We start from the raw sequence: 57,671 nt of genomic DNA, 5'->3' as shown, positions 1-57,671 counted from the left end.
CTCCTTAACCTGTCGGCCAGTTTTGTAGAATACAAAGGAGGGATTTTTTCTAGTTAGTAAAATACTCCATTTGTGATTAGCAATCCGTAAGAAACAATCAAAGTTGAAATGTCCTATAATGTAGTTAATGTAGATATCCCTCATGAACAAAGGAGAACTGAAGATGAGAAAACTCGTTCTATTTTTGCACGCATCGCTTGACGGTTTTGTAGAAGGACCGAACGGTGAAATGGACATTGGTTGGATTTCCTACGATGCTGATTTGGAGAAACACGCGAAAGAAATTCTGAGTACTGCCGACACTGTCATTTGGGGACGTGGGACTTATCAGATGATGCACAGTTACTGGCCTTCTGTGCCTTCGAACCCATCAGCTTCGCAGCATGAACGGAATCATGCCGAGTGGATTGAAAAGACAGCCAAAATTGTTTTTTCCACGACGCTGGAGAAAGTCGAATGGAACAATTCCAGACTGGTGAAAGAAAATGTCGAGGAGGAGATCAAGAACCTCAAACAGCAGCCAGGCAAGGATATGGTTATCCTCGGCAGTCCTAGATTCGCACACTACCTTATGCAGCTTGATTTAATAGATGAGTATAAAATTACGGTTTCTCCCATCTTGATCGGCAGCGGGCTGCCGTTATTCCAAGGTCTCAAGGAGAAGATCAATCTTAAACTTATCGAGAACAAGACTTTTAATTCTGGAGCCATAGGCCTCGTTTACCAGACGGTTAGATGACCTTGTCTCCAAAAGTAAATTACGCGAATAGCTCAATGAAGACATTGAGCCGCCGATTAGATACGTAATTTAACCATGTTTCCATGCAATTCCGTTAAGCTAACGGTCAGTTTGCATAATGTGTGATCATTATTTTCAGGCAGATGGGGAATGTTTCCTTTATAATAAGGTGGAAATGTTAAGGGAAATTTACTCAGTCAAGGATAGGATGAGATACATGAACGAAAAGCGAATATATAAACCACTCGATGACCTCTCAACTGAAGAAGTGATGGATATTCTAAATAGAGATCAACTTGAAGAGCTACTAACCTTGCCCCTTTCCGTAGGACAGAATCACCCTAATTGGAAATTTGCCCAAGACGTTTGCATTCGACTCGCAAGCCATGAATCCTCCGCCGTTAGAGCCAACGCTGTTTTAGGACTTGCATATATTGCACGAACAAAAGGACAGTTGGAAAAACACATCGTTAAACCAATCGTACTTAGAGAATTCCGTGAGAATCATGAATATCACTGGAGAATATTAGATTCCATCAATGATATTAATCTATTTATGAAGTGGAATATAGCTTCTAATAGGTGTTGAGCTTACGGGACATGATAGCATAATAAGAACAGGCTGCCGGCAAATCGGCTACGCGGTGAACCGTATCATAAATGGCGCAAATTTATTGGTAAAAGGTGATGAAGAAGTAGAAAAGCTACTTCGGACATGGAAGAGAGGCTGTGACAGGTTGGTAGCAAGTTGCCTGTCACAGCCTTTTTTAATAGATATTTACCGCTCCCATTATATAGATGCCGGATAAGATTGAAGCGCGGCACAAGCAAGAATGTCCTCGGTCGAGCGGATTCTGCCAATACGCGGGAAGATGAACTTAATTACGTGTTCATGTTCCTCCTCGCTGAAGCCTGTCATGGCATCTGTCGCAAAAATCACCTGATACCCATGGGCGAAGGCTTCACGCGCAGTGGTATCTACGCCGATACCAGAAGCAATGCCGCAAAGCACGATCGTCGTGATGCCCCTCCGGCGCAACTGCAGATCCAAGTCCGTTCCGTAAAATGCTCCCCATTGGCGCTTGGTAATTAAATGATCGGTGTCAGTGACTCCGATCTCGGGTACAATTTCATCCCATCCAGGCACCAGATTTAAGGTTGGGGGAGCCTGATCCAGCAACGGACGAGGCATATCTTTGAAGTCTTTCGTGGATACGCGAACAAGTCCTACGAATGCGCCTGCCTCACGGAATGCTTGAACCATAGTGGCGGCGCGGGTAACGACTTGCTCTGCCGAGTGAGGGGCATACTGGGTTCCAAGCCACTTTTGCAAGTCGATTACGATTAATGCCGTCTTAGGAAATTGAAACAAAAGTTCTTCCAAGATCAATCACACTCCAACTAAGAAATCGAGTTTGACCCAGCGTGACCTACAGTTTAACATTTTGAAAAATGGGTCAATTGACTCTATGTTCATAATTCTGTACTATGAGTTTAAAACTGTCAAGTGGGGGATACGTGAGGATGAGTGTAACCAAACAGGATATTATTCGTTCGGCTTCTAAGATGTTTAAAGAAAAAGGCTTTCTGGCGACCTCGATTCAGGAAATTGCTCAGGACTGTTCCATTGCAAAGGGCTCGGTGTATAAGTATTTTCCATCCAAAGAGGATTTATTGTGCGCGGTTTTCGACGAGTGCCAGACGGTTTATTTTGATCGGGCTGAGCACCTGCAACAAACCGAGACGGGCACTCCCAAGGAGCGGCTCGTCAACCAAATCGTATTTCGCTTTCAATATTTTATTGAATATAATCACATTATGGTTGACTTCATAGACCTTCCTATTACGCAGTATGCAACTTTCCGTGAATTAAGGAATCATGTTCGCGCCCGTATGATGGAGTGGCATAGATACTGGTTACTTGAGGTTTATGGTGAGAGAATTGAATCGTTTCTCTGGGATCTAATTTTTATATACCGAGCGATCCTGAAGGACTATCTGCAGCGCATCATCTTCGAGGTGAAGCTGCTGTCGATAGAGGATACAGCTTGGTTCATCGTCGATATAATGGATGCGCTAGTCGAACATATGTCTAGGTCAGGTTCGAAGGGGCTACTTGGACAAACCGCATTCACAAAATTTATTCATTCAGATTCAATGGACTGGAATAACGAAAAAGAAAGAATTATCGAAGAATTGTTCGGCAGAGTGACCGCGCTGCTTGAGGCTTGGCCCGGCGGGCTCGCTAGGCGGAGGGAACTGCAAGAGATTGTTCAATTGCTGGGAACGGAGATCTCTCAGACTCAGCCCAAGAGATCACTCATTCAAGCGCTTTGCGCCTATTTGGAACAAGAACAGGAGCTGAGAAGTCCGGTCATTCAGTTGAAGCAAATTGTCCTGGAAGAGTGAGAAGACCATATTACATAGAGACTAGTTTCTGCAAAAAGCATCGGACCAAGTCCCTTTCGATTTCGCTATAACGGTGTTATGGTGAACCGTATCATAAATAAGGGAAAGTTACTAATGACCCTAGGCAAAGTATAATAAAAAGAAAACGCCGAGGCAGGTGATAGAGCAGTGTGGTTAACGATCAATTTTATACGATAGGAAGCGTGTCAAGAATATGCGGAATGGAAGCATCTATTCTGCGCGTTACTCAGCTGTTTGATAAGCTGGAAACGTATGGATTGACTTCACAAGGCCCAATCATGAGTATTTATCACGAAAATCTGCTAAAGCATTGGGCATGCTGAGGTAAGCATTGGCGATTCAAAAATTCTTATGTTCGATTCTCCTGTCGAGTGGCCGTCGTTTCCCAGCTTTGTTCGTCTTTACGTGAGTGACAGCGATAAACTTTTTGCTCAGGCCATAAAGGCCGGCGCTATATCCATGACGAAAGTGATAACTCAGGCATGGGGGGAATGAGGTGGAAGAGTGGTTGATCCATTCGGGAATATATGGTGGATAACATCTAAAGTATAAAGTAGAGGATGTCAGTCATGAAGAAATGATGGAGCGGTCAAAACAGCAAACATATATCGATGCTATGGAATATGCCCAGAAGAGCTTTAATACGTTTATGGCGAAAGTCATAAGTAGCTGAAGTCGATGGAAACTAAGAAAATCATTATGGTCATTCTACTGTCGGAAGTCAAAACATTAGCCCATTTAAAGCCGCATTAATCGCGGCTTTTTGTTTTATGGAATCATATGCGCAATAACCGATTTACATAGGAGCGTCAAGGGTCTGAGCTGTACGGATTTGGATGAGTGCTTCCCGGGGTCAATAAAATCAATGCTCATTTTTCGGCGGCACCGCAAGCTGCAAAAATTTATAATAGGAGTAAATAGAGAAAAGGAGGGGGATTCATGGTACCGGCATCAACAAAGCAAGAGTACTATCGTGCGCTGCTGGATAAGAGGCCGGAGTATGACGGCGTCTTTTATGTCGGTGTCAAGACGACCGGTGTATTCTGCCGTCCCACGTGTCCGGCGAGAAAACCGAAATTCGAAAACTGTGAGTTTTATCGCTCAGCAGAAGAGGCATTGCTTGCTTCTTTCCGGCCTTGCAGGCGCTGCCGTCCGCTATCGCACCCCAATCAGGTGTCCGATCTGGTACGGTTACTGGTAGACGCCGTAGAGTCGAATCCAGAGAAACGCTGGACAGATAAGGACTTTGATCGTTTATCGGTGGATGCCTCCACCGCAAGACGGCAATTCAAGAAACGGTTCGGCATGACATTCGTTCAATATGCACGCGCACGCCGAATGGGGATTGCATTCAAGCAAATCAGAGAGGGGGATGCCGTTATTGATGCACAGCTTACCGCAGGATATGAATCCGGCAGCGGGTTTAGAGACGCCTTTTCGCGCATTATGGGTGAAGCGCCGTCAAAACTCTCACATAACAGGGTATTGAAAGCATCTTGGTTGGACACGCCGCTAGGGCCAATAGTCGCCATTGCCGACGACGACTCGTTGTACCTGCTCGAGTTCGTCGACCGCAGAGGGCTTGAGCGTGAAATCGAACGGATGCGGGAGCAGTTGAAGTGTACGATTATACCGGGCGATACGCCGGCAATTCGCTCAATAGAATCGGAGCTCCAGCGTTATTTCAATGGAGAGCTGGACGAATTCCTAACTCCGCTTTATCTCCTTGGCTCACCCTTTCAAAAGCAGGTGTGGGTGAACCTGATGAATATTCCGGCTGGAAAAACGACTTCCTATGCAGAGCTCGCCGCTGTGGTGGGAAATCCGAATGCGTATCGGGCTGTAGCCCGGGCCAACGGCGCCAATCAGATTGCAATTGTCATACCGTGCCACCGGGTGATCAACCTGAATGGGCAGCTTGGCGGGTACGGTGGCGGAATATTGCGAAAACAATGGCTGCTGGAGCACGAACAAAAGGCCTTCCATAAGCATCCATCTCCACCTGCCGCACAGGAACGAGGTTGAACCATGAGCGGCATGATGTCGGGAAAATGGTCGGTCTTAATCGTGATCACGCTTGTCTCATTCATAACAAACCTGGATGCTACGATCGTCATTGTCGGTTTACCGACATTGACGGCAGATCTCGACATGTCGATGAGCTTCGGGTTATGGACGATTACTTCCTTCTATATTACGAACACCGTATTATTGCTGCCGTCGGGAAGATGGTCGGATATCATCGGGGCAAAGCGGATTTTCATCTGGGGTTTCGCCATATTTACCGCTGCGACCACCCTTTGCGGGGCAGCGGGCTCCGGCGAATGGCTGATCGGTTTCCGTTTTCTGCAGGGGGCGGGAGCAGCCATGGCATTGGCTGCATCGACGCCGTTGTTGATGCAGACGTTCCCGCCGCAGCAGCTTGGCTTCGCCCTAGGCGTAAATAATATTTCGTGGGTAACCGGCTCGCTGATCGGTCCTGTCGCAGGCGGTGCGCTGATCGGGGAGTTCGGTTGGCGTTCCATGTTCTACGTTGTCGTTCCATTTGGCATCATCGGCCTTACCGCCGGTATAGCGGTGCTCAGGAACAAAACATCGGAATCGGAAGAGAAGACGGACTGGCCCGGCGTGTTTACATTCGCCCTCGGCCTGGTGGCCTTGCTCGTCGCGTTGTCCGAAGGCCCCCAATGGGGGTGGACATCCATCTCAACAATCATTTTGTTCGCCGCTTTCATCCTGTTCTGGATCGTATTTATAATCATCGAAATGCGCACCCGCCACCCTTTGTTTCAACTAAGCCTTCTCAACTATCGAACCTACGTTGTAGGACTCGGGACTACGACGAGTTACTGTATCGGTTATTTTGCCGTAACGATTCTCTTGACCTTGTATCTGCAGGAGGCTCAAGGCTTGAGTCCGCTTGAGACTGGCTTGCTGTTCATTCCGTTATCGGCCCCTCAACTGTTTACGGCGCCACTTGGCGGCAGGCTTGCCGACAGAATGGGACCAGCTCCCTTGATCCTGACGGGCTCTTCGCTTATCGGTCTGTCGCTGCTGCTCCTCGGACAGCTCGGCAGTGAAATGTCCTATCTGGCCGTAATGATTCCACTCGCCGTCATATCCGCTGCAACGGGGCTTTCATGGCCCTCGCTGGCGAAGGTCGTATTGACGGCGGTTCCTCAGCGGCATGAGGGCGCCGCTTCGGGAATGTTTTGGACTGTCTACAACATGTGCAGAGCTATTAGCCAGGCATTGGCGCTCGTTATCGTGCAGGCCGCGGTTGGTACAGCACAAGACGGAACGGACTTGCTTCGGAATCGGATGATCCAGGCTACGACCAACGGATTTACTGTATTCTCGGCATTTCTCGGCATTGCTGTCGTTCTGGGAGTGCTGCTGCTTCGGCCGCATGTGCAATCCAGTCGCCATACCACAGACTAACGGTGTTTAAATACTTATGTTTATATCAGGTGATAGAGATTATTTCTTCAGTCAACGTTTCGAAAGGGAGAGGAGCCACTCATTGAGTGGCTATTTTTTTTCTAATAAGTTTGGCGCATTCTCGGGTCAATCAAATAGCACCATTGTCCAACCTTTTTAATCTAACGGTATACAGAGCCTTCTGGTTCTTACATTCCCAAAATAATTCCCCGCTTTATGACTGTGTGTATTTTGATTTAATCGTAAAACTCTGTCATCTCGCCCCTCTTGTATAAGCTTATCAAATGATTTGTAAAAAAAGATTTTCAATTAATTATCGGTATGATATAGTGTTGTTACGTAACAATACGTAATCTATTTTGTGCTTCGTAAGTTAATCATCGACGGGAGGTATTTACAATGTATCGGATGGGACGAAGATTGGGCTTGTTAATGTTGGCGGGTTTATTGGTGGTAATGACGGCGTGTAACAGCAATAATTCTACACCTTCAGCCAACGGGAATGGGGATGCAAAAGGCAAGACAACAACGCTAAAGTTTTTTCACCGCTGGCCCAATGAACCAAGAAATTCGTATTTCAATTACATTAAAGAGGAATTCGAAAAACAGAATCCTGGTGTCAAAATTGAGATGGAATCCGTCCTGAACGATAGCTACAAGGAGAAAATCAAGGTTCTTGTCTCCTCGGGGGAAATCCCGGATGTCTTCTCCTCCTGGTCGGACAGCTTTGCCGAAAGTCTGGTCTCCTCAGGCCGGGTTGAAGATCTTACTTCTATGTACAAATCTGATCCGAACTGGACAAAAACCCTGGTTCAGAATCAGCTGAAATCCTTCACTTTTAGTGACAAAATATATGGTGTGCCTTTTACCATGGATGGAAAGGTCTTCTTTTATAATAAGAAAATATTCAACAAGCTGGGTCTGGAAAAACCAAAGACCTGGGACGAGTTCATAGCCCTGCTGGACAAGCTTAAGGCTTCCGGCTACGACACGCCGATTATCGAAGGCCTTCAGGATTCCTGGGCTGTAGGGCATTACCTGGGCACCATGAATCAGCGGATGCTGAGTCCAGAGGTGATGGCAACTGACTATGCAGGGGGTCCAGGCAAGTTCACCGATCCGGGATACCTACAAGTACTGAAGTATTGGCAGAAATTATCCTCATATATGGGGCCAAACGCGACATCCGTCAATCATGAAGCTACGAGAAATATGTTCATCGCCGGAAAAGTGCCGATCCACTATTTGCAGTTCGCCGAGCTAGGTTATCTGAAAGATAAACCTGATCTTGAGTTTGATTACTTTAACTTCCCTCAGTTCTCCGAAGGGAAGGGGAATGCCGAAGGTCTGACAGGTGCGCCTGAAGGATTCATAATCAGCAAGGAAACAGCCAATAAAGCGCTTGCTGAGAAATTTGTAAAGTTCATTGTCTCTCCTGAGAATGCAGCGAAGTTTCAGCATGATGTAGGTTCTATGACCACTGTAATTGGTGCGGCTACGAAGGAGAATTCCCCTCCGGGAACCCTGGAGGCGATCAAATTGATCCAGAACGCGGCAGAAACCACCCCTTGGCTTGATAATGCAATGGATGCCAGCGTAGCCGATGCCTATATGCGTGGAGGCCAAGCCATTGCCGCAGGTATCGAGACTCCTGAGAATGTGATCAAAGAAGTTCAAGATGCGGCGGCGAAGCTTCCTGCAGTCAAAAAATAGAAACGAAGTGCATCAACTGTGAAGAGGGGCTTAGCTCCCCTCTTTTCTTCTAAGATAAAGGGGAATGCGTCTAACTGGGTTCCCGAGATAAAACAGGGGGAAAGTGATGAGAACAAGAAGAACGATAGCTCCTTATTTGTTTGTCTTGCCGTGTGTGCTGATGCTTGCAGTCTTCGTATATATGCCTCTGATCCAGAATTTCTTCTATAGCTTTCAGAATGTCTCACTGCTGTCAGGAAAAAGCTCATTCGCCGGTTTTGATAACTATAGAACACTGTTCTCCGACCCTGTTGTGGGCAAAGCCTTAATCAATAATGTGAAATATGCCGTCATCTCTTTAATCTTCCAGGTAGGATTTGGGCTGGTTTTAGCCGCCATTCTGGAGGAAGAGTTCCTGAGAAAGGTCTCGGCGGTATTCCGGACGATCTTTTTTATTCCCGTTATTATTTCTATTACGGTTATCTGTTTGTTATTTTCCTTCGTCTATGACCCGACGGAAGGTCTGCTGAATATGTTTCTGCAATCTGTGGGACTTGATGCCTGGGCTAAACCATGGCTGGGTTCCGGTGATACAGCCATTTATGCCGTTATTGCCGTATCACAGTGGCAGAGTATCGGCTACTGCATGATGTTGTTCATTGTGGCCATTCAGAAAATTCCGCGCGACCTCTATGAAGCGGCCAAAATCGACGGGGCAGGCAGAGTAAAAATCTTTTTCAGCATCACGCTGCCTCAGGTGAAAGAAATGATTTTTGTAAATTCACTTCTGACCATAACAGGGGCGTTTATGGTATTTAACGAACCCTTTATTCTAACCAAGGGCGGAGGTCCCGGAACCAGCTCCATTACGATTGCGGTTCTGATGTATCAGAACGGTTTTGTCAAAGACAGCATGGGTTATGCCGCGACCATCTCACTGCTTATTTTTGTCATTACAGCAGTGCTTGCGCTCATACAGACATTATCATTCAGAACAGGGAAGGGGGACTGAACATGGCCAGCAAGCTGCCTGTTTACAGACTCATTGTGCTGCTGCCTCTTCTGGTAGGGGTAGTGGTAGTGATGTACCCGTTGTTCTGGATGGTGTCCTCATCCTTTAAAAGCTACGATGAAATTTTTGGAGCGGTTTGGAGTCTGCCAAGCAAGTGGTTGTTTTCGAACTACGCAACCGCCTGGACCAAAGGGATAGGCAATTATTTTATGAACAGTGTGATTGTCACCGTCAGCACGATTGCGGGCGTTGTCATCATTGCTTCACTGTGTGCGTATGGACTGAGCCGCTTCCGTTTCCGGTACAGCAAGACACTATTTATGTTTGTGCTCGGTGGAATGATGCTGGACCCTCAGGTGTGTCTGGTACCCCTGTACAAACTTTTACAGAATTTAAATATTCATAATACGTATTTTGCCCTGATTCTGCCCTACATTGCCTTCAGGCTGTCGATCGCAGTGCTGCTGATCCGCTCTTATTTTCTGGGCATCCCCAAAGAGATTGAAGAGTCGGCAACCATAGACGGGTGTTCGGTCTTCCGGACCTACTCTAGTATTTTCCTGCCTATGTCTCTTCCTATTATTATGACTACCATCATCTTTACCTCGTATTATGCCTGGAACGAGTTTCTGTTCTCCATTATCTTTATTGACTCTGACAAATACCGAACTATTCCTTCCGGGCTGATGAACTTTAAAGATGCATTGTCAACCGACTGGGGGGTTCTGCTCGCCGGACTGGTGATCTCTTCAATGCCGCTTATTATTCTATTTATTTTTATGCAGAAATACTTCATTCAGGGCATGTCTGAAGGCTCTGTAAAAGGCTGAATATCGCACATAAGAACTTGGGAGGATTTATTCATGAGAATAATTGCCGTAGGCGACAATGTTGCGGATTGTTATTTGGATCAAGGGCTCTACTATCCCGGAGGCAATGCCGTCAATGTGGCCGTGAACTGTAAGCGGAACGGATGCCAGGAAGTGTCCTATATCGGTGTATTCGGAAATGACAAGAAGTCCGATCATATTATGGACTCGCTGGATAAGGAAGGAATCAGCTACCGTTATTCACGCAGAGTGTATGCGAACAGCGGTTCACCCGGTGTGAAGCTGGTCGGCAATGACAGAGTTTTCGTACGCGGTGCCCAGGATACAGCCCAGCATGTGCTCCGGCTGCGCCTAACACCTGCGGATCTGGAATATATCGCGGGACATGACGTTTGCCATACCAGCTGTTATTCCAGCATAGAAAGGGAGCTTCCTGTAATTAAGGAACACTGCGATATTTCCTTCGACTTCTCTACAAGGACGGATGAAGATTATTTGGGGCAGGTGTGCCCTTATATTAAATATGCATTTTTTTCGGGTGCGGAGCTTGACTCTGAGCAGATCGAAGCACTCATAAAGACCTGTCACGGGTTGGGTACGGAAATTGTAGGCATAACGTTAGGAAGTGAAGGCGCGCTGTTCTCCAGAAACGGGGTGCGGTACAGACAAGGAGTCACTCCAGCTGAGGTCGTGGATACGATGGGAGCTGGAGACAGCTTCATTGCCGGATTTCTGGTATCTTATCTAAAAAAAGGAGTTATGGAAGAGGCGCTGCAGTCCGGGGCAAATTCTGCCGCGTATACCTGCACCTTTTACGGGGGGTTCGGGTATCCCAAACCCATTGGGGAGTAATTATACACTTGAATGCATGGTCACAAGCTGTTCATTGCTTGAACAGCTTTTTGACATGTTATTTATTACTTACTAAATATACAATACGAATTTGTCACCTACGATATGCTGTTCCCCGTAATGAATGATTTCCATGGTAGAGGAAACAACGGTGCCCTGAGAGAGCATCAGCGGATAGCCGACCGGAATCTCCAAGTACTGTGCTTGTGCCGAATCGGCAAATACGGTCTGGATCGATTTGCGCTGGCGCATGAAGGAGACATCACGTTTGGCTTTGATAGTAGCGTACAGCGAACGGTTGTCCAAATTTTCCTGCAGCAAAAAGTTATAGGCATCTGTAAACACAGCGTAATCCATCATTACCGGAACTTCATCGGCCAGCATAATGCGCTGGATCGCTATAAGATTGGAGTTAACAGGAACATTCAGCGCTTCAGCCAGTTTGGAGGTGGCACTGATCTGCCGCTGTTCAACCAATTTGGAGGAAGGTCTAAGGTTGTTAAGCTTGCAAATTTCTGTAAATCCCAATACCGAGGGGCCGAAATTCGCTTGAATCTTAGGTGTGGTGATAAAGGTGCCTTTTCCTTGCTTGCGGTCAAGCAAGCCCTCTTCAATCAATTCACTGATCGCGGTTCTGACTGTGCGGCGGCTGATCGAGTACATTTCGCATAACTCAAATTCAGTGGGAATCTTCTGCCCTGGCTTCATAATTCCGGCTTCTATATCGGATTTGATAATGTCTTTTAACTGCACATAAAGAGGGATAATGCTATCCGGCTGTAATTGTCTCATTGCAGCTCCTTTTGAGAACGTTATTATAGTTCAACTAATTATTATATCTTTGGCAATTATTTCTGTCAAAAGCCAACCACAGGTAATATATAATACTTTTTTTATAATGTAAACTATTTGAATTTCAAGAAAAGGGGGTTGATTTAAGTGAATATCCATAGTAACATAAAGATACATTACGTTACATAACGTAACAAATAGATATTTCTGGTCTGCCGGAGATATCTACAACAAGAGGAGGAATTTTTCAATGAACCAAGAGCATGTGCAACAACTGGAAGCAGCGATTCAGGCCGTAGCCCAAAGAAAGGTATCCAATTTCTATTTTGTAGCCTGCGGCGGCTCGCTCGCAAACGTTACACCAGCGCAATATATTCTGGATCGTGAGATTGAGATCCCCTCAGCCGCTTATTCCTCTAACGAATTTATTCACCGTTCCCCCAAAGCGCTTGGGCCAGGTTCCGTGGTCATAACCTGCTCCCACTCCGGAAACACCCCGGAAACGGTTGCGGCAACGACATTTGCCCGTGAGAAGGGTGCATTAACGATTTGCCTGACCAATCTGGTAGATTCACCGCTCTGGGAGGCTGCGGAATTCAAACTGCATTACGATTATGCCCCTTATGGCGAGGCTCTCCGCGGGGAGGAGACCAATATGGCTATCCTGTACCGGCTGGTATTTGGAATTCTCCAGACTTTGTATCCGAATGAGAAGTATGCCAACGCGATCAGTTCCATTGAGAACGGCCTGCATGGTGTGTTTGAACGGAATAAGGCCTTAACCTTGGAAGCCGCCAAAGCATTCGGACGCACTTACAAACGGGAAAAGCTGATCTACACCATGGCCAGCGGAATTAACTATTCTGTAGCCTACTCATTCGCCATCTGCCTGCTGCAGGAGATGCAATGGATTCATTCCAGTGCCATCCATTCCGGGGAATACTTCCATGGACCTTTTGAAATTACAGACTTTGATGTACCGTTTATCGTAATTAAAGGGCTGGGAGAAACCCGGCCGCTGGATGACCGTGCTTATGATTTCTGTGTGAAATATTCCGACAAAACTATCCTGATTGATGCGGAGACTTTCGACCTTGAGGGAATCTCCCCGGATGTGCGTCCTTACTTTACAAACCTTGTAGCTAGTGTAGTACTCAGACAGTACGCACAGCATTTATCTGAAGAAACCGGACATGCGCTTTCGGTACGCCGTTATATGTGGAAGATGGAGTATTAAGATATTCCAGCAAGCTCAATTATGTAGGTAATATTTCTTAAGATCCAAAAAAGGAAACGGGGGCGGTAATGTTCCCGTTTCCTTTTGGTTTGATACCCGTTTCGTTGTCTGGGATTTAGCCGCTTCTCCAGTCGCTAAGCAGCATGATGAAACCCGACATGGTCCTCCCGTTGACAAACAAGACTGGCAACTCGGTCATATGAGAAAGATGTTAGCTTTTGGGCTGATGAAAAAGGAGAGTCTGCTTGCCTTATGACAGATTCTCTTATAATGGACTAATTAAAACCCATGATGGTGGGAAATGTTACCTTTATAATAATATGGAGGAATATCTTTACCAAACCAAGTTAAAAACTGGGTCTCTTCATCTGTAAGCAGTATAGCAGGGGCATTAAGAATCGAGCCAAACAATGACCTAGCGATTAAGGTCACGCTTACATCTCTATACATACTTAGGAATAAAATGATGTCCTACCGCTTAAGGAAGTCGAAGTTTGTAATCTAAGAATAAGTAAGTGAATACGAGAAAATATTAATTTATAGTAGAAGAAGGAGGTTGTGAAATGGAGTTTCCGACACACATTGTAAAACAAACAAAAACGGTGCTAATAAACTAAAGAAGAGGTGTATCAACTGTGACAAAGAATAATAATCAAATTATCCTTAACATACGATTCAAAGTAAAGCCCGGTAAGAAAGAAGATTTTCGCAAGCAATTATTCTCACTGGTTGACATTATGTCAAATGAAACAAACTTTGTGAACGCCATTATTCATGATGACATGGATCAATCGGAAGACATCGTCATTTACGAGATATGGAAAGGCACAAAAGAAAGCTGGCTGCAAGAAGAGTTTCCTAAACCCTACCGCAAGGAGTATGAAGGAGTTCTCTCCGAATTGCTGAATGATAGAATGGTTAGCTGGTTAATCCCGGTTGCTGAATGGGGAAGCAACTTAACTGGAGCATCAAAAAAGTAATCCTTAAGAAAATTACGGAAAAGAAATGTTAGTGTTTCCTAGAAGAAGTCGGCATTCTGACGCTTACTAAAATGAGGTCTTTTCTTTTTTTGCGTCCTATTGCAAACCTTTCTTAAACTATCGGGGAACGTTAGTTCAATTATAACTTGTTGAGCAGGCTACAGCAGCCTGCTCATTTTATTAAGCACTGGGTAGATTTCTTTAGCTACAACATTAACGTTCGGAAAAATACAAGATCTACAGCGATGCCTAACCGATACTTTCTTATTTAATCTAAACATTACCTATACCCTTGGTAAGGTAGCGTGATAGCATATAACTGTTGTCCAAAAACTTCTATTTCCGGGGGGATCTTAATAAATGTGCATCAACTTACAAGATTGGATTCAAGAAGCCGATTTGGTCAGTATGCAAAAGGCAATGTCTTCAGGTGAATGTACATCCGAAGCCCTCGTACTTGCATACATTGAGCGTATTCATAAATATAATCCTCTGATCAATGCTGTCTTAGAGGTCAATCCAGATGCGCTTGAAATAGCAAGGAGTCTTGATCTTGAGCGAAATACAACAGGCAGTAGGGGGCCGCTGCATGGAATTCCTATCCTTCTCAAGGATAACATCAATACGCACGACCGGATGCACACGAGTGCTGGTTCAATCGCGTTGGCTGAGTCATTTGCTCCAGAAGATTCGTTCATAGCTGCAAAACTTCGCGCTGCAGGCGCAGTTCTACTAGGTAAGGCAAATATGACCGAGTGGTCGAATTTTATGTCCAATAGTATGCCAGCTGGATACAGTTCTAGGGGTGGATATGCATTGAATCCATACGGACCTGGCAAGCTTTTCGTCAGTGGGTCAAGTTCTGGATCGGCGGCAGCAGTAGCAGCAAACTTGGCAGCGGCAGCTATTGGAACAGAAACCGCAGGTTCTATTGTTGGGCCAGCCAGCCAACATTTTCTCGTCGGAATCAAGCCTACAGTTGGACTTGCAAGCCGTAGCGGCATTATTCCGATCTCCATAAGTCAGGATACACCTGGGCCACTCTCCAGAACAGTCACTGATGCTGCGGCGCTACTCGGGGCAATCGTCGGGATGGACGAAAACGATAAGGCGACATGGACTAGTCCCCACCGTACTTTTCATGACTATACATCTTATCTCGACATAGATTTTCTGAGTAAAGTTCGTATTGGGATTCCAAGACATTACTATCGGTCGTTGGATGAAGAAAGACTTTCCATCATGGAATCTGCCATCGGTGTTCTACGTGAGCAAGGTGCAACAGTTATCGATCCCGTAGACCTCCATTTGGAACAGCACCCATGGAACAACGATGTTATCTGCTACGAATTCAAAACAGGCCTGAATCGTTATCTGTCGAAGTTGAACTCGGATATTCCCGTACATTCTCTTCAAGAACTGATTAAGTATAATCAGAAACACGCTGCTTCTGCATTAAAGTTTGGCCAAGACAATCTGATTCGCTCAGAAGAAAATACGTTAAACGAGATGACCTATCAACTTAAACGTCAAGAATATAACCATCAAGCTGTAACAAAAGGGATTGACTATGCACTCGATCAACACGGCTTAGATGCATTAATGTTACCGGGTGACATTGATGGCATGTACATCGCTGCCAGGTTAGGGTATCCACTTATCACGGTTCCTGCCGGTTATTCAGTCAAAGGAACAATTGATGCAGATGGCGATTCGACCAAGGGTCCATTTGGTGTTGTTTTTTCCGGGAGGGCTTTCAGTGAGCCCACGCTAATAGGCATCGCCTATAGCTTCGAGCAGGCGACACTTTCCCGTCATCCGCCAGAGCTGGGGAAATGATGATCGTGCCATGAGGTTGGACTTAACCATCACGTTATTAAGCTAGCGGGAGACTACAGCTTAATAAATAACCTGAACGCGGCTGCCAGCCTGGATCGGCAGCCACGTAGTAATTGCGACGGGTTTTATTTTTGTTAAACGATAATCAAAAGAAATTTAAAAAGCGAAAAGGGCAGGTTGCGGGAAAGGTTTGTCGAGGGACAAAAACATATTCCCATTGAAGTCGCTAATTTAGCGGCTTTTTTGTTTTATCGGTACATGACACGCGTTTATCAGCAACCTCTCGGTTATGTCACTTGTTGCTGGTCTTCTTGATCAAGTCCACGCCATCATATGCCAGACTTTCCACACTTGCAGCCTTCTGAAGCAGGTAATGATCAAAAAAGCTCTTCGTATAGTCTGTAACAAGATTTCGCATCTCCATAGCTTCCCGTTCGCCTCTGAGTTCCTCATTAACACAGGTAAACACAATGTCGCAGTAATCTAAATGCGCAACACGATCAACAGAGAAATAATAGGTTTCCATGCTATTGTTAGCGCCAATTATTGCATTCATGTTATAGTTAGGTTCACGAAACAGCAGCAAGAAGGGTTTCTTAAGGTCGCTGCCCTGAAGGCCGAACGCACCGCTATCCAAGCCAATCCCGCAGGCGAACCGGTCGTCGTCCCGGCAAACAATCGCTGTCGTAGCCCCTCCAAAAGAATGTCCGACTATGCCCATGCCGATGTCAAGCAACAATCTGCCTTTAAAGATGGAATTCAGCTCTCCAGAGTCCAGTTTGTAAAGATAATCGGCTGTATACCTTACATCTTCTGCCTGTAATTCACTATACTCTGTTATCTTGGCAAGTATTGGAAGTCTAAGCACGTTACGGCACATCTCAATGGCAGTTTCATCGTCAGGCCGCATCTCCATCTTACCAGCTAACGCTTGCATCTCCGGATCTTCAGAAAACGCCATAATGGCATCCGAAAAATCCTTTGATACATTGAACAGGCGCCCATCTTTACGCTTATACATCGTGCTATTCTGATGGCCGATGCTTACCACAACATATCCCATGCTTGCCAAGTCTGTACAGATCACTGTACCCCATTCTGGAGAACCGCCCCCACCGCAAACATAGAATAACACCGGATAGCGCTTCTCCTTCCCGGAGAGAGCAAGGTCGTCGTAACACTGGGTCTTGATATCTATAGAGAAAGTATCCTTCAACGCAGAGACAAGTGGCTGTTCATTAAACATCTCGTAGACTTCAGGAAACATGTACGTTGATGTAGTCTTACCTTCGCTACTGTCCGACGGATAGTACACAAACGCCGTCAGTTCTCTTTTGGAGTGATCTGATGCTGTGTACTCAAAATCCATCTGGGTTCGACCGACAGTATAACCGCCAATTGGTTCAGGAAATGCGTCATAGGTTTTCAATTTTTATTCCCCCTTAATTAATAAAAGTGGCGAATGTGAAATATATGCTTTGCGTTATAAGCGCTTTTCAAACGGTGAAACTATTACCTCCTATCTTCAGTGAATCATATCTACTCCTTGGCTTTCTTGAGGCCGCTAACAATTTCAGAATATTTATGATCTTCAAGCAGCCCATGACCCATAAAGTCAGCAAAATACTTGCTAATCTTATGTTGCAGCTTAGAGTCCTTAATATCGAATTCCCTAAAAAACATGACTAAATTAAACTGCATTGACTCAAACATAAAAGAAATCAGGTCGTCGTCAATATCAGGTCGCAGATATCCATCAACCCTCATTCGGCGTAAAATGTCCTTGATTAAGGGGGATGACTCGCCCTTTAGCACATTCAGATATACTTTAAGCAAAATGTTCTCTGGAATGTATAAAAGTGTTTCAGTGAGTTTGATTTCCAACTCATTCAGTGGCTCGGTCACATTACCCTTAACGTTACCTAATAAGCCAGTAAGGAAAAACTGGTAAAGGGAATCTTCATTACTGTTATTAAAATACGCAGCTCTTTTCTGGGTCACATTACGTATTAAGAGACAGTAAAGGTCGTCTTTGTCTTCAAAATACCGATAAAATGTTCCGGGGTGCATGGACAAACTATCCAAAACCATCTTCATAGTTATATCCTCGTAAAGATTATCAACAAAAAGATGCATAGCGTTAATAGATATTTCCTCGCGCCTTGCTTCATCTAAACGAAAGAAAGTTTTTTTGGGCATAGATTACTCCTTAATGTGAAGTGTGAATTGATTCACACTATAACGATAATTAATTCACATGTCAAGCAGTGTATTTGAACGGAATTTAATATTAGAAAGATCGACAGCAGGAAGAGAGGCAGCTAGAACTCGAGGACGTTTAGGAGGAAGGCCCGAAAATGTTGGAAGACAAGCACATAGACTATTGAAGTCGCTAATTTATCAGTGGCTGAACTGCCCGGGTTTTAAAGCCCTCCACCATAAATCGCATAAGCAACCAAGAGGAGAAATATTTATTCAGATTGAGGCTGTTCGCTTCATTGCATATAATGAAGGTACAACCCTTCGGGGAGATCGTTAAGGGAGGCCGCGATGCACGAGACCGTATTTGACGAAACATTATTTGCAAGCTTGAAGCCGGGCTTAACCTCGTTCTGTTACCGAATGCTAGGCTCCATGGACGATGCGGACGATGCTGTTCAGGAAACGAGTATTCGGGTCTGGCAGAGCTGGAGCACGTTCAGACAGGATTCCTCGTTCAAAACTTGGGTCTATCGGATTGCCTCCAACCTGTGCTTGGACAAGCTGAGACAATCCAAGCGCCGCGCGCTTCCCGTCGACCTGTTCGACCCGGCCGCCGCCATCGTTGAGCCGCGCAACACATTGCCGGACTCTGCCTGGATCTGGCCGTCCCCTGACTTTGGGGGCAATCCGGAGGATCGGCTCGTCCGCAGAGATACCCTTCAACTGTGCTTCATCGCTCTTCTGCAGACCTTGCCTCCGCGGCAGCGCGCGGTACTCATTTTGAAGGACGTATTCGAATGGTCCTCCAAGCAGATCGCGGAAATGTTGGCGATGTCGCCGGCAGCGGTGAACAGCGCCTTGCAAAGAGCCCGAGAGACGATGGACCGGGCGCAGCTTCGCTCGGATGAGCTCAGCAGCATGGACGTTCAACCGGAGCAGGAGCTGCTGTCCCGGTATGTGGAGGCCTTCGAGCAATTCGATATCGCAGCGCTCGTCGCTTTATTCCATGAGGAAGGCTGTATGTCGATGCCGCCCTTCGAGATGTGGGTCCGCGGCAAGGACGATTTGTCCGCTTTCTTTTCGCTTACTCGCTGGCATTGCGAAGGTTCGCGATTTGTGCCCATTACGGTGAATGGCGGTTATCCGGCATTGGCCCAGTATATGCGGGATAAAGACGGCTCCAGCCTGGTGCCCTGGGGCATCCATGTCATCGAGACCAAAGAAAATCAAATCCTGCACGTTCAAAACTTCATTAATACGCAATTATTTTCGCGATTTGGGCTGCCTGAGCGACTTGACCGATGAATTTCGTCATTGGCTTACGTCTATATCATTGAGAATAACAAAACAACGAAAAGCATGAGAGAGGTGTCTATTCAAAATGGAAACGAATCAACCGACGAAAGTAACCGTGCAAGCCGTAATTCAAGCCCCGATCGAAAAGGTATGGCGCTATTGGACCGAGCCGGATCACATCACGAAGTGGAATCAAGCGTCCGAGGACTGGCATGCGCCGAGAGCCGAAAACGATCTGCAAGTCGGCGGCAAGTTTCTGACACGGATGGAAGCGAAGGATGGCAGCATGGGCTTTGATTTTGGCGGAGTCTACGATGTCGTGAAGCAGCATGAGGCAATCGGCTACACCATAGAAGACGGAAGAAGAGTGGATATTGCTTTCGTCGATCAAGGCAGCGAGACGAAGGTCATCGAAACGTTCGACGCGGAAAGCTCAAATCCCGTTGAGTTCCAGCAAGCAGGCTGGCAGGCGATCATGGACAATTTCAAAGCCTATACCGAACAAAATTAATCATCGCGAAGAAGACGCCAGGGAAGATGCCTGGCGTCTTTCTTTTTGAATCTTAGTACAATCGTGCTCTCTGTTAGCCTTAACCTTGTGCCGCATCCATGTTCATATAGTTAATAGCCCACAGATGGCCGTCCAGGTCCACGAAGCCCCAATGATACATGAACCCATGATCTTCCGGTTCAGCGTGTAATTTCCCGCCCAAGGAGACCGCAGTATTCACGATTTCATCGACCTTTTCCCGGCTCTCAAAGGCCAATGCGATCGTCATCTGAGCATACTTGCTCGTATCGACGGACTCCCTCTCCGTGAGCGTATTAAAGAATGCCTGATTGATCAGCATGACCTGCAGGTTGTCGCCGATCACAATGGCTGCCGAATTCTCGTTATCGGGGAATTGCGGGTTGAGCTCGAATCCGAGTCCAGTGAAGAACGCTTTCGATTGTTCTACGTTTTTTACAGGCAGGTTGAAGCTTGTGAATACGGACGTTAATGCCATCTTCAAAACACCTCTTCGTCAAATTAGTTTGTGTTCATTATGCCTTCGTTTATATAGACGACAGCCGATCCGGGAATTCATCGGTCTCATGGATTCGGAAGCTTAAATTTGAACAAGACTGGAAAGTATGAAAAATTTCAGTATGTATTTTAGGTGAATTAATTTACACATAGCGTGTGAAACTGGTTCATATCTGGTATAATAATCAGGAAGTACAATGAAATGTAGTTAGAACATAAAAAGATGAAGAGGATAGGTGGAACGGCCAATGGCGAAAATAGATCGTCATACTTTTCAGACCAGAACCAGACATATGTCTGCCGATCTGAAGCAAAAAATCAACTCCGGAGCTTACAGCCCGGGAGAATTTCTTCCTTCCGAGCTGGCACTAACAGAACAATACAAACTAAGCAAAAACTCCGTAAGATACGTTCTGGATGAGCTTGTACAAGAGGGATTGATCATTAAAATTCCCAGGGTAGGCACGCAGGTAACCAAGCCTGCTTCCAAGGAAACCATTTATTTTGGCGTATATCCCTCATTATATAAAGAAGCGGGGATGGAGGAACTAATTAAGCGATTCCACGAGAAACATCCACATATTCATGTGGAAACGATTGAGCTTCCTTATATGAATTCAGACAATATCGCCAATCTTATCAAACTAGGGATTATCGATGCGTTAACCATCAACTTGCAGGATATGTACCAATTCCAAGAGAAAAACTACCTTGATTTGTTTGTCGGCCAGGATCGAGACGATACGATATACCCTTTTCTTACACCTTATTTTGAGAAGGAATCGGGTGTTCTGGCAGCACAGCCTTTCGTTTACTCACCTGTTATTTTGTGTTACAACAAGGAGCATTTGAGGGAGAAAAGACTTGGTGAACCAAACAGCAGCTGGAGCTGGGATGAACTGGCAGCACTGCTCAGGGAGCTCAAGGCGCCTCATCGCTACAGCATCGCTTTTCAATTATTTTCCATGAATCGGTGGCCCATTTTCTGGCTGCAAAATGAGGACGATCCATCTTCGATAGATTCCAGTCCAGCTCAGAACGGAACTAGCTTGCCCTCAGAAGGATTACGCTGGCTCAGGGATCTTGTGACAGAGGAAGGAATATTTCCGCTTGCCTTGGCACAAGGTGAATTCGAAGCCGAGAAATTGTTCAAGGAGCAGAAGGTATCCGTTATGCTAACCACATATTACATGCTGAATGAACTGAAGAATGCGGACTTTTCCTTTGATATCGCTCAACTGCCACATTTTAAGAATGATAGGACACTCCTTCTCTCTACAGCCATTGCTCTCAGTGCAGAATCGAGCCGAAAGGAAACGGCAGCCTGCTTTGTGAATTATCTCACTTCAGATGAGGCACAGACCTACATTAGAAAGTACACATACAGTTTACCTGCAAGCAGATATATTACAGAAACATTTTCAGTGGAGCTTAAAAACAAACCGTCCAGGTTGGAGCTTCATCGAGACTATAGTTCGAAATACGCGACGTATCGCGATCTGTCGATTTCCATGCAAACCCAGATTCGTTTCGGAGAAAGCCTGAAGCAGTACATATCTTATTTAACGGATGAAGAGGGACTCGCTGAAGTGTTGCTTCCGTCTAAAAGTCTCAATCTATAAAAAACGAAAAAAAGTCTAAAAAGCACTGCCATGAGGAGGTGCTTTTTTTATTTTATATGAACTACAAAAGAACCAGTTGACAGACAACTTGGCATATGTTAATTTCTTAGTGAAAATAAATACCACATATGATCCAGTTATAAAACTTAACAAGGTGAGGTGACTATATTCGGATGAAGACCGTGGCTGAATTGGAAGCAAAGCTTTCGGAGGCATCAGACCGGCTAATCAACGACTTACATAAAGTGGACGGGGATCTTTTAATATTAGGCGCAGGCGGGAAGATGGGACCAAGTCTTGCGAAATTGGCCGCTCAAGCCATTAAGGCGGGAGGGATGAACATGAAGGTGATTGCTGTATCCCGATTTCAGGATCAGGAGGTGAGGAACGATCTTGAAATCGCTGGTGTAAAGACGATTTCATGCGATCTTTTAGACGATCAAGAATTAATGCAGCTGCCTGCAGCGGACAACGTCATATACATGGCAGGCAACAAGTTTGGAACAACGGGAAGAGAGTATTATACATGGGCAATGAATACTTACTTGCCCGGAAGAGTGGCAAACAAGTATAAGGATTCGCGTATCGTCGTTTTTTCTTCTGGCAACGTGTATCCGCTTTCATCAGTTGGTCTCGGCGGAGTAGATGAATCGGTATCCCCTGAACCTCTCGGTGAATATGCACAATCCACACTGGGGAGAGAGCGGATATTTGAATACTTCTCTTACAAGTATGGCACGCCAATACTGTTGTACCGCTTAAACTATGCCATTGATTTACGTTATGGAGTGCTTCTCGAAATTGCCAAAAAAGTTCACGAAGGCAAGCCGGTGTCGCTTGCGATGGGGCATGCCAATGTGATATGGCAGGGAGATGCCAATGAGATGGCCTTAAGGAGCCTGCTCAAGTGCCAAAGCCCTCCCGAAATTTTGAATGTGACCGGACCTGAAACCATGTCAGTTCGCTGGGCAGCGCAGCAGTTCGCTGAAAGGTTCAGTACTGCACCAGCCTTTGAAGGAAGCGAATCCGAAACGGCTCTGCTCAGCAATGCAGCTAAGGCGTTTCGCGAATTCGGTTATCCGAGAGTAGGCTTGCTGGAAATGATTGATTTCATTGCCGATTGGGTTGAATCCGGCGGACATACGTGGAACAAACCAACCCATTTTTCGGAAAGGAAGGGGAGGTTCTAATGCACAAAACACAAGCATCACTTACGCCGGAACAAGCAGCAGCACTCCATGAAGGTCTGGTCATCCCTGCACATCCGCTTGCCTTAAATGAACGAAGAGAGCTGGATGAAGTCTATCAACGTCTCCTGACAAAATACTATATCGCTTCAGGAGCCGGCGGAATTGCGGTTGGCGTGCATTCCACCCAGTTCGAGATACGGGATCCCAAGGTTAACCTCTATGAACGGGTGCTCCGATTGGCCGCGGAAGAAACAAAGCAAGCCAGCCTGCAACGGCCTTTCATCAAAGTGGCGGGTGTATGCGGGGATATGGAACAGGCGACGGAAGAAGCCCAGATCAGTAAAGACCTCGGATATGATGCGGTGCTGCTGAGTATGGGTGGACTTGACCACTGGAGTGAGAAAGACCTGCTTCAGCATACGGAAAGGATAGCCGAAATCATGCCGGTCATCGGTTTTTATCTTCAACCTTCCGTCGGAGGTCGTAGTTTGAGCTTCGATTTTTGGCAGGCTTTTGCTGAGATCGATAATGTCATCGCTATCAAAATAGCTCCCTTCAACCGATATCAAACCATTGATGTCGTCCGAGCGGTTTGCTGCTCAAGCCGCCGGGATGACATTGCCCTGTACACAGGGAACGATGACAACATCCTGATGGATCTACTCACTACCTTTCGGTTCGAAACGGAAGAAGGCATCATTGAGAAAGAAATCGTTGGCGGGCTTCTGGGTCACTTCGCTGTCTGGACACATAAGGCGGTCCAGCTGCTGGAAGAAGTGAAACGTCTCCGCAAGCAAGAGGGATCGCCGCTGCCACCGGACTTACTCACGCTGAGTGTGGAGATTACAGATGCCAACGCCGCTTTTTTTGATCCCGCCCATCAGTTTGCTGGCTGTATACCCGGGATACACGAGGTTCTTCGAAGGCAGGGTCTCATGAGAGGGATCTGGTGCTTGAATCCACAGGAGACCTTATCCGAAGGACAAAAAGAGGAAATCGATCGTGTATACCGACAGTATCCTCACCTGAATGATGATGATTTTGTAAAGCAGCATCTGGATGAATGGCTTAGGCTTGCTTCTCTTGCTCAGCCATGAATATCGGAATCATCGGGCTTGACAGTTCGCATGCTCTGGCATTCACCCGTACTCTTCATGAAACCCAAGAGGCTCTTTTTTCAGATGTGACCGTGACGGCCGCATATGCGGGCGGATCTCCGGATTTTCCGCTCAGTATAAGCCGTGTTAACTCTTTTGCCGGCCGGATGATGAAAGAATACGGAGTGAGATTAATGCCCACGATGCAGCAAGTTGCAGAAAGCACCAATGCCATCCTTATCCTGAGTGCCGACGGAAGGATACATCTGAATCAGTTCAAGGCGATCTGCCCTTACCAGAAACCGGTATTTATCGATAAGCCTTTTGCTTTGTCAACAACAGACGCAAGTGAAATCATCAGACTCGCGGAAGAGTTTCAAATCCCTTTAATGAGTGCTTCAAGCTTGCGTTACGCAGAAGACCTGCCCGAATACACAAGGGGAGACATCTTGGGTGCGGACGTGTACGGCCCAATGCACGTCGAATCGACGCAGGGGCATTATTTCTGGTACGGCATCCATGCGGCAGATCTGTTGTTTCGAATCATGGGCCCCGGGTGCAGGGAAGTAACCGCCCTTTCCACAGATCACAACGATCTCATTACCGGAACCTGGAAGGACGGGAGAATGGGAACGATTCGAGGAATCCGAAGTGGCCCAGAGTCTTTTGGAATAAGCCTGCACACTAGAAACGCTACCCGGCATGTCCCGCTTGAACCGAGCTACAAAGAGCTCCTAAAGTCGGTCCTGAATTTGTTCAAAAACGGCGTGTGCACGGTGCATCCCTCTGAAACGCTGGAAGTCATCCGGTTTTTGGAGTGTGCAGAGCACAGCCGTCTACAAAAACGCCCCGTCCTCATGGAAATGTGATAAAGCCTTATACGGGGTGACCCCTTGATTCTAGTTAATCAGATCCACCTATCTGAAGGAGGAATGTTTGATGAAGCTGAAAAAGAGGATTTCCATACTGCTTGCAACCACGCTGTTAACCTCGATCCTTGCCGCATGCAGCAGCGGTACGGACAAAGGCGGTTCTGCCGCCTTGCCGCCCCAGAAGCCCGGACAGTACGGTGATACAGGCGGCTTGACTTTGCCTCTTGTCAATGAGCCGACGACCATCACGTACATGCTGCCAAGCAACGCGAAAGACCTCGGTCCCAGCAAACTGGTTGTCCAGGAGCTTGAAAAACGGACCGGTATTAAAGTTAACTTCCAAACCTATTCCCCACAAACCTACCAGGATAAATTAAAAGTCATTGTGGCATCCGGTAAACTGCCGGACATTTTTACAGGGCTAAAACCGGCCGAACTCAAAAAAATCGGCAAACAAAAAGGTGTAGTTGCCATCAATGAATACGCAGATCAGCTCCCTAACTTCAAAAAGCTATATATGGAAGAAAACAAATGGGTCATCAAATCCTTCGGCGATGAAGCCGGCAATATATATACCTGGCCTATATATAATCTGAATCGCAAAGTGAATCATGGATTCATGTACAGGAAGGATATCTTTGATAAGCTGGGCATTAAGGAATGGACTAACACAAACGAGTTTTACGAAGCTTTGAAAAAAGTAAAAAAAGCTTATCCGGATTCTTACCCCTACGCATCCAAAGGCTTGGCCAATATCTTCAGAGATTGGGCTTTCGGCTGGGGGCTCGGCAATACGGATCAGTACCCGGCATATTACGATGAAAAAGATGGAACCTGGAAGTACGCTGCAGTACAGAAAGAGCATAAGGACATGCTTGATTTCATGAAGAAGCTGTACAACGAAAAACTGCTTGATCCGGAATTTTTGACAGACACTCAAGATTCCTGGACGACTAAGATGACGACGGACAAATCGTTTGTCACGTTTGACTGGATTGGACGCCTTGATCTCTTTTACAACCAGATCAAAAAGCAAAATCCAGACTATAACCTCAGGTATGCCAATCCCGTCGGACCGACCGGCCATATCAGATCCCTACCAGAAGTTTCGGATTTCAGCGTTGCCGTAGCCAAGAACAAAAATACAGAAGCCTCGCTCAAACTGCTCGACTATCTGACCAGCCCATCCGGAAGTGAACTGATGACCATCGGGGTGGAAGGGGTTAACTTCGAATGGGGCAAGGACGGATATCCGGTCTACCCGGAACTAAAGGATCTTCCACTTGTAGATATCACCGTACTCGAGGATCGTTATGCCATGTGGCTGGAAGGAGCTTACCTAAGACCGGACCATCGAAGCATCTACTATCGTTTCTCGGAAAAAGAGCAGGAGGCGCAGGATAAAATCGTGAAGGAGAATCGTTTCGAACCACTTGATCCTATACTTAATTTTACGGACGAAGAAACTTCCAAGATCGCCGAATTGCAGACATCGCTGCAAAAATCGGCTGAAGAATTTAACTCGAAGTATATTCTTGACGCCAGCTATGGTGATGCCGAGTGGGAGAGTTTCAAAAACCAAATCAGCAAAGGCGGTGTGGAGGAACTGATGACGATCTATAATGAAGCGCAAAAAAGATACGATGAGTCCAAATAAAAGGACTTAAACCTGTGAATCAACTGGAGGGGACGAGGCATGGAACGTTTCCCTCCTTGCGGGAAAAAGTATTGGAGGCGAAAATCTTATGGCAGACATCGGCACGGAACATTCGGCAGTTTACCATAAAGAAGTGCCAAAGAAGAGTTTTAGAAGCCGGATTGGAAAAACGTGGAATCATATTAAACGCGACAGACAGCTGCTTCTGCTGTTTCTTCCTTGCATCCTATTCTACGTCATCTTTCGTTACGGGCCACTTTATGGATTGATTATTGCCTTCAAAGACTACAGCGTGTTTACAGGAGTGCTTGGCAGCGAATGGGTGGGATTTGAGCATTTCATCAAGTTTTTTACGAACCAGGACTTCTGGATGCTGTTCCGGAACACGCTGCTCCTTGGGCTCTATACACTCATTTTTGGTTTTCCTTTTCCAATCATGCTTGCACTTCTGCTAAACGAAGTCAGAAACAAATGGTTTAAAAAATCCGTTCAAACCTTCAGTTATTTGCCGGCATTTTTGTCCGTGGTCATTGTCAGCAGCATGATTATCGATTTCCTCTCTCCGAACCATGGTATTTTGAATCAAGTACTGGCTTCGTTCGGTTTCGAGAAAAAATATTTTCTTGTTGATTCGGGTTGGTTCCGTCCGATCTATGTTATTTCGGAAATATGGGCGAACGCAGGATACGAATCGATCATTTATCTGGCGGCGATTGCAGGAATCAGTCCTACGCTCTATGAAGCCGCCAAGGTGGACGGTGCCAGTCGTTTCCATATGATCCGCCATATCACACTTCCCGGATTGTTTCCCACGATGCTCATCATGTTTATATTGAAAACCGGCTCCATGATTCGCGTCGGTTATGAGAAAGTACTGCTGCTCTACAATCCGATGACCTATGGTGTTGCCGATGTATTTTCAACGTATGTATACCGTAAAGGACTGCTTGAATCGAATTACAGTTATGCGGCCGCAGTAGGGCTATTCGAAGCGCTCGTGGCCATGGTGATGCTGCTGTCCGCCAATGCGATCAGCAAACGGCTGGGAGGAAACGGCTTATGGTAGGAGAGCACAAAATATCTGTTTTTGGTGTCATAAATACGCTGATACTCTGTCTTGTTGCTGCAGCGACACTCTATCCCATCGTGTACATTACGGCCGTTTCTTTAAGCGATACAGCAGCAGTTGTTCAAGGTAAGGTGTTTCTTTTCCCGAAAGGTCTGAACTTTGGGGCTTATGCCGAGGTGCTTAAAAATGACACGATTCCAAGAGCCTACCTGAATTCTATTTTTTATACGGCATTCGGCACGTTTGTGAATTTACTTTTTACGGCTGTTGCCGCGTATCCCTTGTCTCAAAAAGGATTTTTCGGACGCAAGTTTTTTATGATGGCCATCGTTCTAACCATGTTCCTGAATCCCGGCATTATTCCCACTTATGTGGTCGTGCAGCAGCTTGGGTTAACGGATTCGGTTTGGGCCCTCGTACTTCCCAATGCCATTTGGACCATGGAACTGATTATTCTAAAAAGCTTTTACGAAAACATGTCTTCCCAGATCCGCGAAGCGGCCCTGATCGATGGAGCTTCCGAATACCGGATTCTGTTCAACATTGTCATACCCTTATCCAAGCCTGCGCTTGCTTCCATCGGACTTTTTTATTTCATGGGTCACTGGAACAGCTTCTTTCTTCCGCTGATTTATCTGAACGACCCGGATAAATATCCTTTGCAGGTCGTGCTGCGGGATATGCTAATCTACAGCGCAGAAAACGACGCGGGACTTGTGGATCGTTCGGCCATTGCCCCTCAGTCCATCAAAAATGCAACCATCGTGCTTTCAATGATTCCTGTTCTGCTCATCTATCCGTTTGCTCAGAAGTATTTCGCCAAAGGGGTGATGCTCGGTTCGGAAAAAGGCTAAATAGGCATAAGGAGGAGCTCTATCTAATGAAAATCGTTGCTGCGAAGGAAGGGAAAGTTAAGATACTGCAAGCGAATATCCCCGAACTGAACAAACGACATGTCCAAGTGAGAACCGAATATTCGGCGATTAGTCCCGGTACAGAGATGAGTGCGATTAAGAGATCAGGCGTATCTCCCGTATACCTTGGCTATAGCGCTGTTGGGATTGTGGAAAAAACGGGAAGTGAAGTCAGAGATATTCTTCCGGGAGACCGGGTAGCTTGTTACGGTGTGCCCTACGTAAGACATGCAGAGGTGATTTCGGTACCGACCAATCTGGTAACCAAAGTGCCTCAACATGTCAAACCTGAGGAGGCCGCATTTACAGGGCTCGGAGCGATTGCCATACATGCACTGCGTACAGCCGACGTGAGGTTCGGCGACAAGGTGCTTGTCGTTGGACTCGGTATTCTCGGTAATCTTGTAGCCCAAATTGCCGCTGCTGGTGCATGTCACACTGCTGCATACGATCTGAGCAAAGAGCGGGTTCAGCTGATTCAGGAGCAGATGGGAATTCAAGCGGGCTTTTCAAGTGAAGAGGAAGTGGAACGTTTTGTGGTGAACGAAACGGGGGGATACGGATTTGATTCCATTCTCTTATGTGCTGGCGGACCTGGAGAAATGCTGATCAACAAGTCGCTTGAGTGGCTTCGTGACCGGGGAAAAGTCGTGATCGTCGGTGATTTGTCCATGAAGTTTTCAAGAGATTTGATGTTTCGCAAAGAAGCCCAGGTCCTGATCTCGAGAGCGGGCGGGCCGGGAAGGTACGATATGCAGTACGAGAAGGACAATCAGGATTATCCCATCGGTTTCGTGCGGTGGACGGAAGGAAGAAATATGGATGAGTATGTCAGGTTGCTTGCTGATAAGCGAATTACGGTAAGTCCTGCTATCACACATATGTTTGCTTTGGAAGAAGCGTTTGAAGCCTATGGCAATTACCAGTCCAACTCTGCTCAAGAGGCCCTAGCCACGTTGATCAAGTATTTTTAATGATGAAGAAGGGGGAATACATGATGAAAAAGTCTTCTTTCAACCTGATCACCATATTCATGAGCTGTTTACTTGTATTTGCGATGTTTCCCGTGCATTCTTCTCCTGCCCAAGCGGAAGAATCCAAACTGTCTCAAAAAAACTTCAGCGAACCTGAAGAACTGCTTGTTCCCAATAATTACACGGTAGCTGTCTTTAACGGAACCGTAGGCTACGAGGATGGAAAACCCGTGATGTATGCCACGAGTAAAGGAAAGCCAGGCTTCCTTAATGTGATCGACCTGGAAGAGTACAAACTGCTTCGGACCGTTTCTCTTGCGCCGTCGGAAAGCTCTTGGGCGCATACCGTTGCGCCGAACGGTACGCTATATGTCGCGACTGAAGGATCGGGTGCAAGATTGTGGGAGTATTCGCCTGTCACTCATGAGGCCGTTCAAGTGGCCCAGTTTGAGGGACAGACTGTTTCCAACAGCATTACAACGGATGAACAGGGGAGAGTGTACGTTGGGACTTATCCGGGCGGCAAAGTTTGGCAGTATGACCCTGCGACCAAGCAAGTGAGGGATTATGGACGCGTTATTGGCGCGCTTGATCAGGAATATGTCCGCTCCATTGCTTACCAGGGAGGATATATTTATGCCGGTACGGCCCATGAACAGATCGTGCGTGTGGATTTGGCTACAGGCGAAAAAACGAATATTGCCGCTTCGCTTACCGTAAAAAACGATACGGTATACGATTTGAGTACGATCGATAACCGTTATTTGTTCGCCCGTTATACAGATGGAAGTGGTATACCGGGTGAGGGTTACATCTACGATACAACAACAAAAACATGGCTTGATGTGGAGCTCCAGCAGGTAACCGGTCTTCACGCGACTGACTCGGTCGATGGAAAGCTGTATTACATGTCCGAGAAAAAGCTCAAAACTTTTGACCTGGCGACGCATCAGGTAGAGGAAACCGGCATGACTTATGAGAGTGGATTCAGAGGAGCGGATTGGGTAGAGTTCAAAAATAATCCCGAGCTTCCAGGAAAAACACTTGTTACGGTCCGATATGACGGCGGGGTAGCCATGCTAAATATCGATACCAAAAAAGTCATTGTAAAACCGCCGATTATCCCGGGATTGCCGGGTGTTGTCAATCGGCTTCAAAGCGTATCAGAGACACAGCTGATAACAACGGGTTCCCAAGCCAGATCTTCGTTGGTTGATTTAAAGACCATGACGGCAAAACCTTTTAACATCGGTCAAGCGGACAGTGTATACCCGATAGGAAACAAAGTCTATATGGGAGTCTACCCGGAAGGTGGCTTGTACGTTTATGATCTGAATCAAGAACCGGGAAGCACGAACCCGCAGCGTCTCGCTGTACTCGGGAACGAGCAGGAACGGCTTGTGCATATGTCTGAAGGTGACGACAAGCTGTTTATTTCGACCATCTCCGGATACGGGAAATTAGGAGGATCGCTTACGGTCCATGATACCGCTACAGGTGAAACTAAAGTCCATCGCAACATAGTCCAGAATCAGAGTGTGCTTAGTACTGCCTATGTCGATGGAAAGATTTTTGGATCAACAACCATTAGGGGAGGACTGGGCTCCACGCCAAGCGAGCAGGAGGCCAAAATTTTTGTATGGGATGTTCAGAAAGAGCAAAAAATTACGGAATTTACGCTGGATATTCCCGAACTTATCGATCCTGTTTTCATTGGGGACCTGTCTCTTGGGCCGGATGGACTCATCTGGGGAGCATCCTATGAATATATTTTTGCGATTGATCCGGACACGTACAAACTTGTAAAATATAAAAAAATTTATCCAAAGCTTTATTACACCCAGTGGCACCATCATCCGATGCGATGGTCGGAAGACGGATTATTGTATGTACTGTTTAACAACAAGCTGACGGTAATTGATCCGGAAACACTGGATTTCAGAACATTAACGGATGCATCAAGATTTGATCTTGGGATGGATGGCAATCTTTATTTCACCGATCTTGCAACGAATACAGTTCTCTACAGGATCAAGATCGATGGAGAGATTGTATCCGAACCGCCGGGACTACCTTTGCCAGTAAACAATGCCGGGTTGGAGCAGCCGGAAGAGAGCGGAAAGCTGCCGGGCTGGACTTCAATGTTTGGGACCAGCGGGGATGCTTATTTTGAGCGGAGCGGCAGCAAGAGTTATGCCGGTAAGTACAGTCTGAAAACTACGGATCTTATCCGTACCGCCTCCGTAGCGGTTCAAAGCGATCCGATCGCATTATCGCCCGGGGAAGAGTATACCGCAAGTACCCAAATTTATATTGAATCAGGCCAGCCTGGATTCATGTTTCGATTTTATAATGCGGAAGGGCAGAGTTTGTCTACTTTGGAAACTCATCTGGATGAATCCAGGCTTCAGCAATGGCAAAAAGTAACCCTCCGCGGTAAGGCACCGGAAGGAACGGCTTATGCCAGGCTGATCGCAGTAACCAGCCGCTATAATACTTCAACAGCTTACTATGATGATTTTTCCGTAACGGTTAAGGATAATAAGGCTCCCTTGACCGAAGTTACCTTTAATCCGCAGGCAAATGAACTGGGTTGGCACCATGAAGATGTTTCCATAACGTTGAACTCGGAAGGAGCAGCCTCTCTCTTCTACGAAACCACGGGGGCTGAGAGAATAAATCAGCGTGAGACCGCAGGCAGTACCGCAGAGTTTACAGTAAGCGCAGAAGGTATAACCTCAGTAAATTATTGGGCAAAATCGCCTTCTGGTGTGTCCGGGGTGCCTTCTACTACCGAAGTCAAGATTGACAAAACGGGGCCTATAATTCAATTTTCAGGAAAACCCGTCTATGAAGTGGATGATGTAATTCGGATCGAATGCTCTGCTCAAGATGCACTATCAGGTGTAGCAACAAATGAGTGCGATGCTGTGCTTGCAGATAGCCCCGCCTATTTGGCGGGTATCGGGGTGCATTTGGTTAATGCATCCGTGAATGATATAGCTGGGAACGCTACCAAGTCCTCTTTTTCTTATGAAGTGATCCTTACCTATGAAGGCATTGCAGGACTTATTGGCAAGTTCCTATCTAACGATCCAGAGCTGGCTGAGAGACTGAAGGAACAATGGTTCAAAGTACAAAGAGCCGATGAATCGGGTAATGAGGGAGGAAAAAAGGGCGCACTAAACGGATTTATCCATCAAGTGCAAGCCGAGAGTGGTAAGAGATTAGCTAAAGAACATGCTGAGCTTTTGGTACAGTTGGGTTCCCAAATTTAACTCAATTTGAATGAAAAGCTATTCTCTTCAGGATCGGGACCAGGCTTGAATGCGCAATGTACTTAGGTTTGAGGTAGAAGGTGGCTAATCTGTTAACTAGTAAAAGACGTTGTCGTCATATTGCATGACAACGTCTTTTTTCGTTCCTAATAAACTGATGATGCCTCAAAAGGGGTTCCTTTTATATCCTTCTTTTCTTATGATGTAAACAGAGAAAATCTGCTAAAAATGGTTCGATTGTACGTGTGATGTTTAGTAGGTTACAAGTTCTCTTTTGCATGGATTCGTATATATATTTAGGAGGTTTCTGCATGTTGAAAGTACAAGAACGTCGGCATCTAGTCTTGATTGGCAACGGGATGGCGGGCATCAACACGGTGGAACAGATATTAAAACTGGCGCCCAGCACCTACAGGATCACCGTATTTGGAAGCGAGCCTTATCCCAACTACAATCGTATTCAGTTATCGTATGTGCTAGAGAAGAGTAAAGCAATAGAAGACATCATTCTGAACGACTGGGATTGGTATTTAGAGAACGGAATAGAGCTATATACGGGAACGACTGTAACGCATATTGATACGGAACAAAAAATCGTGAAAGCAGACAATGGTATGGAGGTTCCATACGACACCCTCATTATTGCAACGGGTTCCAACCCGTTTATACTTCCTGTTCCAGGAGCAGATAAAGAAGGAATTGTAGGTTTCAGGGATATCGCAGATTGCCAGAACATGCTGCATGCAGCAGATCAGTACAAGAAGGCTGCTGTTATTGGCGGGGGCTTGCTTGGATTGGAGGCGGCCAAGGGGCTGCTTAAACTGGGGATGGATGTGACTGTGGTCCATCTGTTTGAGGAGATCATGGAACGCCAGCTCGATCATACCGCCTCACTGATGCTTCAGGCAGAGCTGGAAAGCCAGGGTTTGAAATTTGCTACCGGCAAACAGACGGAGGAGTTTCTGGGAGATGATCGGGTCAGCGGTATTCGTTTTTCAGACGGAACGACGCTGGATGCGGAATTCGTTGTCATGGCGGTGGGGATCAGGCCAAACACTGCATTAGCCAAGGAAAGCGGCATTGAGGTTAATCGCGGTATTCTTGTGGATGATTATATGCGTACTTCAGTACCGGATATATATGCGGTAGGGGAGTGTAACGAGCATCGGGGCATTACATATGGGCTCGTAGCTCCACTATTTGAGCAGGGGGCTGTTCTTGCGAAGCATCTATGCGGAGTGGAAACGAAGCCTTATGAAGGATCTGTGGTTTCTACTCAACTCAAGATATCTGGCGTAGACGTATTCTCCGCTGGTGAGTTTATGGATGCAGAAGGGCTGTCTATTGTGCGGATGCATGATGACTGGCGACGTATTTACAAAAAAGTGCTGCTGCGCGGCGGACGGATCGTCGGCGGTGTTCTGATCGGTGACGGTAAGGAATCCTCCAGACTGCAGCAGTGGATTCGAACAGGCACCGTGATGACAGAAGCCATTCATGATGCAATTGTGGGACAAGCTTCCGTCGAAACCGGGAATACGGCCGCAGATCTGGCGGATGAGGAAATCGTATGCGGATGTAATGGGGTGACAAAGAAACACATTGTGGATGCCATTAACGAAAAAGGATTAACCACGGTGGAAGAGATCAAGGTCGCAACAAGTGCATCGCGTTCTTGTGGAGGCTGCCGACCTGTTGTAGAACAGATTCTGCAATATGTGCTCGGGGACAAATATGATTCAGCGGCGGCGAAACAGGAAGCAATCTGTTCCTGTACCACACTGAGCAGAGATGAAGTCGTGACGGCGATTAAAGAAAAGGGACTGATCACATCTAAAGAAGTAAGGTATGCGCTGGATTGGGATAACCCGGAGGGCTGCTCCAAATGTCGTCCTGCGCTGAACTACTATCTGGGTATGATTTGGCCCGCTGAGCATGTGGACGAGAAGGATTCACGTTTTGTGAATGAACGGATGCATGCGAATATCCAGAAGGACGGTACCTTTGGCGTTGTGCCGCGGATGTACGGCGGGGTAACCACACCGGAGGATCTCAGACTTATTGCTGATATTGCCGACAAATACAACGTCAAGCTGGTTAAGGTAACCGGTGGTCAGCGGCTTGACCTGCTTGGGGTCAAAAAGGAGGACCTGCCGAAGATCTGGAAGGACCTTGGTATGCCGTCCGGTTATGCATATGCAAAGGCGCTGCGTACGGTGAAGACCTGCGTGGGATCACAGTTCTGCCGTTTTGGCACGAAAGATTCGATGGGAATGGGAATAATCCTCGAGAAGAAGTTCGAGCGGTTAGATATGCCAGCCAAGTTCAAGCTTGCCGTAAATGGCTGTCCGCGTAACTGTGCGGAGTCATCAACCAAGGATATTGGGATCGTCGGCAATGAGGGGGCATGGGAAATTTACGTTGGTGGTAATGGCGGAATTAAAGCCCGGCTTGCTGAACTTCTGTGTAAGGTGCGAACAGATGAAGAGCTTCTGGAGATTGTCTCCGCGTTCATGCAGTATTACCGGGAGACAGGCAAATATCTGGAGCGGACCTCGGAATGGATCGAAAGGATGGGACTTAAATCCGTCACCGAAGCTGTAGTCAATGATCTGGATAACCGCCGGGCTTTGGCTGAGCGAATGGAGGTCGCTCTGGCGCAGGTGAAGGAACCTTGGAGTGAAATCCTGAATAATTCAAATTTAAGGGAACGGATGTTTGAAGAGATCAATGTCTCTACGAAACAGGACTAGAAACAGGAAGGGGCCGCAAGATGGAACCGATATTGAACAGAAATGAATACACGTATTACCTTGTTGGCAGTGTAGATGATTTCACGGAGAGACTGGGACGGGTTGTGCACTTGGGTAAGGAAGAGATTGCGGTATTCAAGACAACGGACGGACAAATCTATGCACTTGAGAATAAAAGCCCTGGGCCACGTGGAGGCACGATTGCAGAAGGAATTATATCCGGGGAGGTCCTGTTCGACCCGATCTGTGATTGGAAAATTTCGTTGATAGATGGTCAGGTGCTTGATCCTGATACGGGACAGGTTCGGACTTATCCGGTTCATGTTCTCGGAAACGAGGTACGAGTTGGATTACTAAAGAATGAGGGAGGGCTGCTCCATGAGTAAAGACCTTCAGAACAAAAAAATTGTCATTGCCGGGTCGCAAAAGACGGAAGAAATGGCTGGGATTATTGAACGAAAAGGTGGAGTCCCCCTTGTCCGGTCACTTCAGGGATTAACGTATTCTGATCCGGTTGAAGTGGAAGAGGATGTAAAGCGTTTTATCGAACATGGGGCAGACTGGTTTATTTTCACGACAGGTATTGGATTTGAAGCCATGATTCACGCTGCGGAGAGGCTTAACGCGGTCTCTGAATTCGAAGAGAGATTGAAAGAAACCAAGATTGCCTGCCGAGGTTACAAAACAAACGCCTTTTTAAAGAAATCTGGTATTCATCCGGTCGTCTGTGATGACGATGGAACGATTGCCAGTATGATCAAAAAGCTTGAGGTATTTGATTTTATCGATCAAAAGGTGTGGATTCAGCTTCATGGCGAGTTGTCGTCGCAGTTATATCAGTTTATCAAAAGCAAGGGCAGCATGGATGTTCAGGCCATACTTCCTTATCATTATCAAGCTCCTGAACAGGAGACGCTTGCAACGATTATGAATGAACTGATTCAGCGGGAAGTGGATGCCGTTTGTTTCACGACAAGAGTTCAAGTCGGATATTTATTTGATTATGCGAGAGAACATGTACGTGAAGAAGAGGTGAAATCCGTCTTTGAACAGGATGTACTGGCTGCCGCTGTCGGCAAAGTAACGGCTGAAGCCCTTCGAGAAAGAGGGATAAGCCGGATTATCGTGCCGGAGAAAGAACGAATGGGTGCTTTAATCGTAGAGATCGCGAATTATTATGAAGGTCAGCAAAGTGGAGTAAAAGTAGATTAAAAGTGGAGAACACAAACATCTGGAGAAAAGTTAGGAATACAAGGGCTGTCCCACCACTCGGGGTGTTAGCAAGCAGTGACAACGGTCTTATCGAGGGACAAGAACATGATCTCATAGAAAGTCGCTAATTTAGCGGCTTTTTTGTTTTATCGGTACAAGTTCGTGTCTCTATTGAGTGACTGAAACACACAGATCAGATCTTTAACCTTACATCCTATGCGACAGGACAGCTTTAGCAGGTTCTTCAGGCACTGAAAGAATGGATAAAAACAGTGCGAAAAAAAGGACAGTAAGTGTTCATTTTCCAGTTAGTGGAGGAATCTAAAGTGTCTGTGCTAAGATGAGGGTAAATTATGATTCAAGCTGGGGAACAAGGCTAGAAGGAGTGCACATTGAAGAAAATACTTGTCATTGAAGATGAAGTCGCAATCAGAGATTTAATTGAGCTCGTACTGAGAAGAGAAAACTACGTCGTTCAAACGGCTGAAAACGGTAAAATAGCCCTGCAGCTGCTGGATGCTTTTGGGCCGGACCTCGTGGTGCTTGACTTGATGCTGCCTGACTGCTCCGGATATGACCTGTGCAAGGAAATCACCGGGAAACGTGCTATTCCTGTGATCATGCTCTCTGCCAAAAATGAGGTGATCGACAAGGTATTAGGACTAGAGCTAGGGGCGGAAGATTACATGACCAAACCCTTTGACAATCGTGAATTGCTCGCTCGGATCAAGGTGATTCTGAGAAGAAACGAGAGCAAGGAGGAATCAGGTGAAGGAACAGAAGTGAACTCTACACGCATCATTCATGAAGAGCTGACATTTGATCTGGAAAGCCGAAGGGTGCTGAAAAACGATGTACCCGTGTCTTTAACGGCCAAAGAGTTTAAAATTCTGGAAACGTTACTCAAAAGGCCAGACAAAATCTTTACCCGGGATGAGCTGCTGCAGATCGGATGGGGCTACGACTTTATGGGAGACAGTCGCAGTGTGGATATGACCATCATGCGTTTACGGAAGAAGCTGGAGGATAACGCAGACGAACCGAAGTATGTCAGGACGATCTATGGATTTGGCTATCAACTTGGAGGTGGCGAGGCCTGAAGTATGCAACCCGGTTACTGCTGAATTATTTATTTTTCTCCGTGCTGTCCTTTAGCATCATCATTTTTGCGGTGAATAAAGCCATCGATTACTACAGCTTCATTACCATTGAAAAACAGATGATGGAGAAGGCGGATCTGTCCGAGTTGTCCTTCCGTGAGGTGTTGGCACAGCATAGATCATCGTCAGGAGAGCCGCAGACCAAAGAAATCGTCAGACTTGCTCTGGAGAAGCTGAAAGCTTCAGGCCAGGAAGTACGTATCTATGACAGCTCCAAGCAGTTGCTGGGCTTGGCTGTGGATGGCATCATCATTAATGATGGCAAACCTCTTATTTTTAAAAAGAATATTGAGAAAGCCCTGAGCGGCAGTTATGCCTACACCGTAACGGAAGATCATCTGCTTTATTTTGCCACTCCCATACAGGATCAATACTACCAAAACGCTTATGTATATGAGTTCGTGGAGGACATCTCCTACTTTTATGCGATTATGGATCAAATCCGTTATATCCTGTTTGCGGGTGCAGGCGGATTTATTGTATTGATTACGTTATCCAGTCTGTGGATTGCCCGGGGCACAACCAAGCCGATTAAGCTGTTGCTTGGCGCTGCGCAAAGTTTCTCTAGACAGGAGTTTCGGAGAGTTCATCTAAACCGGAAGGATGAGCTGGGCATGCTGGCAGATGGGCTGGATTCCATGGGGCGGCAGCTTCATGATTACATTCAGTACCAGAAACAATTTGTCTCCAACGTATCTCACGAGTTAAAAACACCTTTGGCTGCAATTCGTGGTTTCTCTCAATACTTGTATGAAGGGGAGAACGAGAACAAGGAGCTGCAAAAAATCTATGCTCATCTGCTGCAGGAATCGGATCGGCTGACACGCTTGATTAATGAACTGTTGCTGCTATCCCGATTCGACAAGGCTGGTTCTAACGAACTGGAAGCCCGGAAGACGGAAATGAACGAACTGATTCAGCAAGTCGCAACGAACATGAGTGCAAAGGCCAAAGATAAAGGAATCGAGATTATATTCAGGGAGGCGGAGGCTGAAGCGGAACAAGAGGATAAGCTTATGACGAGACTCTACGCCAACGTGAATCCAATGCTAATGTCCCATGCGATCGCCAATCTTGTGGACAATGCCATCAAATATTCGGGCAGTTCATCGCTAATCGAATTGAAGCTTACACATACACCAAGCGAGGTAGTTATACGGATACGTGATCAAGGTATCGGTATTGCGGGCGATGAGCTGGAGAGAGTGCAGGAACGCTTTTACCGGGCGAAAAATGCAAGCACAGCGAACGGTTCAGGTCTTGGACTTTCTATTTGCAAAGAGATTGTAGAGCGATTTAATGGATATATCGACATGGAAAGCCAAATCGGGAAAGGAACGACCGTTACGATTGTGTTACCCCGTGCGTAAACACGCTCGTAAATAGTTGACGTTACAAGATTGATACAATTCTGTTATGAGACTAACAAATGCTTTTTTTATAATCACTTCATAAGAAGAAATCACACATTTATGGAGGGATCATGATGAAATGGATAAACAAAGCTACAGCTGTTACCCTGCTGAGTATTTTACTAACGATGGCACTGACGGGCTGTCAGTCGAGTGGTGCCAAGTCGCCAGAAGAGGCGCAGAACTCGGCTGAAAAAAACACGTCAAACGAACAGGCCAAAGACGGAGGAGCATTGAATTCTACTGCGCCTGCTTCAGAAAAATCGAAAGGACAGAGTGCGGAAACCATTAAGGAAGGTTCGATAGAGAAGAAAGGCAATGTGGTGCTGAAGGAGCTTGCTTTTGTCTATAATAAGCATACCATTGCGATTTCGGATACAGCGGATGAAGATCAGATGGAACAGATGCTGGGCAAACCGGATAACCTGAAATCTCATACGTACAGTGCCGACGATGGGACAAACATGGATACGTTAATCGGTTTTACGGAAAAGGTTTATACGTATCCTGGCCTGAAGATTAAAACAATCAGTATACCGAAGGGGAAGCAAGACTCCATCTTTCATATCGAAATTACAGATCCTAAGTACGCGACAGTGCGAAACATTAAAGCAGGAGACAGCCTGGATACACTCAAACACGCCTACCCGGAGGGGAAACTGCTTGGTGATGGAGCCCCTAATGAGGAGGATGACTTCCGTTACGAGCCATCCAATTATGTGGACGTGATGTCGTTTCACATCAAGGATTCCAAGGTGGAGAGCATTCAGATCTACAGCCTTCTGGACTAATATTTAGTGATCGATGTTGGTAAGCCAATTGTCGTCGACAAAAACATAGTCCCATTAAAAGTCGCTATTATAGCGGCTTTTTTATTTTATCGGTACAAGTACTTGTCCCAAATCAAAGAAAAGAACTTGTACCGATTATCGAAAAGGGCATGAACATGAGCCGATTACCGATTAGATAAGCATCTAAATATGAAGATCATGTAGTTTAAGGCACGATAAATGTTTGACGACAAGAACTTCTAAACATTCCCGTTAGACCATTTCGCACGAGTTATTAACTAACGGGTAGGTTCTAGGATATGAAACAGAGATAATATCTTGTTCTGAATGATTACTCGAAAGACTTAAAACAATTGTGGGTGCAGAGGATTTTATGAAACAAAAAAACCGAAAATCAGTTTGCGGATTGAGTTTCGTTGATGGCTGCGACTTATATTCGTTTATTCAAGACTGGTTTGCGCTTTCATAATTGATTTATCCAAATGTTAGTATTATATTAAAGATTGTGGATTAAGGAGGAAAATCATTTGATCTTTAATAATTTTGAAGCCGTTTATTATACCATACTCATGATGGTACCTGGTTTTATTATGAACATGGGGTATAACTATATTCTTCCTACAAGAGAAGGTCAAGCTCCAATCTATCTTGTAAGATTTATAGTTTTCAGCTGTGTTAATTTTGCATTCGCGTGGCCAGTAATAAATAGGCTGATTCAAACCCAGTACTGGGAGAAACATCCTTTTAGATGGTCTCTCCTACTTGGATTAATCGTGTTATTATTACCCTATGTTATTGGAATAATTGTAGGAATAGCTACTGAAAGAGATTGGATACGGAAGCTCCTACTAAAGATAGGGGTCAATCCGGTCCATCCATCGCCAACAGCATGGGACTACATCATGTCTAATGATTCAAGTTATGTTATTGTTACTTTGAAAAACGAATTTGTGATATATGGACTTTTTGCCTCAAAATCTCTCGCTTCTACCGTACCGATAGAGAAGGACCTTTACTTAGAAGAGATATTTGAATTGGACGAGAATGAAGAATGGCTACCTAAAGCAAAAGGAATATGGATTAGTGGTTCCGAAATTTTACATATTGAATTTCTAATTTCAGAAAATAAGGAGGAGAAACGTGAAGAATCAGAATCAACAGAGTAGAGTTGTAGAAACAAATGGGTATCAGCCTAGGGTGGGATTAGAGGAAAGGGGCCTACAGCCAAAGGCATCTGGTAAGTCATTAAGCACTCCTAAAGGTGGAAGTAGTGTGAAAAAACCATAGAAAGGGGACGGTTGAATGACACCAAACAAGCAGCCATCTCCTTGAAACAAGTAGGAAGTGGCCATCAGCCAAATAGATCTCAAGAAAAAATACCTAAACCACCTAGTGGTGGATCAAGTGTGGAAAAGAAATAACGAAAAACAAGCGGGGACAAGAACATATTCATATTTAAAGTCGCTATTTTAGCGACTTTTTTATTTTATCGGTACAAGTTCTTCTCCCAAGCCAAGGATAAGAACTTGTACCGATTGCCGATTAGATGTAAATCTAACATTGATTACATGTACTTAAATTTTGCTTAATGCAAGATAAGTGAGATTAGAGGAAGGAGATTTATATCCCATTGCAGAAATTATCGTTTTATGTAACTAAAAAGGTGGGGTGTAGTGTGTCTAAAGTTTATAGTTCAGAATACAAGAATAACTTTGCTTTAGTTATCGGAATTAATGATTATCAGTATGTTAATCCTTTGCTCTATGCTCGTAATGATGCTGAGGAGGTCGCTGCGACATTAATAAAGGATTTTGATTTTTCACCTGAAAACGTCACACTACTGCTTGATGGTGAAGCTACAAAATCTAATATTTTGAAAAGTTTTTTGCAGTTTTCAAATGGCAATACTGATCCAGATGATAAGATTTTCATATTTTATGCAGGTCACGGTGACACGATACCAGGTACAAGGGGAGAGATCGGTTTTTTAATACCTGTTGATGGAACACCTGATGATATCTCAACATTTATTAGATGGGATGAACTGACCAGGAACTCAGAATTATTTGAAGCAAAACATGTTTTATTTGTAATGGATGCTTGTTATGGAGGGCTTGCAATAACTAGATCGTTACAACCGGGCAATGCTCGCTTTCTAAAAGACATGCTTAGAAGACATGCAAGACAAGTCTTAACTGCAGGAAAGGCCAATGAAGCAGTGTCTGATGCAGGGGGGCCGCTTCCAGATCACTCAATATTTACCGGACATTTTTTACAAGGACTAAGAGGAGAAGCTGCTCAAGCTGATGGCATCATTACTGCGAACGGTCTAATGTCATATGTATATCAGAAAGTTTCAAACGATGCTTATTCAAATCAAACCCCACATTACGGGTATTTCGATGGTGATGGTGACTTTATATTCAAAGCTCCTATTCTCTCTTCTCTAAGAGATGAGCAAAAAGATATTGATCAAATGATCATAATTCCTCCTGTCGTAGAGAGAAATACATCCGATAAAGAGGAAATCATAGATAAAGTCAAAGAATATCTCTCAGAAGACAGATATCATATTAAATTGGATGACATAGTCAATCAACAACTGAGACAAATGCTGATCTATCTCGGTGAAAACTTCCCTGTAGAAGGCACTATTAGCCAGGATGGAGTCCTTGAAAAGTTGAAAAAATATGAGGATGCCAGTGAAAATTTACAAACGGTAATGGCAGCTATTGCTTATTGGGGAGATGAAAGAAAAGAAGTAATTGTAAAGAAAATTATAAGTCGCCTGTCCGAAGCCAATGAAACTCGCTCTGGAAGTGTAGTTTTGCTTAATCTGAGGTGGTATCCTTTAATACTAATGTTGTATAGTACTGGAATCAGTGCTATAGCTACTGAAAATTATGGAATGCTTGCTACTTTGCTTACAACAAAAGTTAAAAATGAACGGCGTGGTAGAACTCAAGAAATCATAAGGGTTTTCCCTAACAATCGAGAATTTGAGGAAATATTTAAAGCAATTCCTGATCATGATCGTATGTATGTACCTAGAAGCGAATACTTGTTCAAGAAAATTCAACCTGTCCTTGATGACTTGTTTTTCATGGGAAAAAGTTATGAAGAGATCTTTGATAAATTTGAAGTTTTTTATGCCTTAGTCTACGCAGATATTTACTATGATGGTGAGGATCGTGTTTGGGGGCCGCCAGGAAGATTCGCATGGAAACATTCTGCCTATGAAGACAGTGCTTTAAATGAGTTGATAACAGAAGCAGAACAAAAGCAGAATGAATGGTTGCCGTTAAAAACAGGTCTTTTCGGCGGTTCATATGAGAGATTTAAACTTATAAGTAGAAAGTATATTTCGTTAATTGAAAAGCTCCATTGGTAATCAGCGGAACGATTACAAAATCTGTAGTAACTACGAATCAAACCAATGTTATTATAAATCTATGGAATTATGACCGAAGAAGAAGGCAATGAAACTTTTCCTGCCTTCTTTTTGCGTTGTCAGAAAGGAGGTAATCGATTGGGGTAAAATCATAGTTCATTAACGATCGAAGCCGGAAAGGCGAAACACGAGCCTGAACGAATGACGTAGAGCTATCCTTTTTTATCGGGGGACAAGAACAAAACTCTAAAGTCGCTATAAAGGACAAGAACTAAGTCAAGAACTAAGTAATGAAAATAAAACACTTCAAAAAACAGTAGAAACATACGTGAAAAAATTGAATTTTAAAAACCGTCAATCTTAAATCTTCGACAGTTTTTTTGTGTTTAACCCGAGAATAAAAAGAGACAAACACTACTTAAAGAGGTGTGGGTCCTAATGGATTCTATGCAGATGATTACATTCGTTGTGGAGCTAGAAGACGAGTTCGGGATCGAGCTGTCGGACGAACTGGTGGGGAGCATGACAGACAATCATCTAACCGTCGGCAACCTGGCTAAGCTTATTAAAAGTTCCCCGGAACATGTGTAGCAAGTGGTACTTGGTTAGGCACACTCATAGCATGCAGTCGGAAACAATATGTGTTAGGATCGAGCTGAAGCCCTGGCGGACGGCACGAATGGGCATGTTGAATCACTTGTTTAAGCATCTCCCATCTGGAGTGCCATAATAGACGGATTTGAGAGCGGTATGCCAGAATAGCCGCAGCCTTCTGCTTCAAACTGCATTTAGGAAGCGAAATGTAGACCGGATGTAAGTTCTGTGCTAAGTCAATTTCCCATTGCAAATCTTGACCATAGTTTAAATACGGCAGATCTTCGTAGTAAATCAAACGGGCAGAGACTTCCAAATCACTAATATTTCGTACAGCTTGTTCGGCCGCAATCCGCACGATACCGTGATCCACATGTCTACCGATTGCAAGTGGAATATAAATATGGTCGTAGTCTGTAAGACAGAGGCGTGTTGAAAGCACCGTTGTTACCTCAGAAATCAGGTCCAGCTCGGTCTCGTAGTCACTATGGAACAAATCTTCCAGCATTTTATATAAGGGGGCACCGTTGGGATCCTTACGATAGATACATTCCTGCAGGTCCAGATGAATCGTGTCCACTCCGAGTAGATCGCATGCACTAACGTCCTCTTCCCGGCGCACTGTCATCACGTCGGAGTTGAGCCCGAACTTTTTATGTAGGATGTGAGCAAGTAGGGATATATTTGTGCCAGAACCAGTGAAAACAGTTGCTATGGTCACATGGTGGCCAGCACGAACAAGCGAATCGATATAATCGCCGCAAGAAATAATAGCATCGTCCAGATGGGCGGAAACGAACAGGCAGTGATGATTCAATGCTGAACACCCCTTTTTTTAAAACTACCAGGAATATATAACAACTATTTCAAAAAACCGTTGATGATCAAGTTTCAACGGTTTTATTTTGACGCTTACCTAGATTCAGCCAAAATATTTTTTTAGCCGTATTCTCTTCCGAAGTCTTCCATCTTCTCAAGAATCGGCAGTAATTTATTCCCCTTGTCTGTAAGCGAATACTCTACCCGTGGAGGAACTTCCGGATAAACATCACGTTTAATAACTCCATCTTGCTCCAACTCTTTAAGATGCTTTGTGAGAGAGCCTTGCGATAAACCGCCAAGAAATTTTTTTATCTCCGTATAGCGACGCGCTCCTCCCCTTAGATACCATAATATAAAGTGTTTCCAACGTCCTGAAAGGACATATTGGGTAAAGGATATCGCGTACATATCCCTGTTATCATCGATAAACGCTTGATCAAATCCTTCATTACAGACCCTCATTGATATCCCCCCCTAAAGGTACAAAAAGTTGTACTATGTTCATTTATATTGCCCTCTTTGCGGATCCAACGAAAAATTTTATGATAGTGTCAATGTCACCGGGACAGAACAACATTGGCCAATATTTAGTTAGCAGTCTTAATGTAATTATAGCAACAAGATGATTCAACTCTAAGCCTGTACAGCATAAAGGAGAGTAGGGAAAGAACACCACGCGAAATATGAGAGTTCCTTATCAATACGGAGTTATTATATCAAATAAATATGGAGATGGATTACATGAATGAAACCATTTCATTGCTTCATAATCATACATCTGTGCGATCTTTTACCAATAAACCCTTGACAGAAGAACAGCGAGAAGCAATCTTTAAAGCAGCCAGTCAAACTTCATCTTCCAGTCTTCTTCAAGCCGTTTCGATTATTCGAATCACAAATCCTAATCTTCGAAAAAAAGTGATGCAGCTCAGTATGGATCAACCCTATATTGAAGAAGCACCAGAGTTTTGGATTTTTTGTGCGGATTTCAACCGTAATCATCAAATTGCCCCAAAGGTAGATATTGAATATATTGAATTTCTATTGGTTGGTACGTTCGATGCTGGACTGATGGCACAAAATGCTTTAACAGCAGCCGAATCCATGGGACTTGGCGGTGTATTTATCGGAGCTGTCAGAGCTAATATTAACGAATTATCTGACCTATTGAAATTACCGAAGTATGTGATACCTTTGGTGGGATTATGCCTCGGTACCCCGGCAGAAGAAAAACCTGAAATTAAGCCGCGGCTGCCTCAATCCATGGTCATGCTGGAAAATCAGTATCAACCACTGGATCAAGAGAAATTAGCCTTCTATGATGAAGCCATGTTGAAGTATTATGAGAGCCGTCCGGTTAGGGCTCCTTTCACAGTGAAAAGAGTAAAAGGATGGAGTGACCATATCCAAGATCATCTCCAGAGAAGTATTCTCCCTCAAATGATGAACTATTTGAACAAGCAAGGATATGCGAAAAAATAAAGTAAGCTTAAAGTCCCCATCTGCTGAACAGGTGGGGACTATTTTAAGCCTACGTTTCTATAGTTGCTCAAATGCTGAAGCTAAAAATGACGGGAGGGAGAACCTATCGCCATACGATGCCCCACAACGAATAAAATAAAGGGTTATACATATTATGCATGACTAATATGTGGAACCATTTTTTTGTTTAACTATCGTTCTCCGTAGGGAATGATGCATCATAATTTCAAGGGAGCTTAACGAAGATAGGAAAACTACTACAGTATGTTGTATGTTGATTTTTTCCAATTTCCGGTTTAGAATGATTAAAATCAGTTATATCCGCGTTGATGGACCAATAGTACCTGATGCGGCGCCATGCCGTTTCATCGTCAGCGAGCCGGGGACAGTGCAAGTCCGGCATCTTGTCAGGGAAAAGGCAGTCCGGAGTGGTATTTCGTAAAAAGTGGACGTTCTCGTTATGTCACGAAACGTCAACTAGGGTGGAACCGCGGGTGCACATACGCTCTCGTCCCTAGGCATTCGCTCCCCGCGATGTCCTAGAGGCGGGAGCTTTTTTGATATTCTCGGCTGTAATTACAACACATTAGGAGAGTGCAGAACAATGAACAACAGCAAAACTATGGAGCAAATTGTCGCGCTGGCCAAGCACCGCGGCTTCGTATTCCCCGGATCAGAAATTTACGGCGGACTCGCTAATACTTGGGACTATGGTCCGCTCGGCGTCGAGCTGAAGAACAACATCAAACGTGCGTGGTGGAAGAAGTTCATCCAGCAGTCACCATATAACGTCGGCCTGGACGCCGCGATCCTGATGAATCCGCAAGCTTGGGTTGCCTCCGGCCACGTCGGTAACTTCAATGACCCGATGATCGACTGCAAATCGTGCAAAGCCCGCCACCGAGCGGACAAATTGATCGAGAACGCACTCGGTGAGAAGGACATCGAAATCGTCGTCGATGGAATGTCCTTCGACCAAATGAAGGCGCTTATCGACGAACACGAAATTGCTTGCCCGGATTGCAGCAGCCGCGATTACACGGACATTCGCCAATTTAATCTGATGTTCAAGACATTCCAAGGCGTCACGGAATCGAGCGCAAACACGGTTTACCTCCGTCCCGAGACAGCTCAGGGCATCTTCGTCAACTTCAAAAACGTGCAGCGCACAATGCGCAAGAAGCTGCCATTCGGCATCGGCCAAATCGGCAAGAGTTTCCGCAATGAAATTACGCCTGGCAACTTCACATTCCGCACACGCGAATTCGAGCAGATGGAGCTCGAGTTCTTCTGCAAGCCAGGGGAGGATCTGCAGTGGTTCGAGTATTGGCGCAACTTCTGCCGCGATTGGCTACTGTCGCTCGGCATGAACGAACCGAGTATCCGGCTACGCGATCATTCCGAGGACGAGTTGTCCCATTACAGTAACGCTACGACAGATATCGAATATCGTTTCCCGTTCGGCTGGGGGGAGCTCTGGGGCATCGCCGACCGGACCGATTACGACCTAAAACAGCATATGACCCACTCCGGCGAAGACTTCCATTACATCGACCAGGACTCGAACGAGCGTTACGTACCGTACTGCATCGAGCCTTCGCTCGGCGCTGACCGCGTTACGCTGGCCTTTCTTATCGATGCATACGAGGAGGAAAAGCTTGAGGCCGATGACAGCCGTGTTGTGCTTCGTTTCCACCCGGCGATTGCGCCTATCAAAGCGGCAGTTTTCCCACTCTCCAAGAAATTAGCCAAAGGTGCGAAGCAGATCTTCGCCGATCTGGCGTCCGAATTCATGGTCGACTATGACGACGCCGGCTCCATCGGGAAACGCTACCGCCGCCACGACGAAATAGGCACGCCGTTCTGCATTACGTACGACTTCGATTCGGAGACTGATGGTAGCGTTACCGTCCGCGACCGCGACACGATGGAGCAGACCCGTATGCCGATCGCGGAGCTGAAGGAGTATTTGGCTGAACGCTTGAAATTTTAGACTAGCCACTGAGGTCTTGGCGCCGCCATTGCAAACCACGCCGTTAGGGCAGCTAGAAGAGTTTGCATGTTGCCTAAAATTGAAGTGAAAGAAAGTAATGTTGTAGGTAATTTTTGGGATAAATATCCGGATATCGTTTATCGTTAAGGTGTATACAATCAAAGATAACGAAGGGAAAGTTTGGAGTAGAGAAGTATGTGGAGGTCCTCATGTAGAAGAGTTGCTGGGAATCCAGGAGGAATGATAAATCCGGCAATCGAAGAGGGGTTGACATCGCTTGGCCTTTTCGTTGGCGGTACCGGAGCACAGTAGTTCAAAGAAAAGCAATTCGGATTAAATATAAATGTCGAGGGACAAGAACATAGTCTCATTAAAAGTCGCTAATTTGGTATTATCCCCTTCTAGTAGACAAGAGAAAAAAGACATCTGGTAAGATGGATTTAATTCTTGTTGAGTGGAGGGGATTTTTCATGGCCAAAAAGGGACAAACCTTTCGGAAGTACTCCTTGGAATTAAAGATGGAGGCAGTCCGGTTGGTGAACGAGGAGCAGAGGAGTATTCGTGAAGTGGCGAAACAGTTGGGCGTTCGTAATAAATCTCAGGTACAAATCTGGGCAACAAAATATCGAACAGGTGAGATTTTAGAGCCAACTCCCCCAAGACGAGGACGGTCGAAAACGAAGTTTTCCAGTATGGAAGAAGAAATGGCGTATCTACGAGCGGAGATTGAATATTTAAAAAAGCAGTATCCAAATCTGCACAAGGAGTGACGAAGAAAGCAACCAGGTTCGGAATCATCGAGGAAATGCGAGAGAGATACTCACTGAAATGGCTATTAGAGTTAGCCCATGTTTCACGAGCGGGCTATTACAAATGGAGAAGGGCTCAGCAGACAGCCAGGCAGCGCAAAGAAAGAGACAAGCTACTGGAAGCTCATATGTTGTCGATCCACCGCCTTCATCCCTACTTTGGTTATCTGCGTATGACGGTTGCTTTACGGAAAGAAGGCCTCTTAGTAAACCACAAAAGGGTCTACCGGATTATGAAGAAATTGGGGATTCAGTCGGTCATTCGAAAGAAGCGTCGCTTTTTCGGTAAACAGGCTTCTGTCGTGAATCCCAATCGGCTGGATCGTCAATTTCAGGCGGACACTCCTTTATCTAAACTGGCTACCGACATTACCTACATACGGGTTGGGGAACGGTTTGTCTACCTTTCGGCAATCCAGGATCTGTATAACAACGAGATCCTAGCATGGCACCTTTCGGAACGAAACGATCTGGCTCTGGTTAACGAAACGCTAGACGCGTTAAGTAAAGATGTAAATTTGGAGGGGGTTATTCTCCATTCAGACCAGGGATTTCAATACACCTCCAAACCATTTAACCGTAAACTTACTGGACTTGGGATCCTCGGAAGCCATTCCAGACGTGGAAACTGTCTGGACAACGCATGCATAGAATCCTTCTTTTCTCATCTGAAGACGGAAAAGATATATTTAAGCAAGCCCCAAACCTTAGCTGAGGTAGAAAAACAGGTGCGTGAGTATATTTCATTTTATAACCAAAGTAGATTCCAGAAAAAACTAAACAACCGTTCCCGGTTGAATACCGAGAAACGGTTGCTGCTTAAACATGTCTTTTTAGACCTGTCTACTTGACAGGGATAATACCAATTTAGCGGCTTTTTTGTTTTATCGGTACAAGTTCTTGTCCTGCGTCCAGGACAAGAACTTGTACCGATTCCCGATTAGATGATGATCTAACCAGATCCATATTTGTAGAGCTAACTTAAGGATCCGACCGGCTATGAAGGGAGGGAACGCGAACGTCGGAGCTAGATATTTAAACGCTTTTGAAAGCTGTCGGACGAACGACGTGCGCAATCAAACAGCACATGAATGAGGTCGGAGATGGGAGAAACGGCCAAATGAACAGAAACACCGATCCTAAAAATATAATACTTAAAGAATGATCTTATATCTGATATTACTGGGGGTATAGGCAGATCAGCTGTCCGGGTTCAACAGCTTGCTCTTCTCTTCGGAATGTTCGAAAGCCTCGAGAATGGAATCGAGCAGACCAGGAAAACGAAGATTCAAGTCCTCTGCCCGCAGCGTCACGATTCTCTGCGTTCCATGAGGACGCACCTGAACAATGCCTGATTCCCGGAGATTCTTGATATGATGAGACGCTGTGGATTTGACCACAGGAACGTTAATTTCACCGCAGGGGCGTTCACCGGCTTGATACAGTTCAGAAACGATTAACAGACGAATGGGATCGCTTAGTGCATTAAGTACCGTGGATAAATGAATATCCGCCCGGTCGGGATGAAATAAGAGCTTCACGGGAGGCCCTCCTTTTTTTACTGATGATTGCATTATAACACAAACCGTGCTATATTATTTTCAAATTTCGATGATAATCGAACAATAGAAATTGGATGGTGGAGAAAATGAATAAAAAAACAGTACCTGCCGCACCTAGCGGACAGGAATCGGCCGTGATAAATGAACGGGCTGTAGTCATTTTACTGGGTGTAGCGATCGTCCTGGTCATCATGAATACCATGATGTTCAATCTGGCTCTGCCTGATGTTGCAGTCGCTTTTCATCTGACACCTGCGTTAACCTCGTGGATAGTCACAGGCTATTCGATCGTTTTTGCCGTCTCGTCTATTACATACAGCCGTCTTGCCGATTTTGTACCGATCCGCAGGCTGTTCATAATAGGTATCTTGTCACTGAGTCTTGCAGCCATAGCAGGGTTGTTCAGCAACAGTTTCATGATGCTTCTAATTGTACGGCTCGTTCAAGCCACTGGCGCGGGTTCGATCCTTGCGCTGACAATGGTCCTGAACTCCCGTTACATTCCGGTTGAGCGCCGCGGCAAGGCGATGAGCATTACCATGTCCTCCGTCTCAATGGGTCTTGGACTGGGTCCGGTTATGGGTGGAGCCATTGTCGAGTATTTAGGCTGGCATATGTTGTTTGTAGTTACCGCAGTCACAATGCTTCTGATACCGCTGTTCGTCATTTTTATTCCAAAAGAGAGTGTGCAGAAGGGGTCTTTCGATTTCCTGGGCGCATTGTTCATTAGCGTGGGCACGACAGGCCTGCTAATCGCCTTAACGAATCATTCCTGGATTGGTCTGGTTAGAGGGCTTGTAGGGCTTGTGTTGTTCGCTGCCCGGATTCGCTCGGCGAAGGAACCGTTTGTCCTGCCATCCCTGTTCCAGAACCGCCGCTATCTGATCCTGGCAGCGGTCGGTATCGCTGCTTATCTTTGCAGCTTTGCGACCTTGTTCCTGATGCCGCAGATTCTGGTGAAACAGTACAGTCTAAGCGCCATCCAGGCGGGAATGGTGATTTTTCCGGGATCGTTCCTGGCCATGATTGTCTCTCAGCGGGTCGGACGGTTTATTGATTCTCGTGGAAACAACCCGATTCTTCGGATTATCCCGGTGTTCTTTCTGGCAGCCGTCGTCTTGTTTGCATTATTTGAGGGAAGCTCATATGTAGCCATCATCTTCATTTACATGCTGATGAGCACCTGCTTCACAATTCTGTCGAGCAGCGTATCCAACGAAATTTCCCGTATTCTACTGCCGGCCGAGATGGGCTCCGGGATGGGGCTGTACCAGCTGCTGCAGTTCTGCAGCGGAGCCATGGGGGTTGCTGCTTCTGCCAGCGCACTGGCGATGCAAAAGAATCTGCCAATGGGCATGGCCTACAGCAATATTTACTGGGGGCTGACCATCATCGTCATCGTATCTATTAGCTGTGCGGTGCTCTACCTGAGATCAGCCATGCAACGCCAACCGCAAGTGTAACTGCTTTAACCATAGCATTTCAAAAGTCTGAGAATCCTGCTGAACAGGATCTTGGGCTTTTGTTTTTTAACGCAATACTTTTCTATGGCAAGTCCAAATTGAGATCCAATATACTTACTTTGAATTATCTAGATAAATGACCGACTGTTCCGACAGAGGATTGCGCAGGAATGGCGTGATACCTCTGTCTTTTTGTATATTAAGAGGGTTAATGAGGGCTGGTATTTTCAATCATGGAAAGCCAAATACGGATCAGCAATTTGGATCGGTGTTACACCACGGGTCGAGTACCTGAATCATATTAGAGAAACATTAAATGGATCAGATATATATAAGCGGATTACCGATTGAACTATTAATTAAGTTTATTAAGCTAACAGGCAGGGGAGTTTATTGATTTCGCGAATACTTACATATGAAGTTATTTACGAAGTTCGTAGATGAGACTTTAGCCGAAAGAACTTCTTAGTTTAGGAGGAGTCTATATGATTTTAGAAAAAGTTATAAATAGATTTGTAATACAAAGTGAATATAAGGGTTTTGTTGATAAGTATATTGATAATATACTTACCGAATTTAAAGGTAAGATTCATAGCATTTATATGTGTGGCTCGATTCCAAAAGGAACTGCTAAACCTTTTAAGTCAGATGCAGACTTTACTATTGTATGTGTAAATCCCCAAGATATTGATTACGAAAGATTGTCAAATATTAAAGACACGCTTTTAGAAGAATATCCAGTAGTAACTAAGATTGATACGATAATTTGCTCGATTGACGATGTATTAAGTAAACCAAATGAGTGGGGTTTTTGGGTTAAGATAATTTGTGTTTGCATATATGGTGATGACGTTGGTGAAAAAGTACCACCGATAATTATTTCTCCAGAGTTCATTTTAGACTTAAATACAGAGACCAAGAACGAAGTAGATCGTATACATAGTTTACTTTCTAATGCTAGTGAAAACACAATGAAAACTAGATATATTAAAGGTTACTCTAAGAGATTAATTCGTGCATTATACTCTTTGATTTTAGAAGATACAGGTGTATGGCAAGATGACATTATTAAGATGAAGAATGCCATATTAAACTATTGTGAGATTGACTCCGCTTTAGTTGATTATCTGTATGCTTGTTACTTGGATGGTAATAATGTACTTGTTGAAGAGTTTCTGGGAATTGCGGATGAAGTATATAGTTATTTTGAAAAAGCCTTAAATGCAATGGCTGCTTCCAGAACTTCCTTCGACTAACACCATATTGACGCTTCGGGTCACTCTGAGAAGCGATTGACCTCATCCAGCCCCCTAAGCCCGTCGGGCTACAGTACTGTTAACCCATCTCCATCCTGATCATTCAAATGGCCTTGTCCAGGCAAATGGCACTATAACATTTCCAAACGCAGAAATTGTCGTGAGAGACACCGAGTATGAGTACTGGATGGACGACAGGAATATGAAGGACCCTTCTAATGAAATTGAACAAGTCAGTTTTCAGATGGTTCAAACGGCAATGGCGCCTTATGAGGGGCTAATCCGCACCTTTGGGAGGGATGAGAAGGAGCCGATTTCGGGCATACAAGCCAGTGAAGCACCTGGTCTTACGCCGGGTCACACGGCTTATTTTAAATATCGAGAGAAAAATGATCGAGGGATTGTTTCCGATTGTGGCGCTTGATCTCGAATGTGCCAAGAAATTCAAGGAAGCATTTCCTAAACACGCCATAATCATTTATGTTCGAGCTGATCCCAGTTCACTACATAAACGAGCTCGTGACAAACAAGAAATCGTTGATCATGTCCATATCAATTTTGATAAGATTGATCAAGATATGAAAGAATTGGCTGACGATATTATTGAAAATTCGGATGGGTTCATTACATTGGCCAAAGAGGAAGAGGAATTGGAGGCCACGTTATTAATATAACAATCGCGAGTCCAAATGATCCAGCCAGCCCATTCATATAAAAGTAACGATTGATTGTTACGCTAACGGGATAGTTTAATAAAAAGGGTAAAGCCACTGAAGAGGAAGGAAATGAGGGAGGGATACATATGATAAACATAATTGAAGAGCTTAAGAAAATGTCCCAAAAAAGAGGGTTTGAAAATAAAGACGATTTTCAACAGTTGCTGGAAAGATGTAAGGATATAACGTTGTCGAATGAAGATGTTGAATTTTTAATAGAACTTTATTTTAAGGCTAAAAATTTGTACATTCGCAACACAATATTGAAAGCACTTGTGTTCTGTGAAGATATTGATTTAAAGGAATTCTTCTTAAAAGCGTTTAAAAAAGAGCGCTACCTAGACATGAGATTGACTGCAATTCGAGGCTATGCAAAGTATGCGACTGAGAAAGAAGTAGAGAAACTGATGTCTAAATTCATAGAAATTCTGATGAAGCGTCCTGAAAGCACCCCTTATAACTTTCAAGAATATGAACTGCTTCGTTCTGCTTTTGGGCTGCCGTATTTAGTAAATCAATATGGATATGCTTGTTTTATTCAGGCATATGAGCAGGAAGAAAAACAATATAATGCCATGCCAGATGCTTTCAAAGGACATTTTACTTTAAATGAAAGAGGAGATATTGTCCAACTTCGCTCATTAGGAGAAAGCAAGAAGACGCTTGATGAATTTAGGAGCAGAGGTAATTGAAGCTTGAAAGGAAGTGACACTAATGATAAAACAACATCTGTTATTTAAATTCAACAGATTCTCAGCAAATGAATTTTTGACAGCATGGGTAAAACGCAGATAAAGAAGGGATTCGGATTGATTTTGTAATTGATACAGATATAGACCATATTTATACACCAAGGAATTCAACTAATGGGAAACGTTAGTTTAGTAGAAGCAGCCGACCATAGTGATCGGCTGCTTTTGTTTAACTAACGGACAGAATTGCATAATATCGCGAATAATATATACATAAACTGACTCTTCCTATGATACGTTTGCGTAGACGTATTAAGCGTACATTAGGTTCGAGCACAAACGTTCCTGCCCTTGCGCTTAGCAATCGATTAGTTACTCGAAGTTCTCAATCACAATTTTGCCTGTCATACGTCCTTCTTCCAGTATTGCATGGGCTTTACGCAAATTGGCTGCATTGATGGGAGAGAGGATCTGGGCAACCGTAGTTCGTAAGCGTCCTTCATCGATCATACGGGAAACTTCGTTTAACAGGTTGTGCTGTTCAATCATATCCGAAGTCTGGAATAATGGTCTGGTGAACATCAGCTCCCAGGCAAAAGTTACGCTTTTGTTTTTCAGTAAGGTCAGATCGAGCAGCTCATCCGTCTCTACAATGGAGCAGATTTTCCCTTGAGGGGCAATGGCTTCAGCCATATTGACCCAATGCTTCTCTGTACTGTTCAAGCAGAAAATATAGTCAACGTGTTCCAAGCCCAGCGCTTTAAGCTGAGGGAGAAATGCTTCGTAATGATTGATGATGTGGTCAGCTCCCATGTTTTTAGCCCAATCAGCAGATTCAGGGCGTGAAGCTGTGCCGATGACAGTCAAACCAGCGTGTTTGGCCAGTTGTGTCGCAATAGAACCAACACCACCCGCCGCCCCGATGATCAAAATAGTTTTGCCTTCGTTGCGCTCGGTGGCAGCAGGCACGCCCAAACGATCAAATAATCCTTCCCAAGCGGTGATAGCGGTTAACGGCAGAGCGGCTGCATGGGCAAATTCCAGTGTTGCTGGTTTAAAACCGACGATTCTCTCATCAACGAGATGAAACTCGCTATTCCCACCAGGACGGGCAATGCTGCCGGCATAATACACTTCATCGCCAGGTTTGAACAGTGAAGATTCCGGTCCGGCTTGTTCGACGACACCAGCAACATCCCAACCGAGAACCTTTGGCGTTTTTTCGGTCCGATTTTTGGGAGCGCGCACTTTAACGTCGACGGGATTAACAGAAATGGCTTTGACTCGGATCAGCAAGTCTCTCCCTGTAGGTTCAGGTACATCCATCATGACGTCCAGCAAGCTCTCAGGTTGATTAATGGGTAAATACTTCAGCAAGCCGATGGCTTTCATTTGTCGGTTTGACATTGTCGTTTCCTCCTTGAATGTATATCACTTATTGCTTTCTGGTTGTAATATAACGTATATTAACTATCATGAATAGTACGCACATTAGTGTGATGTAGTATCAATTTGTATACTGTTAAAAAAGGAGGATATGTACATGCGTGACCGCAAATCGGGATATGGCCAATGCCCGAATGAAGAAGGTTGTCCCGTCGAGTATACGTTGGATGTCATTGGGGGCAAGTGGAAGGGTGTACTTTTGTATCATATGATCGAAGGTCCCGTACGATTTAATGAGTTCCGCAGAATATGTCCGACCATCACCCAGAGAATGCTGACGCTACAGCTTCGAGAGCTTGAAGAAGACGGGATCGTACACCGTGAGGTGTACCCGCAAGTTCCTCCCAAAGTGGAATACTCGCTATCGGAATTCGGACGCACATTAGTGCCGATCATTATCAAAATGAAAATCTGGGGAGAAAAACATAGCAATTTATCAAGTGCTACATCTAGACAGACAGAAAACGTGGTTGAATCCATGGTAGATTCGATGTGACTTTCTACTTATCGCATGAGTATTATATTTCCATTATTAGAAAAGGGTAAAAAAGAGTGGTATAAAAGTTATAAGGTTCGAGTTTGTAAAGTTGAAAGGGATTATTCTTTTTAGGGTTTTGTGCTAAAGAGGCTTTACTTCGATATGAAGTGAAGCCTTTTTACTATTCAAGTAACGGACAGGATAGTGTAATTGAACACATCTTGGAAAATTTCTAGTAGGAGTGTGTAAAATGAATTTAAAAAGAAAAGTTGATACAAGTAAACGACAAATAAGATCGGTTCTTTGGATGCCCAACTATCGAGTACACATTATATAAAAAAGTATACTATTCCCAATTAAGAAAAAAGTGAGGGAGAAGGCCCTATACATACCCGTCTCCATTTCAAATGCGTACAGGCAAAAACATTAGCCCTCAGAGAATAATTTTCTTTCCACTAAGACCTAGTAAGGTGGATCGTCTACACTTAGTTGGACAGAAAAAATAAGGGCTTGTAGAATAAACCTATCATGCTAAGGAGCGGATCTCTACAATGCCAAAACAACAACGACGAACCTTCACCTCTGAATTTAAAAAGA

At 45.1% G+C, this 57,671-nt stretch carries 49 protein-coding genes and 2 pseudogenes; 42 read left to right on the top strand and 9 right to left on the bottom strand.

Annotation, left to right across the window (positions count from 1 at the left end; translation table 11 throughout):
- Positions 1-163 precede the first annotated feature (163 nt).
- Both KJS63_RS16675 and KJS63_RS16670 read left to right on the top strand, forming a co-directional pair.
- The gene (locus KJS63_RS16675) at positions 164-739 is read left to right on the top strand and encodes a dihydrofolate reductase family protein (RefSeq protein WP_213620143.1); all 576 of its coding nucleotides are present in this window, start codon (positions 164-166) and stop codon (positions 737-739) included.
- A 217-nt stretch (positions 740-956) separates the two neighbouring features.
- Positions 957-1,328: a hypothetical protein gene (locus tag KJS63_RS16670; protein ID WP_213620142.1), complete on the top strand. Its 372-nt coding sequence runs from the start codon at positions 957-959 to the stop codon at positions 1,326-1,328.
- Positions 1,329-1,529: 201 nt separating this feature from the next.
- On the opposite strand, the gene KJS63_RS16665 is transcribed toward KJS63_RS16670, so the two are convergent.
- A complete protein-coding gene (locus KJS63_RS16665; RefSeq protein ID WP_213620141.1) occupies positions 1,530-2,123 on the bottom strand; it encodes an isochorismatase family protein in 594 nt (197 codons plus the stop codon).
- A 140-nt stretch (positions 2,124-2,263) separates the two neighbouring features.
- Here KJS63_RS16665 and KJS63_RS16660 point away from each other — a divergent pair, with 140 nt between their 5' ends.
- The 7 genes from KJS63_RS16660 to KJS63_RS16630 all read left to right on the top strand — a co-directional run bounded on the left by KJS63_RS16660 (position 2,264) and on the right by KJS63_RS16630 (position 10,996).
- Positions 2,264-3,148: a TetR/AcrR family transcriptional regulator gene (locus KJS63_RS16660; RefSeq protein ID WP_213620140.1), complete on the top strand. Its 885-nt coding sequence runs from the start codon at positions 2,264-2,266 to the stop codon at positions 3,146-3,148.
- Positions 3,149-4,108: 960 nt separating this feature from the next.
- Positions 4,109-5,194 carry a bifunctional transcriptional activator/DNA repair enzyme AdaA gene (locus tag KJS63_RS16655; protein ID WP_213620139.1) on the top strand — a complete coding sequence of 362 codons (1,086 nt, stop codon included), beginning with the start codon at positions 4,109-4,111 and terminating at the stop codon, positions 5,192-5,194.
- Positions 5,195-5,197: 3 nt separating this feature from the next.
- Positions 5,198-6,610: a DHA2 family efflux MFS transporter permease subunit gene (locus KJS63_RS16650; protein ID WP_213620138.1), complete on the top strand. Its 1,413-nt coding sequence runs from the start codon at positions 5,198-5,200 to the stop codon at positions 6,608-6,610.
- Between the two features lie 399 nt (positions 6,611-7,009).
- Positions 7,010-8,323, top strand: coding sequence for an ABC transporter substrate-binding protein (locus tag KJS63_RS16645; RefSeq protein WP_244862655.1), 1,314 nt, complete (start codon positions 7,010-7,012; stop codon positions 8,321-8,323).
- A 106-nt stretch (positions 8,324-8,429) separates the two neighbouring features.
- Entirely contained in the window at positions 8,430-9,314 is an 885-nt protein-coding gene (locus KJS63_RS16640; protein ID WP_213620137.1) for a carbohydrate ABC transporter permease, read from the top strand.
- A 2-nt stretch (positions 9,315-9,316) separates the two neighbouring features.
- Positions 9,317-10,144: a carbohydrate ABC transporter permease gene (locus KJS63_RS16635; RefSeq protein WP_068617842.1), complete on the top strand. Its 828-nt coding sequence runs from the start codon at positions 9,317-9,319 to the stop codon at positions 10,142-10,144.
- 33 nt (positions 10,145-10,177) lie between these two features.
- Positions 10,178-10,996 (top strand): PfkB family carbohydrate kinase, encoded by an 819-nt coding sequence (locus tag KJS63_RS16630; RefSeq protein ID WP_213620136.1) that lies wholly within the window; start codon positions 10,178-10,180, stop codon positions 10,994-10,996.
- 72 nt (positions 10,997-11,068) lie between these two features.
- Here the strand turns inward: KJS63_RS16630 and KJS63_RS16625 are convergent, their stop codons facing one another.
- On the bottom strand, positions 11,069-11,788 hold the full coding sequence (locus KJS63_RS16625; protein ID WP_213620135.1) for a GntR family transcriptional regulator: 720 nt from the start codon (positions 11,786-11,788) through the stop codon (positions 11,069-11,071).
- A gap of 250 nt (positions 11,789-12,038) precedes the next feature.
- On the opposite strand from KJS63_RS16625, the gene KJS63_RS16620 reads away from it, so the two are divergent.
- From KJS63_RS16620 to KJS63_RS16610, 3 genes are all read left to right on the top strand, one after another.
- A complete protein-coding gene (locus tag KJS63_RS16620; RefSeq protein WP_213620134.1) occupies positions 12,039-13,025 on the top strand; it encodes an SIS domain-containing protein in 987 nt (328 codons plus the stop codon).
- 635 nt (positions 13,026-13,660) lie between these two features.
- Positions 13,661-14,005, top strand: a complete 345-nt coding sequence (locus tag KJS63_RS16615) for an antibiotic biosynthesis monooxygenase family protein (protein ID WP_213620133.1) — start codon at positions 13,661-13,663, stop codon at positions 14,003-14,005.
- A gap of 360 nt (positions 14,006-14,365) precedes the next feature.
- Positions 14,366-15,844 carry an amidase family protein gene (locus KJS63_RS16610; protein WP_213620132.1) on the top strand — a complete coding sequence of 493 codons (1,479 nt, stop codon included), beginning with the start codon at positions 14,366-14,368 and terminating at the stop codon, positions 15,842-15,844.
- 292 nt (positions 15,845-16,136) lie between these two features.
- On the opposite strand, the gene KJS63_RS16605 is transcribed toward KJS63_RS16610, so the two are convergent.
- Together KJS63_RS16605 and KJS63_RS16600 are read right to left on the bottom strand one after the other, a co-directional pair.
- Complete coding sequence (locus KJS63_RS16605) at positions 16,137-17,273, bottom strand: alpha/beta hydrolase (protein ID WP_213620131.1); 1,137 nt, start codon at positions 17,271-17,273, stop codon at positions 16,137-16,139.
- 110 nt (positions 17,274-17,383) lie between these two features.
- Positions 17,384-18,043 carry a TetR/AcrR family transcriptional regulator gene (locus KJS63_RS16600; protein ID WP_213620130.1) on the bottom strand — a complete coding sequence of 220 codons (660 nt, stop codon included), beginning with the start codon at positions 18,041-18,043 and terminating at the stop codon, positions 17,384-17,386.
- 73 nt (positions 18,044-18,116) lie between these two features.
- Here KJS63_RS16600 and KJS63_RS26650 point away from each other — a divergent pair.
- From KJS63_RS26650 to KJS63_RS16590, 3 genes and pseudogenes are all read left to right on the top strand, one after another.
- Positions 18,117-18,239 (top strand): annotated as a pseudogene (locus tag KJS63_RS26650) (recombinase family protein); the annotation flags it as partial.
- Between the two features lie 155 nt (positions 18,240-18,394).
- Complete coding sequence (locus KJS63_RS16595; protein ID WP_213620129.1) at positions 18,395-19,351, top strand: sigma-70 family RNA polymerase sigma factor; 957 nt, start codon at positions 18,395-18,397, stop codon at positions 19,349-19,351.
- Between the two features lie 76 nt (positions 19,352-19,427).
- Positions 19,428-19,853, top strand: a complete 426-nt coding sequence (locus tag KJS63_RS16590) for an SRPBCC family protein (protein ID WP_213620128.1) — start codon at positions 19,428-19,430, stop codon at positions 19,851-19,853.
- A 79-nt stretch (positions 19,854-19,932) separates the two neighbouring features.
- Here KJS63_RS16590 and KJS63_RS16585 read toward each other — a convergent pair whose 3' ends face one another.
- The gene (locus KJS63_RS16585) at positions 19,933-20,349 is read right to left on the bottom strand and encodes a VOC family protein (RefSeq protein WP_213620127.1); all 417 of its coding nucleotides are present in this window, start codon (positions 20,347-20,349) and stop codon (positions 19,933-19,935) included.
- Between the two features lie 268 nt (positions 20,350-20,617).
- Here KJS63_RS16585 and KJS63_RS16580 point away from each other — a divergent pair, with 268 nt between their 5' ends.
- From KJS63_RS16580 to KJS63_RS16495, 18 genes are all read left to right on the top strand, one after another.
- Complete coding sequence (locus tag KJS63_RS16580) at positions 20,618-21,991, top strand: extracellular solute-binding protein (protein ID WP_213620126.1); 1,374 nt, start codon at positions 20,618-20,620, stop codon at positions 21,989-21,991.
- 173 nt (positions 21,992-22,164) lie between these two features.
- Positions 22,165-23,181 (top strand): NAD-dependent epimerase/dehydratase family protein, encoded by a 1,017-nt coding sequence (locus KJS63_RS16575; protein ID WP_213620125.1) that lies wholly within the window; start codon positions 22,165-22,167, stop codon positions 23,179-23,181.
- Positions 23,181-24,278, top strand: coding sequence for a dihydrodipicolinate synthase family protein (locus tag KJS63_RS16570; RefSeq protein WP_213620124.1), 1,098 nt, complete (start codon positions 23,181-23,183; stop codon positions 24,276-24,278). Before KJS63_RS16575 ends, KJS63_RS16570 begins: the two co-directional genes overlap by 1 nt.
- Positions 24,275-25,147: a Gfo/Idh/MocA family oxidoreductase gene (locus tag KJS63_RS16565; RefSeq protein WP_213620123.1), complete on the top strand. Its 873-nt coding sequence runs from the start codon at positions 24,275-24,277 to the stop codon at positions 25,145-25,147. Before KJS63_RS16570 ends, KJS63_RS16565 begins: the two co-directional genes overlap by 4 nt.
- Positions 25,148-25,217: 70 nt before the next feature.
- Positions 25,218-26,807, top strand: a complete 1,590-nt coding sequence (locus KJS63_RS16560) for an extracellular solute-binding protein (protein ID WP_213620122.1) — start codon at positions 25,218-25,220, stop codon at positions 26,805-26,807.
- 88 nt (positions 26,808-26,895) lie between these two features.
- Positions 26,896-27,873 (top strand): ABC transporter permease, encoded by a 978-nt coding sequence (locus KJS63_RS16555; RefSeq protein WP_213620121.1) that lies wholly within the window; start codon positions 26,896-26,898, stop codon positions 27,871-27,873.
- On the top strand, positions 27,867-28,730 hold the full coding sequence (locus KJS63_RS16550; protein WP_213620120.1) for a carbohydrate ABC transporter permease: 864 nt from the start codon (positions 27,867-27,869) through the stop codon (positions 28,728-28,730). Before KJS63_RS16555 ends, KJS63_RS16550 begins: the two co-directional genes overlap by 7 nt.
- A 26-nt stretch (positions 28,731-28,756) precedes the next feature.
- Positions 28,757-29,764: a zinc-dependent alcohol dehydrogenase gene (locus KJS63_RS16545; RefSeq protein ID WP_213620119.1), complete on the top strand. Its 1,008-nt coding sequence runs from the start codon at positions 28,757-28,759 to the stop codon at positions 29,762-29,764.
- A gap of 20 nt (positions 29,765-29,784) precedes the next feature.
- The gene (locus KJS63_RS16540; protein WP_244862654.1) at positions 29,785-33,042 is read left to right on the top strand and encodes a PQQ-binding-like beta-propeller repeat protein; all 3,258 of its coding nucleotides are present in this window, start codon (positions 29,785-29,787) and stop codon (positions 33,040-33,042) included.
- Positions 33,043-33,353: 311 nt separating this feature from the next.
- Complete coding sequence (gene nirB, locus KJS63_RS16535) at positions 33,354-35,795, top strand: nitrite reductase large subunit NirB (RefSeq protein WP_213620118.1); 2,442 nt, start codon at positions 33,354-33,356, stop codon at positions 35,793-35,795.
- 20 nt (positions 35,796-35,815) lie between these two features.
- A complete protein-coding gene (locus KJS63_RS16530) occupies positions 35,816-36,181 on the top strand; it encodes a nitrite reductase (NAD(P)H) small subunit (RefSeq protein WP_213620117.1) in 366 nt (121 codons plus the stop codon).
- Positions 36,174-37,007: a uroporphyrinogen-III synthase gene (locus KJS63_RS16525; protein WP_213620116.1), complete on the top strand. Its 834-nt coding sequence runs from the start codon at positions 36,174-36,176 to the stop codon at positions 37,005-37,007. Before KJS63_RS16530 ends, KJS63_RS16525 begins: the two co-directional genes overlap by 8 nt.
- Before the next feature lie 392 nt (positions 37,008-37,399).
- On the top strand, positions 37,400-38,107 hold the full coding sequence (locus KJS63_RS16520; RefSeq protein ID WP_213620115.1) for a response regulator transcription factor: 708 nt from the start codon (positions 37,400-37,402) through the stop codon (positions 38,105-38,107).
- Positions 38,108-38,178: 71 nt separating this feature from the next.
- The gene (locus KJS63_RS16515) at positions 38,179-39,537 is read left to right on the top strand and encodes a sensor histidine kinase (protein WP_244862653.1); all 1,359 of its coding nucleotides are present in this window, start codon (positions 38,179-38,181) and stop codon (positions 39,535-39,537) included.
- Between the two features lie 113 nt (positions 39,538-39,650).
- Positions 39,651-40,370 (top strand): hypothetical protein, encoded by a 720-nt coding sequence (locus KJS63_RS16510; protein ID WP_244862652.1) that lies wholly within the window; start codon positions 39,651-39,653, stop codon positions 40,368-40,370.
- A 527-nt stretch (positions 40,371-40,897) separates the two neighbouring features.
- Positions 40,898-41,536, top strand: a complete 639-nt coding sequence (locus KJS63_RS16505) for a DUF6338 family protein (RefSeq protein WP_213620113.1) — start codon at positions 40,898-40,900, stop codon at positions 41,534-41,536.
- 509 nt (positions 41,537-42,045) lie between these two features.
- Positions 42,046-43,761 (top strand): caspase family protein, encoded by a 1,716-nt coding sequence (locus KJS63_RS16500; protein WP_213620112.1) that lies wholly within the window; start codon positions 42,046-42,048, stop codon positions 43,759-43,761.
- A gap of 438 nt (positions 43,762-44,199) precedes the next feature.
- Positions 44,200-44,352, top strand: a complete 153-nt coding sequence (locus KJS63_RS16495; protein ID WP_213620111.1) for an acyl carrier protein — start codon at positions 44,200-44,202, stop codon at positions 44,350-44,352.
- Here KJS63_RS16495 and KJS63_RS16490 read toward each other — a convergent pair.
- Positions 44,327-45,172, bottom strand: a complete 846-nt coding sequence (locus tag KJS63_RS16490; protein WP_213620110.1) for a PIG-L deacetylase family protein — start codon at positions 45,170-45,172, stop codon at positions 44,327-44,329. The two genes, KJS63_RS16495 and KJS63_RS16490, sit on opposite strands and share 26 nt — an antisense overlap.
- A gap of 122 nt (positions 45,173-45,294) precedes the next feature.
- Positions 45,295-45,639, bottom strand: a complete 345-nt coding sequence (locus KJS63_RS16485) for a winged helix-turn-helix transcriptional regulator (protein ID WP_213620109.1) — start codon at positions 45,637-45,639, stop codon at positions 45,295-45,297.
- Positions 45,640-45,918: 279 nt separating this feature from the next.
- On the opposite strand from KJS63_RS16485, the gene nfsA reads away from it, so the two are divergent.
- The 3 genes and pseudogenes from nfsA to KJS63_RS16465 all read left to right on the top strand — a co-directional run bounded on the left by nfsA (position 45,919) and on the right by KJS63_RS16465 (position 50,284).
- Positions 45,919-46,659 carry an oxygen-insensitive NADPH nitroreductase gene (gene nfsA / locus KJS63_RS16480; RefSeq protein ID WP_213620108.1) on the top strand — a complete coding sequence of 247 codons (741 nt, stop codon included), beginning with the start codon at positions 45,919-45,921 and terminating at the stop codon, positions 46,657-46,659.
- 604 nt (positions 46,660-47,263) lie between these two features.
- Positions 47,264-48,652, top strand: a complete 1,389-nt coding sequence (locus tag KJS63_RS16475; RefSeq protein ID WP_213620107.1) for a glycine--tRNA ligase — start codon at positions 47,264-47,266, stop codon at positions 48,650-48,652.
- Between the two features lie 470 nt (positions 48,653-49,122).
- Positions 49,123-50,284: pseudogene (locus KJS63_RS16465) on the top strand (IS3 family transposase).
- A 376-nt stretch (positions 50,285-50,660) separates the two neighbouring features.
- On the opposite strand, the gene KJS63_RS16460 reads toward KJS63_RS16465, so the two are convergent.
- Positions 50,661-51,002 carry an ArsR/SmtB family transcription factor gene (locus tag KJS63_RS16460; protein WP_213620105.1) on the bottom strand — a complete coding sequence of 114 codons (342 nt, stop codon included), beginning with the start codon at positions 51,000-51,002 and terminating at the stop codon, positions 50,661-50,663.
- 107 nt (positions 51,003-51,109) lie between these two features.
- Between KJS63_RS16460 and KJS63_RS16455 the strand changes: the two genes are divergently transcribed.
- The 5 genes from KJS63_RS16455 (at position 51,110) to KJS63_RS16435 (ending at position 55,150) form a co-directional block, all read left to right on the top strand.
- The gene (locus KJS63_RS16455; RefSeq protein WP_213620104.1) at positions 51,110-52,486 is read left to right on the top strand and encodes an MFS transporter; all 1,377 of its coding nucleotides are present in this window, start codon (positions 51,110-51,112) and stop codon (positions 52,484-52,486) included.
- Positions 52,487-52,971: 485 nt separating this feature from the next.
- Positions 52,972-53,742 carry a nucleotidyltransferase domain-containing protein gene (locus tag KJS63_RS16450; protein ID WP_213620103.1) on the top strand — a complete coding sequence of 257 codons (771 nt, stop codon included), beginning with the start codon at positions 52,972-52,974 and terminating at the stop codon, positions 53,740-53,742.
- 160 nt (positions 53,743-53,902) lie between these two features.
- Complete coding sequence (locus KJS63_RS16445; RefSeq protein ID WP_213620102.1) at positions 53,903-54,166, top strand: MBL fold metallo-hydrolase; 264 nt, start codon at positions 53,903-53,905, stop codon at positions 54,164-54,166.
- On the top strand, positions 54,132-54,416 hold the full coding sequence (locus KJS63_RS16440) for a hypothetical protein (protein WP_213620101.1): 285 nt from the start codon (positions 54,132-54,134) through the stop codon (positions 54,414-54,416). The genes KJS63_RS16445 and KJS63_RS16440 overlap by 35 nt, the downstream gene beginning before the upstream one ends.
- Positions 54,417-54,544: 128 nt before the next feature.
- Complete coding sequence (locus KJS63_RS16435; RefSeq protein ID WP_213620100.1) at positions 54,545-55,150, top strand: hypothetical protein; 606 nt, start codon at positions 54,545-54,547, stop codon at positions 55,148-55,150.
- Positions 55,151-55,522: 372 nt separating this feature from the next.
- Here the strand turns inward: KJS63_RS16435 and KJS63_RS16430 are convergent, their stop codons facing one another.
- Positions 55,523-56,557, bottom strand: coding sequence for a zinc-binding alcohol dehydrogenase family protein (locus KJS63_RS16430; RefSeq protein ID WP_213620099.1), 1,035 nt, complete (start codon positions 56,555-56,557; stop codon positions 55,523-55,525).
- 136 nt (positions 56,558-56,693) lie between these two features.
- Here KJS63_RS16430 and KJS63_RS16425 point away from each other — a divergent pair, with 136 nt between their 5' ends.
- Positions 56,694-57,092, top strand: coding sequence for a winged helix-turn-helix transcriptional regulator (locus tag KJS63_RS16425; RefSeq protein ID WP_213620098.1), 399 nt, complete (start codon positions 56,694-56,696; stop codon positions 57,090-57,092).
- Positions 57,093-57,671: the final 579 nt, after the last annotated feature.

Source organism: Paenibacillus sp. J22TS3, assembly GCF_018403205.1.
Lineage (GTDB): Bacteria > Bacillota > Bacilli > Paenibacillales > Paenibacillaceae > Fontibacillus > Fontibacillus tuaregi.
This window is presented reverse-complemented; position numbering and strand designations above follow the sequence as displayed.

Coding starts and splice junctions, on each gene's coding strand:
- KJS63_RS16540 (WP_244862654.1), top strand. CDS start 29,785: ATGATGAAAAAGTCTTCTTTCAACCTGATCACCATATTCATGAGCTGT.
- KJS63_RS16590 (WP_213620128.1), top strand. CDS start 19,428: ATGGAAACGAATCAACCGACGAAAGTAACCGTGCAAGCCGTAATTCAA.
- KJS63_RS16545 (WP_213620119.1), top strand. CDS start 28,757: ATGAAAATCGTTGCTGCGAAGGAAGGGAAAGTTAAGATACTGCAAGCG.
- KJS63_RS16630 (WP_213620136.1), top strand. CDS start 10,178: ATGAGAATAATTGCCGTAGGCGACAATGTTGCGGATTGTTATTTGGAT.
- KJS63_RS16430 (WP_213620099.1), bottom strand. CDS start 56,557: ATGTCAAACCGACAAATGAAAGCCATCGGCTTGCTGAAGTATTTACCC.
- KJS63_RS16585 (WP_213620127.1), bottom strand. CDS start 20,349: ATGGCATTAACGTCCGTATTCACAAGCTTCAACCTGCCTGTAAAAAAC.
- KJS63_RS16610 (WP_213620132.1), top strand. CDS start 14,366: ATGTGCATCAACTTACAAGATTGGATTCAAGAAGCCGATTTGGTCAGT.
- KJS63_RS16475 (WP_213620107.1), top strand. CDS start 47,264: ATGAACAACAGCAAAACTATGGAGCAAATTGTCGCGCTGGCCAAGCAC.
- KJS63_RS16560 (WP_213620122.1), top strand. CDS start 25,218: ATGAAGCTGAAAAAGAGGATTTCCATACTGCTTGCAACCACGCTGTTA.
- KJS63_RS16495 (WP_213620111.1), top strand. CDS start 44,200: ATGGATTCTATGCAGATGATTACATTCGTTGTGGAGCTAGAAGACGAG.
- KJS63_RS16650 (WP_213620138.1), top strand. CDS start 5,198: ATGAGCGGCATGATGTCGGGAAAATGGTCGGTCTTAATCGTGATCACG.
- KJS63_RS16525 (WP_213620116.1), top strand. CDS start 36,174: ATGAGTAAAGACCTTCAGAACAAAAAAATTGTCATTGCCGGGTCGCAA.
- KJS63_RS16530 (WP_213620117.1), top strand. CDS start 35,816: ATGGAACCGATATTGAACAGAAATGAATACACGTATTACCTTGTTGGC.
- KJS63_RS16670 (WP_213620142.1), top strand. CDS start 957: ATGAACGAAAAGCGAATATATAAACCACTCGATGACCTCTCAACTGAA.
- KJS63_RS16550 (WP_213620120.1), top strand. CDS start 27,867: ATGGTAGGAGAGCACAAAATATCTGTTTTTGGTGTCATAAATACGCTG.
- KJS63_RS16595 (WP_213620129.1), top strand. CDS start 18,395: ATGCACGAGACCGTATTTGACGAAACATTATTTGCAAGCTTGAAGCCG.
- nfsA (WP_213620108.1), top strand. CDS start 45,919: ATGAATGAAACCATTTCATTGCTTCATAATCATACATCTGTGCGATCT.
- KJS63_RS16575 (WP_213620125.1), top strand. CDS start 22,165: ATGAAGACCGTGGCTGAATTGGAAGCAAAGCTTTCGGAGGCATCAGAC.
- KJS63_RS16675 (WP_213620143.1), top strand. CDS start 164: ATGAGAAAACTCGTTCTATTTTTGCACGCATCGCTTGACGGTTTTGTA.
- KJS63_RS16555 (WP_213620121.1), top strand. CDS start 26,896: ATGGCAGACATCGGCACGGAACATTCGGCAGTTTACCATAAAGAAGTG.
- KJS63_RS16635 (WP_068617842.1), top strand. CDS start 9,317: ATGGCCAGCAAGCTGCCTGTTTACAGACTCATTGTGCTGCTGCCTCTT.
- KJS63_RS16655 (WP_213620139.1), top strand. CDS start 4,109: ATGGTACCGGCATCAACAAAGCAAGAGTACTATCGTGCGCTGCTGGAT.
- KJS63_RS16580 (WP_213620126.1), top strand. CDS start 20,618: ATGGCGAAAATAGATCGTCATACTTTTCAGACCAGAACCAGACATATG.
- KJS63_RS16440 (WP_213620101.1), top strand. CDS start 54,132: ATGATCGAGGGATTGTTTCCGATTGTGGCGCTTGATCTCGAATGTGCC.
- nirB (WP_213620118.1), top strand. CDS start 33,354: ATGTTGAAAGTACAAGAACGTCGGCATCTAGTCTTGATTGGCAACGGG.
- KJS63_RS16645 (WP_244862655.1), top strand. CDS start 7,010: ATGTATCGGATGGGACGAAGATTGGGCTTGTTAATGTTGGCGGGTTTA.
- KJS63_RS16660 (WP_213620140.1), top strand. CDS start 2,264: ATGAGTGTAACCAAACAGGATATTATTCGTTCGGCTTCTAAGATGTTT.
- KJS63_RS16425 (WP_213620098.1), top strand. CDS start 56,694: ATGCGTGACCGCAAATCGGGATATGGCCAATGCCCGAATGAAGAAGGT.
- KJS63_RS16455 (WP_213620104.1), top strand. CDS start 51,110: ATGAATAAAAAAACAGTACCTGCCGCACCTAGCGGACAGGAATCGGCC.
- KJS63_RS16625 (WP_213620135.1), bottom strand. CDS start 11,788: ATGAGACAATTACAGCCGGATAGCATTATCCCTCTTTATGTGCAGTTA.
- KJS63_RS16510 (WP_244862652.1), top strand. CDS start 39,651: ATGATGAAATGGATAAACAAAGCTACAGCTGTTACCCTGCTGAGTATT.
- KJS63_RS16485 (WP_213620109.1), bottom strand. CDS start 45,639: ATGAGGGTCTGTAATGAAGGATTTGATCAAGCGTTTATCGATGATAAC.
- KJS63_RS16565 (WP_213620123.1), top strand. CDS start 24,275: ATGAATATCGGAATCATCGGGCTTGACAGTTCGCATGCTCTGGCATTC.
- KJS63_RS16620 (WP_213620134.1), top strand. CDS start 12,039: ATGAACCAAGAGCATGTGCAACAACTGGAAGCAGCGATTCAGGCCGTA.
- KJS63_RS16450 (WP_213620103.1), top strand. CDS start 52,972: ATGATTTTAGAAAAAGTTATAAATAGATTTGTAATACAAAGTGAATAT.
- KJS63_RS16435 (WP_213620100.1), top strand. CDS start 54,545: ATGATAAACATAATTGAAGAGCTTAAGAAAATGTCCCAAAAAAGAGGG.
- KJS63_RS16640 (WP_213620137.1), top strand. CDS start 8,430: ATGAGAACAAGAAGAACGATAGCTCCTTATTTGTTTGTCTTGCCGTGT.
- KJS63_RS16600 (WP_213620130.1), bottom strand. CDS start 18,043: ATGCCCAAAAAAACTTTCTTTCGTTTAGATGAAGCAAGGCGCGAGGAA.
- KJS63_RS16570 (WP_213620124.1), top strand. CDS start 23,181: ATGCACAAAACACAAGCATCACTTACGCCGGAACAAGCAGCAGCACTC.